56 protein-coding genes and 5 pseudogenes are annotated in these 46,332 nt (G+C 42.2%); 34 read left to right on the top strand and 27 right to left on the bottom strand.

Annotated features, from left to right (window positions below; all coding sequences use genetic code 11):
• Nucleotides 1-85 precede the first annotated feature (85 nt).
• The gene (locus HWQ23_RS20110; RefSeq protein ID WP_292831772.1) at nt 86-4,792 is read left to right on the top strand and encodes an RHS repeat-associated core domain-containing protein; all 4,707 of its coding nucleotides are present in this window, start codon (nt 86-88) and stop codon (nt 4,790-4,792) included.
• A 165-nt stretch (nt 4,793-4,957) separates the two neighbouring features.
• Nucleotides 4,958-5,257, top strand: a complete 300-nt coding sequence (locus tag HWQ23_RS20115; RefSeq protein WP_292831775.1) for a hypothetical protein — start codon at nt 4,958-4,960, stop codon at nt 5,255-5,257.
• Between the two features lie 387 nt (nt 5,258-5,644).
• On the opposite strand, the gene HWQ23_RS20120 is transcribed toward HWQ23_RS20115, so the two are convergent.
• Complete coding sequence (locus HWQ23_RS20120; protein WP_292831778.1) at nt 5,645-6,856, bottom strand: hypothetical protein; 1,212 nt, start codon at nt 6,854-6,856, stop codon at nt 5,645-5,647.
• A 105-nt stretch (nt 6,857-6,961) separates the two neighbouring features.
• Nucleotides 6,962-8,548, bottom strand: a complete 1,587-nt coding sequence (locus tag HWQ23_RS20125) for a hypothetical protein (RefSeq protein ID WP_292831781.1) — start codon at nt 8,546-8,548, stop codon at nt 6,962-6,964.
• A 191-nt stretch (nt 8,549-8,739) separates the two neighbouring features.
• Here HWQ23_RS20125 and HWQ23_RS20130 point away from each other — a divergent pair, with 191 nt between their 5' ends.
• From HWQ23_RS20130 to HWQ23_RS20155, 6 genes are all read left to right on the top strand, one after another.
• Nucleotides 8,740-9,120 (top strand): helix-turn-helix domain-containing protein, encoded by a 381-nt coding sequence (locus HWQ23_RS20130; protein WP_292831784.1) that lies wholly within the window; start codon nt 8,740-8,742, stop codon nt 9,118-9,120.
• A 107-nt stretch (nt 9,121-9,227) separates the two neighbouring features.
• Nucleotides 9,228-9,668 (top strand): hypothetical protein, encoded by a 441-nt coding sequence (locus HWQ23_RS20135; protein WP_292831787.1) that lies wholly within the window; start codon nt 9,228-9,230, stop codon nt 9,666-9,668.
• On the top strand, nt 9,634-10,050 hold the full coding sequence (locus HWQ23_RS20140) for a hypothetical protein (protein WP_292831790.1): 417 nt from the start codon (nt 9,634-9,636) through the stop codon (nt 10,048-10,050). The genes HWQ23_RS20135 and HWQ23_RS20140 overlap by 35 nt, the downstream gene beginning before the upstream one ends.
• A gap of 14 nt (nt 10,051-10,064) precedes the next feature.
• The gene (locus HWQ23_RS20145; RefSeq protein ID WP_292831793.1) at nt 10,065-10,337 is read left to right on the top strand and encodes a hypothetical protein; all 273 of its coding nucleotides are present in this window, start codon (nt 10,065-10,067) and stop codon (nt 10,335-10,337) included.
• Nucleotides 10,338-10,735: 398 nt separating this feature from the next.
• Nucleotides 10,736-11,923, top strand: a complete 1,188-nt coding sequence (locus HWQ23_RS20150) for a hypothetical protein (protein ID WP_292831796.1) — start codon at nt 10,736-10,738, stop codon at nt 11,921-11,923.
• Between the two features lie 162 nt (nt 11,924-12,085).
• Entirely contained in the window at nt 12,086-12,421 is a 336-nt protein-coding gene (locus tag HWQ23_RS20155) for a hypothetical protein (protein ID WP_292831799.1), read from the top strand.
• Between the two features lie 254 nt (nt 12,422-12,675).
• On the opposite strand, the gene HWQ23_RS20160 is transcribed toward HWQ23_RS20155, so the two are convergent.
• On the bottom strand, nt 12,676-13,536 hold the full coding sequence (locus HWQ23_RS20160; protein WP_292831802.1) for an SDR family oxidoreductase: 861 nt from the start codon (nt 13,534-13,536) through the stop codon (nt 12,676-12,678).
• Between the two features lie 54 nt (nt 13,537-13,590).
• Entirely contained in the window at nt 13,591-14,487 is an 897-nt protein-coding gene (locus HWQ23_RS20165) for an NmrA/HSCARG family protein (protein ID WP_292831805.1), read from the bottom strand.
• 130 nt (nt 14,488-14,617) lie between these two features.
• Here HWQ23_RS20165 and HWQ23_RS20170 point away from each other — a divergent pair, with 130 nt between their 5' ends.
• On the top strand, nt 14,618-15,535 hold the full coding sequence (locus HWQ23_RS20170) for a LysR family transcriptional regulator (RefSeq protein WP_292831808.1): 918 nt from the start codon (nt 14,618-14,620) through the stop codon (nt 15,533-15,535).
• Nucleotides 15,536-15,888: 353 nt separating this feature from the next.
• On the top strand, nt 15,889-16,380 hold the full coding sequence (gene msrA, locus HWQ23_RS20175) for a peptide-methionine (S)-S-oxide reductase MsrA (RefSeq protein ID WP_292831811.1): 492 nt from the start codon (nt 15,889-15,891) through the stop codon (nt 16,378-16,380).
• Between the two features lie 156 nt (nt 16,381-16,536).
• Here the strand turns inward: msrA (HWQ23_RS20175) and msrA (HWQ23_RS20180) are convergent, their stop codons facing one another.
• The 4 genes from msrA (HWQ23_RS20180) to HWQ23_RS20195 all read right to left on the bottom strand — a co-directional run bounded on the left by msrA (HWQ23_RS20180) (nt 16,537) and on the right by HWQ23_RS20195 (nt 19,566).
• A complete protein-coding gene (msrA, locus tag HWQ23_RS20180) occupies nt 16,537-17,238 on the bottom strand; it encodes a peptide-methionine (S)-S-oxide reductase MsrA (RefSeq protein ID WP_292831814.1) in 702 nt (233 codons plus the stop codon).
• A gap of 91 nt (nt 17,239-17,329) precedes the next feature.
• Nucleotides 17,330-17,971, bottom strand: a complete 642-nt coding sequence (locus HWQ23_RS20185; protein ID WP_292831816.1) for a thiaminase II/PqqC family protein — start codon at nt 17,969-17,971, stop codon at nt 17,330-17,332.
• Nucleotides 17,972-18,020: 49 nt separating this feature from the next.
• Complete coding sequence (locus HWQ23_RS20190) at nt 18,021-18,260, bottom strand: sigma factor-like helix-turn-helix DNA-binding protein (RefSeq protein WP_365742117.1); 240 nt, start codon at nt 18,258-18,260, stop codon at nt 18,021-18,023.
• A 46-nt stretch (nt 18,261-18,306) separates the two neighbouring features.
• Nucleotides 18,307-19,566: an AIPR family protein gene (locus HWQ23_RS20195; RefSeq protein ID WP_292831818.1), complete on the bottom strand. Its 1,260-nt coding sequence runs from the start codon at nt 19,564-19,566 to the stop codon at nt 18,307-18,309.
• Nucleotides 19,567-20,416: 850 nt separating this feature from the next.
• Between HWQ23_RS20195 and HWQ23_RS20200 the strand changes: the two genes are divergently transcribed.
• On the top strand, nt 20,417-20,608 hold the full coding sequence (locus HWQ23_RS20200; protein WP_292831821.1) for a hypothetical protein: 192 nt from the start codon (nt 20,417-20,419) through the stop codon (nt 20,606-20,608).
• A gap of 86 nt (nt 20,609-20,694) precedes the next feature.
• Here the strand turns inward: HWQ23_RS20200 and HWQ23_RS20205 are convergent, their stop codons facing one another.
• Nucleotides 20,695-20,859 (bottom strand): hypothetical protein, encoded by a 165-nt coding sequence (locus HWQ23_RS20205; RefSeq protein WP_292831824.1) that lies wholly within the window; start codon nt 20,857-20,859, stop codon nt 20,695-20,697.
• 181 nt (nt 20,860-21,040) lie between these two features.
• Between HWQ23_RS20205 and HWQ23_RS20210 the strand changes: the two genes are divergently transcribed.
• Nucleotides 21,041-21,238 (top strand): DUF2811 domain-containing protein, encoded by a 198-nt coding sequence (locus tag HWQ23_RS20210; protein ID WP_292831827.1) that lies wholly within the window; start codon nt 21,041-21,043, stop codon nt 21,236-21,238.
• A 151-nt stretch (nt 21,239-21,389) separates the two neighbouring features.
• Nucleotides 21,390-21,839 carry an antibiotic biosynthesis monooxygenase family protein gene (locus tag HWQ23_RS20215; protein ID WP_292831830.1) on the top strand — a complete coding sequence of 150 codons (450 nt, stop codon included), beginning with the start codon at nt 21,390-21,392 and terminating at the stop codon, nt 21,837-21,839.
• A gap of 20 nt (nt 21,840-21,859) precedes the next feature.
• Here HWQ23_RS20215 and HWQ23_RS20220 read toward each other — a convergent pair whose 3' ends face one another.
• From HWQ23_RS20220 to HWQ23_RS20230, 3 genes are all read right to left on the bottom strand, one after another.
• Entirely contained in the window at nt 21,860-22,201 is a 342-nt protein-coding gene (locus tag HWQ23_RS20220; protein WP_292831833.1) for a Ycf66 family protein, read from the bottom strand.
• A gap of 119 nt (nt 22,202-22,320) precedes the next feature.
• Entirely contained in the window at nt 22,321-22,551 is a 231-nt protein-coding gene (locus tag HWQ23_RS20225; protein ID WP_292831835.1) for a hypothetical protein, read from the bottom strand.
• A 148-nt stretch (nt 22,552-22,699) separates the two neighbouring features.
• A complete protein-coding gene (locus tag HWQ23_RS20230) occupies nt 22,700-23,050 on the bottom strand; it encodes a DUF1392 family protein (RefSeq protein ID WP_292831838.1) in 351 nt (116 codons plus the stop codon).
• Between the two features lie 36 nt (nt 23,051-23,086).
• Between HWQ23_RS20230 and HWQ23_RS20235 the strand changes: the two genes are divergently transcribed.
• Nucleotides 23,087-23,650, top strand: a complete 564-nt coding sequence (locus HWQ23_RS20235) for a hypothetical protein (protein WP_292831841.1) — start codon at nt 23,087-23,089, stop codon at nt 23,648-23,650.
• 494 nt (nt 23,651-24,144) lie between these two features.
• On the opposite strand, the gene HWQ23_RS20240 is transcribed toward HWQ23_RS20235, so the two are convergent.
• A complete protein-coding gene (locus HWQ23_RS20240; protein WP_012408634.1) occupies nt 24,145-24,336 on the bottom strand; it encodes a hypothetical protein in 192 nt (63 codons plus the stop codon).
• A 223-nt stretch (nt 24,337-24,559) separates the two neighbouring features.
• On the bottom strand, nt 24,560-25,465 hold the full coding sequence (locus HWQ23_RS20245; protein ID WP_292831848.1) for an amino acid ABC transporter substrate-binding protein: 906 nt from the start codon (nt 25,463-25,465) through the stop codon (nt 24,560-24,562).
• Nucleotides 25,466-26,033: 568 nt separating this feature from the next.
• Between HWQ23_RS20245 and HWQ23_RS20250 the strand changes: the two are divergent.
• Nucleotides 26,034-26,327 (top strand): annotated as a pseudogene (locus HWQ23_RS20250) (Hsp20/alpha crystallin family protein); the annotation flags it as partial.
• Here HWQ23_RS20250 and HWQ23_RS20255 read toward each other — a convergent pair.
• Nucleotides 26,234-26,548 (bottom strand): hypothetical protein, encoded by a 315-nt coding sequence (locus HWQ23_RS20255; RefSeq protein WP_292831851.1) that lies wholly within the window; start codon nt 26,546-26,548, stop codon nt 26,234-26,236. The pseudogene HWQ23_RS20250 and the gene HWQ23_RS20255 sit on opposite strands and share 94 nt — an antisense overlap.
• Before the next feature lie 220 nt (nt 26,549-26,768).
• Between HWQ23_RS20255 and HWQ23_RS20260 the strand changes: the two genes are divergently transcribed.
• The 3 genes from HWQ23_RS20260 (at nt 26,769) to HWQ23_RS20270 (ending at nt 28,552) form a co-directional block, all read left to right on the top strand.
• On the top strand, nt 26,769-27,734 hold the full coding sequence (locus tag HWQ23_RS20260; RefSeq protein WP_292831854.1) for an aldo/keto reductase: 966 nt from the start codon (nt 26,769-26,771) through the stop codon (nt 27,732-27,734).
• A gap of 192 nt (nt 27,735-27,926) precedes the next feature.
• Entirely contained in the window at nt 27,927-28,238 is a 312-nt protein-coding gene (locus HWQ23_RS20265; RefSeq protein WP_196528070.1) for an HNH endonuclease, read from the top strand.
• 107 nt (nt 28,239-28,345) lie between these two features.
• Nucleotides 28,346-28,552: a hypothetical protein gene (locus tag HWQ23_RS20270; RefSeq protein WP_292831859.1), complete on the top strand. Its 207-nt coding sequence runs from the start codon at nt 28,346-28,348 to the stop codon at nt 28,550-28,552.
• On the opposite strand, the pseudogene HWQ23_RS20275 reads toward HWQ23_RS20270, so the two are convergent.
• Nucleotides 28,549-28,791 (bottom strand): annotated as a pseudogene (locus tag HWQ23_RS20275) (HNH endonuclease); the annotation flags it as partial. The gene HWQ23_RS20270 and the pseudogene HWQ23_RS20275 sit on opposite strands and share 4 nt — an antisense overlap.
• On the opposite strand from HWQ23_RS20275, the gene HWQ23_RS20280 reads away from it, so the two are divergent.
• Together HWQ23_RS20280 and HWQ23_RS20285 are read left to right on the top strand one after the other, a co-directional pair.
• The gene (locus HWQ23_RS20280) at nt 28,785-29,096 is read left to right on the top strand and encodes a flavodoxin family protein (RefSeq protein ID WP_292831862.1); all 312 of its coding nucleotides are present in this window, start codon (nt 28,785-28,787) and stop codon (nt 29,094-29,096) included. The pseudogene HWQ23_RS20275 and the gene HWQ23_RS20280 overlap by 7 nt on opposite strands.
• A 160-nt stretch (nt 29,097-29,256) precedes the next feature.
• The gene (locus HWQ23_RS20285) at nt 29,257-29,463 is read left to right on the top strand and encodes a hypothetical protein (protein ID WP_292831865.1); all 207 of its coding nucleotides are present in this window, start codon (nt 29,257-29,259) and stop codon (nt 29,461-29,463) included.
• Between the two features lie 28 nt (nt 29,464-29,491).
• Here the strand turns inward: HWQ23_RS20285 and HWQ23_RS20290 are convergent, their stop codons facing one another.
• Complete coding sequence (locus HWQ23_RS20290) at nt 29,492-29,854, bottom strand: putative quinol monooxygenase (RefSeq protein WP_292831868.1); 363 nt, start codon at nt 29,852-29,854, stop codon at nt 29,492-29,494.
• 149 nt (nt 29,855-30,003) lie between these two features.
• Here HWQ23_RS20290 and HWQ23_RS20295 point away from each other — a divergent pair.
• Nucleotides 30,004-30,348: pseudogene (locus HWQ23_RS20295) on the top strand (DUF1499 domain-containing protein); the annotation flags it as partial.
• Between the two features lie 49 nt (nt 30,349-30,397).
• Here HWQ23_RS20295 and HWQ23_RS20300 read toward each other — a convergent pair.
• Entirely contained in the window at nt 30,398-30,802 is a 405-nt protein-coding gene (locus tag HWQ23_RS20300) for a DUF4112 domain-containing protein (protein WP_292831871.1), read from the bottom strand.
• Nucleotides 30,803-30,958: 156 nt separating this feature from the next.
• Between HWQ23_RS20300 and HWQ23_RS20305 the strand changes: the two genes are divergently transcribed.
• Entirely contained in the window at nt 30,959-31,363 is a 405-nt protein-coding gene (locus HWQ23_RS20305; protein ID WP_292831874.1) for a nuclease A inhibitor family protein, read from the top strand.
• Between the two features lie 285 nt (nt 31,364-31,648).
• Here the strand turns inward: HWQ23_RS20305 and HWQ23_RS20310 are convergent.
• The 3 genes and pseudogenes from HWQ23_RS20310 to HWQ23_RS20320 all read right to left on the bottom strand — a co-directional run.
• Nucleotides 31,649-32,533 (bottom strand): annotated as a pseudogene (locus HWQ23_RS20310) (DNA/RNA non-specific endonuclease); the annotation flags it as partial.
• 342 nt (nt 32,534-32,875) lie between these two features.
• Nucleotides 32,876-33,043, bottom strand: coding sequence for a hypothetical protein (locus tag HWQ23_RS20315; RefSeq protein ID WP_292831932.1), 168 nt, complete (start codon nt 33,041-33,043; stop codon nt 32,876-32,878).
• Between the two features lie 5 nt (nt 33,044-33,048).
• Nucleotides 33,049-33,189 (bottom strand): hypothetical protein, encoded by a 141-nt coding sequence (locus HWQ23_RS20320; protein ID WP_292831880.1) that lies wholly within the window; start codon nt 33,187-33,189, stop codon nt 33,049-33,051.
• A gap of 122 nt (nt 33,190-33,311) precedes the next feature.
• Between HWQ23_RS20320 and HWQ23_RS20325 the strand changes: the two genes are divergently transcribed.
• From HWQ23_RS20325 to HWQ23_RS20345, 4 genes are all read left to right on the top strand, one after another.
• The gene (locus HWQ23_RS20325; RefSeq protein ID WP_292831882.1) at nt 33,312-33,578 is read left to right on the top strand and encodes a hypothetical protein; all 267 of its coding nucleotides are present in this window, start codon (nt 33,312-33,314) and stop codon (nt 33,576-33,578) included.
• A gap of 423 nt (nt 33,579-34,001) precedes the next feature.
• Nucleotides 34,002-35,108: a pentapeptide repeat-containing protein gene (locus tag HWQ23_RS20335; RefSeq protein ID WP_292831885.1), complete on the top strand. Its 1,107-nt coding sequence runs from the start codon at nt 34,002-34,004 to the stop codon at nt 35,106-35,108.
• 33 nt (nt 35,109-35,141) lie between these two features.
• Nucleotides 35,142-36,437 (top strand): pentapeptide repeat-containing protein, encoded by a 1,296-nt coding sequence (locus HWQ23_RS20340; protein WP_292831888.1) that lies wholly within the window; start codon nt 35,142-35,144, stop codon nt 36,435-36,437.
• Entirely contained in the window at nt 36,434-37,618 is a 1,185-nt protein-coding gene (locus tag HWQ23_RS20345; RefSeq protein WP_292831891.1) for a glycerate kinase, read from the top strand. Before HWQ23_RS20340 ends, HWQ23_RS20345 begins: the two co-directional genes overlap by 4 nt.
• On the opposite strand, the gene HWQ23_RS20350 is transcribed toward HWQ23_RS20345, so the two are convergent.
• On the bottom strand, nt 37,615-37,812 hold the full coding sequence (locus HWQ23_RS20350; protein WP_292831894.1) for a hypothetical protein: 198 nt from the start codon (nt 37,810-37,812) through the stop codon (nt 37,615-37,617). The two genes, HWQ23_RS20345 and HWQ23_RS20350, sit on opposite strands and share 4 nt — an antisense overlap.
• A gap of 357 nt (nt 37,813-38,169) precedes the next feature.
• Between HWQ23_RS20350 and HWQ23_RS20355 the strand changes: the two genes are divergently transcribed.
• The 4 genes from HWQ23_RS20355 to HWQ23_RS20370 all read left to right on the top strand — a co-directional run bounded on the left by HWQ23_RS20355 (nt 38,170) and on the right by HWQ23_RS20370 (nt 41,228).
• Nucleotides 38,170-38,709 (top strand): thiamine phosphate synthase, encoded by a 540-nt coding sequence (locus HWQ23_RS20355; protein WP_292831897.1) that lies wholly within the window; start codon nt 38,170-38,172, stop codon nt 38,707-38,709.
• Nucleotides 38,710-38,822: 113 nt separating this feature from the next.
• Nucleotides 38,823-39,554, top strand: a complete 732-nt coding sequence (locus HWQ23_RS20360) for an FkbM family methyltransferase (RefSeq protein ID WP_292831899.1) — start codon at nt 38,823-38,825, stop codon at nt 39,552-39,554.
• 331 nt (nt 39,555-39,885) lie between these two features.
• Nucleotides 39,886-40,191 (top strand): transposase, encoded by a 306-nt coding sequence (locus HWQ23_RS20365; RefSeq protein ID WP_472850406.1) that lies wholly within the window; start codon nt 39,886-39,888, stop codon nt 40,189-40,191.
• A 551-nt stretch (nt 40,192-40,742) separates the two neighbouring features.
• Entirely contained in the window at nt 40,743-41,228 is a 486-nt protein-coding gene (locus HWQ23_RS20370) for an anthrone oxygenase family protein (protein ID WP_292831902.1), read from the top strand.
• Between the two features lie 482 nt (nt 41,229-41,710).
• Here HWQ23_RS20370 and HWQ23_RS20375 read toward each other — a convergent pair whose 3' ends face one another.
• On the bottom strand, nt 41,711-41,845 hold the full coding sequence (locus HWQ23_RS20375) for a hypothetical protein (RefSeq protein WP_292831906.1): 135 nt from the start codon (nt 41,843-41,845) through the stop codon (nt 41,711-41,713).
• 36 nt (nt 41,846-41,881) lie between these two features.
• Between HWQ23_RS20375 and HWQ23_RS20380 the strand changes: the two genes are divergently transcribed.
• The 4 genes from HWQ23_RS20380 to HWQ23_RS20395 all read left to right on the top strand — a co-directional run bounded on the left by HWQ23_RS20380 (nt 41,882) and on the right by HWQ23_RS20395 (nt 45,102).
• Nucleotides 41,882-42,406 carry a cysteine hydrolase family protein gene (locus tag HWQ23_RS20380; protein ID WP_292831909.1) on the top strand — a complete coding sequence of 175 codons (525 nt, stop codon included), beginning with the start codon at nt 41,882-41,884 and terminating at the stop codon, nt 42,404-42,406.
• 78 nt (nt 42,407-42,484) lie between these two features.
• Entirely contained in the window at nt 42,485-42,871 is a 387-nt protein-coding gene (locus HWQ23_RS20385; RefSeq protein ID WP_292831912.1) for an aldo/keto reductase, read from the top strand.
• Between the two features lie 292 nt (nt 42,872-43,163).
• A complete protein-coding gene (locus HWQ23_RS20390) occupies nt 43,164-44,315 on the top strand; it encodes a glutathionylspermidine synthase family protein (RefSeq protein WP_292831915.1) in 1,152 nt (383 codons plus the stop codon).
• Nucleotides 44,308-45,102 carry a hypothetical protein gene (locus tag HWQ23_RS20395; protein WP_292831918.1) on the top strand — a complete coding sequence of 265 codons (795 nt, stop codon included), beginning with the start codon at nt 44,308-44,310 and terminating at the stop codon, nt 45,100-45,102. The genes HWQ23_RS20390 and HWQ23_RS20395 overlap by 8 nt, the downstream gene beginning before the upstream one ends.
• A gap of 2 nt (nt 45,103-45,104) precedes the next feature.
• On the opposite strand, the gene HWQ23_RS20400 is transcribed toward HWQ23_RS20395, so the two are convergent.
• The 4 genes and pseudogenes from HWQ23_RS20400 to HWQ23_RS20410 form a co-directional block, all read right to left on the bottom strand.
• The gene (locus tag HWQ23_RS20400) at nt 45,105-45,248 is read right to left on the bottom strand and encodes a hypothetical protein (protein WP_292831921.1); all 144 of its coding nucleotides are present in this window, start codon (nt 45,246-45,248) and stop codon (nt 45,105-45,107) included.
• Between the two features lie 305 nt (nt 45,249-45,553).
• Nucleotides 45,554-45,671, bottom strand: a pseudogene (locus HWQ23_RS33710) (IS701 family transposase); the annotation flags it as partial.
• A gap of 58 nt (nt 45,672-45,729) precedes the next feature.
• Nucleotides 45,730-45,927 carry a hypothetical protein gene (locus HWQ23_RS20405; RefSeq protein WP_292831924.1) on the bottom strand — a complete coding sequence of 66 codons (198 nt, stop codon included), beginning with the start codon at nt 45,925-45,927 and terminating at the stop codon, nt 45,730-45,732.
• 177 nt (nt 45,928-46,104) lie between these two features.
• Nucleotides 46,105-46,332: hypothetical protein (locus tag HWQ23_RS20410; RefSeq protein WP_292831927.1), on the bottom strand; the 228-nt coding region annotated here is incomplete at its 5' end.

Raw genomic sequence — 46,332 nt, forward strand, 5'->3', positions numbered from 1 at the left:
GTTCATTAACTCAGTACCTTTGAGTCATTTTTTCATGCGTTAGTCTAAACTCCAGTTTAAAGATGGTACGAAAGTATACATTACTTTGCCTGGCGGGAAACGGGAAGGCTTCACTTTCAAGCCGACGATTGACCCGCTTTCTCAGTATTTAAGGGGTGCTGGTGGTGTTGATTCTGACCCGAATATCTATCACCCCTCGTTTGTTGCTGATGCTGGCGTGACTGATACGCTTACCGTTCAAAACACCCGCATTATTCATGGCGCTGGTACTAATCAGTACTACGGTCTAGCTGGCAGTGCTTATAACCCTGCCGACACCTATTATGGCGGTGTTTATACGCTGACTACCAAAGAGGGCATTGTCTACGAAATTGATGCAGCAACAGGTGATTTGCTCACTGTCACGGATACCAATGGTAACAAGTTAACCTATACAGATGCGGATATCACTAGCTCGACTGGGCAGAAAATAACCTTTGGCAGGGACGCACAGGGCAGAATTGCGACTGTTACTGACCCGGCAGGTAAGGAAATTAGCTATGAATATGACGCAAAAGGGGATTTAGTAGCTGAGACTGACCGCGAAGGTAACATCACCAAGTTTGTCTACGACAGCACCCAGCCACATTATTTAGCTCAAGTGATTGATCCCTTGGGTAAGACTGGGGTACGCAATGAGTACGGTGATGATGGGCGGCTCAAGAAGATGGTTGATGCCGCAGGTGCATCAGTGCAGTTAGCTTATGATCCCAGTCACTCCACTGAAACGATAACTGACGCACTGGGCCATCCTACCACTTATGAATATGACGAGCGCGGGAATGTAGTCACTGAGATTGACGCTCTTGCTGGCATCATCACTCGCTCTTATGACAAAGATAATAATTTGCTCAAAAAAGTAGACCCAGACGGTGTTTCCACAACTTATACCTATGATAACAAAGGCAATCCTTTAACTCTGACAGATAAAGATGGAAATGTTACCCGTATTACATATAACCAGTATGGCGAAACCCTTAACATCATCTCGCCTACAGGATTGATAGTTTCATCAACCTATGACAAGCACGGTAATTTATTATCTAGAACCAACACAGACGGACAAACTACAACCTTTAGCTATGACGGTTTTGGTAGATTAATCAAACAAACAGCCCCCGACAATGAAGTATCAACATATACTTATGATGATTTCGGGAATCCCACAGTCTTTACCGATAGTCGCGGCAACCAAGCTATTGCTACTTATGACCTCAATGGTAAAGTCAAAACTCTGTCAATGGTTTTCCCCCAAGAGAACCAAACTTTAAATACCAGCTACACTTACGACAACCAAGGACGTACTACCTCTGTAACAGATCCTCAAGGAAATGTTACTACAACCGAATATGATGCTAAAGGCAATGCCATTGCCACTACAGATATTAAACATAATCGGACTCAGTATTTTTATGACGACAAAGGGCAACAAATTAAAGTTATTCTGCCCGACAATACCCCTAATAACCCAGATGATAATCCTGTAGTTTTAACTGAATACGACGTTGCCGGAAGAGTTATTTCCCAAACATCTGCTACAAAACTGAAAACTCGCTATGTTTATGACGAATTAGGCAGATTGACTGATACTATCTTGCCCGATCTCACTCCTGACAATCCAGATGACAATCCCAGGGAGAAGATAGAATACACGGCGGCAGATCGCATTCAAGCCAAGATTGATATTTTTGGCACTCGTACAGAATACACTTACGATAATTTAGGAAGAATCAGTCGAGAAAGAGATTTCTTTGGCAATAGTACTGGTAACGATACTACTTATACCTACAATATTGACGGTCAAATTACTTCAGTCACCGATGCCAGAAATCGCACAACTCTAATTGGTATTGATGATAAAGGCAGACGCAGCGTAACTACTTACTTTGACGGCACGACATCTCAAGTTACCTACGATGCTTTAGGACGCACCAAGTCGGAAACTAATCAGCTTGGACAGACCACTAGCTACGATTATGACGTTTTTGGCAAAGTCGCGGCAATAACTAATCCACTCAATCAAAGAACTCAGTTTACCTATAACAGTCGCGGCAGTTTGGTTAAAGTTACTGATGCTTTAAGCCATGATACTCAGTACGAGTACGACCAATACAATCGTAAAACCGCAGTCATTAATGCCAATGGCGATCGCACAGAAACTACTTACAACCAGTACGGTCAAGTTGCGGCGATAAAAGATGGCAATCAGCATATCACCCAGTACTTCTATGATAATCTGGGCGAACTGACTTCAGTTAAATTAGCTAATCAAGCCACTACCAATTACACTTATGACAATTTAGGTAGATTAACGCAGTTTGAAGATGCTAATCATAATAAAACTACTTATGAATATGATGCTTTCAATCGTCAAGTTGCGACAAATTTACCTTTAGGACAACGTTCTACCACTACTTTCAATAATTTTGGACAAGTAGCCAACACTAAAGATTTCAATGACGATGTTATTACTTATGCTTATGACCAGTACGGACGACTAGCAAACAAGTCATTCTCTAATCCTCTGGTTGCTACGATTAGTTATACTTATGACCCTGTAACTTCTCAAGTGAAAACTGTAACTGATGGTCGAGGAGTTACTAGTTATGGATTTGATAGTTATGACAGGGTGAATTTGATTTCTAATCCCGATGGTCAGACGGTTGGTTATACCTATGATGTATTAGGTAATCTTAAGACTTTAACAACTAGTGCTAGCACGGTCAATTATTCCTACGATCTGCTGAATAGGTTAGATACGGTTACATCAGGTCGGCAGTTGGCGAAGTACGGGTATGATGCGGTAGGAAATCTGATTAGTACGACTTTAGGCGATGGTACAACCCAAACCCAGCAGTATGACGCGAGTAATCGGTTGAAGGTAATCGAAACTCGTGACGCTTTGGGTGCAGTGTTGTCTAATTATGTTTATACCTTGGATGGAGTAGGGAATCGCACTCAAGTAGTAGAGGATACTGGTAGAACTGTTAACTACACTTACGATGAAGTCAATCAATTAAAGCTGGAGTCGATTACCGATCCAAATCTGGGGAATCGAACTATTGCTTATGATTACGATCTGGTCGGAAATCGCTTAAAGCGTAATGATTCTGATCCCAGCAGTGGATTAACAACCTATATTTATGACCCCAATAATCGGCTAACTTCGCAGACATCTGGAACTAAGGTAACTCAATATACCTATGACAATAATGGTTCCATGCTAACTTCTGATGATGGGACTAACTCTGTTGTTTACCAATGGATTAATGATGGTGAAAATCGATTAATTGGGGTAACTACAACTAATGCTAGTGGTTCTTCTCAAAGTAAATATACTTACGATGCTAGCGGTAATAGAGTAGCAAGTATTACCGATGGCGTGAGGAAGAATTATCTTGTCGATCCCAGGGGAATGTCAAAGGTTTTGCAAGAATATGATGCCAATGGACAAATTCTGACGAAGTATTTCTATGGTTTGGGTTTAATTAAGTCTGAGAGTGACAGTGATGAGAGATTCTATCATTCTGATGGTTTGGGTTCTACTCGCTTGTTGACTGATGGTACTGGTCAGGTTACGGATAGATATGTCTATGATGCTTTTGGGCGGTTAATCGCTCATGCTGGGGGTTCGGGTAATGCTTACCAGTTTGCGGGTGAACAGAGAGATAGCACTGGGTTGGATTATCTCAGGGCTAGATATTATAACTCGGATTTAGGCAGGTTTATCTCAAAGGATGCTTTTGCTGGACATTTGGCTAGTCCGATTAGTGAGAATGCTTATGTCTATGCCAATGCTAATCCTGTTAATTTTACTGACCCCTCTGGCTATGAATCTTTGGGAGAACTCTCTGCTGCTGAATCGATTAACAGTTTCCTCAGTAGTATTAGTCAGACAGTAATAACAGGGGCTTTGTTTGGAGCCGCTTTTAGTGTGGTTCACCAAGACCTAGAAATTATTGATGGTGCTAGAGATGAACTCTCATTTTATGAAGTTTTACAAAGTACTTATCAAGGCGCTATTTTAGGCCCTTTGTTTACTGCATTTCCTGCTGCTGCTATACCATTTGCTGTGATGGGGATTAAGACTGGTTTTGAGGAAATTAATGATAAGCAGCATCCGCGTGTATTGACTGGTATTTTTGATATTGTTGCTTCAATAGCACCTTTCTTGACTAAACAAGGTAGAGAGCCAGCTTTTAAGCAAATTGAAGGAATTCTGAATCAAGTTAAAGGAATTCTTCAAAATAATCCTAAAGCTGGTTCTTTTGGTAACTGGCCACGTATGAATGAAACTTCTAGCCCTTCGATATTTCAACAGGAAACCGGGAATGCTTGTGGTTATGCATGTGTTCAAACTATTTTGGAAAGTTTCGGTATTAATACTACTCAAGCACAAATAGCTGAAGAAGCTGGGATGAGTATTAAAAAACAATCTGGTGCTAGTCAATTGAAAGAAGCTCTTAACACACTTGATCCGTCTGGCAACTGGCGAGGTGGTGGTGTGGACGGCGATGCGGATTTTTCACACCTAATGAATGGAGATCCTTGGATAGCAATGGTAGCGGATGGTCCTACTAATCGTCACTGGGTAATTGTTGATGGCTTTGATAATGCTGGTAATGTCAAAATTTTAGACCCTTGGGGAATGACACCTCTACGTTTTAATCACACAGGAGAAGGAACAAGCTATAGTATGACGGAGGCTGATTTCAAAAATATTTGGTTTGAGCAGGCAATTTTTAAACGCTAGGCAAGGTGACTAGTATTTAGGTGCGTTTGCCCTAATCTAGTAACACTCTCCGTTGTTATTCTGGCATTCGATAATTACAAAGGGTTCAGAAGTCTATGAGTGATTATTCTCTTCTGGCTTTAGCAAAAAAACCTTACAATAGCATTCCATTCGCACCCATAAAGTATGCCTGTACATGTAAAGATTCTCAATCTTCAAAAAATTGAATTATTTAATGCTCTTGAAGTTACACTTTCAATTGATAATCAACAACGTTCTTTTCGCGCAGATTTTAAATGTGAAGGAGGAATAAATTATATACAGATAGAAAACGACAATGAATTGACTGAGATATTTTGTACATTACCTGGAAAGATTAAAGAGTTTTTTAGATTGATGAGGTCTGTATATGCTGGCGAATCTATTAATTTTCCCATAGAGTTTGGCGATTTTCCAACTGAAAATATTCAAAATTTTGATGAATAGAATCGCATTTATTTCGTAGCAGACTCCCAAGTTTAAGGACTCACGTCAAAATAAAGTACCAGTTTAAGACTCTAATCGTAGCATAAAACGGTAAAACCTGATTGGTATATCTGACTGGTAGAGTCGATGGGAGGTAGTCGGGTAAGGTTTGAGAGTTACCTCTCTCTGCATAGCCCTATTCTGTCACTCTCCGGGAGGGCGATCGCTAGAAGCCTCATGAGGCAATCAATACAAGCTATACTATTAGAAAAAAATGGTTCTTGTATTTGTTATTAGAAAATAATCGCGCGATCGCTTCGTGTACAAAAGCTCTAGAATTCAGAAATGGCAAACGTTTTCGGAGAGTGACAGAAGAGGGATATGCGAGTAGTTGAAATGGTGATTGAGTTAACTCTCCCAATCCACCAACCCCCCATCCACAATCGCAATTCCCCACTGCGGAAACTTCGCCAGTAGCTTCTTGATCACAATCTGCAAAGCCGGATCGTCACTCCAGCACTCCTGCAAAAAGTCAAAGCCCGGATTCTCCCCTGAATTCGCCGCTCGATTCAGTTTTTCCCTTCTTACAGGTCGTATATTTGACCTCGCTACAATCGCCTCACTCGACCATTTTTCAGTGCTGGGGACAGGCGCGGCGGAATTTTCACCCTCATCAACTGCTTTGATTTCTACACTCGAAACCGAATTTTCAGTCATCAACTCAGCAGAGGGGCAACTCGGTTCTATTTTCTGATCTGCGATCGCAGAATTTAGAGATTTTTCATTTTGAGCAACGGGCGCGGTGGAACAACCGCCTCCATGACAGTCTTTCGGCTCAGTACCACAATCCTGGTTTTCACCCAGTAACAAAGCAGATTCACCCTCTGCATCATTCACAAGCGCCAGCGATGTACAGTCCGTTACCGCAGGTAACTCTTCCTCCTTCTCTGACACGCCTTGAACAGACTGAGGCGACGCGACCCCCAAGGGAGCGTAGCTTGCCGCCGTAGGCATCGCCGCCTCACAAGAGTGCAAAATAACGGGTTGCGTGTCAGATTTACACCTCACAAACTCTACAAAAGAGTTTGTGAGGTGTTCCTGAACAGTTCGTGAGGGTTTTTGAAACGCTTGCTCTGAATGACTTTGACCTAAAATAGATGCTTGATTTAAAGCACCCATTTCTTCAGAGCCAGCATCTTTATCTGAAATCTCAGCATTTGGTTCTTGTTTTTCAGCATCTAATTCCCGTGACGCAGAATTAGCTTTTTCCCAAAATTCCTTCATCCGACTACCATGCAAATTCTTCACCATCCAGCTAGCCGTTTCCCTACCATCCTCTATGGACTTATCTGGCTTGAAGATGAACAACCTGCTTTCGGAAAGAATTTTCTTCGCAGAGATAAAAGTACTGTACCCCAAAGCAGAAGTTAGCGGCATCCATCGGGAGCCATAAGGGTCAGCCGTCCAGCATTCTTGCCATAGCTGATTGACTGAAGGCTTTTGTTGCGATGCCCAGAGCATATCTTGAATCGGAATAATCACATGAAGCCGCTTGTACGGTGACTGTACTTTAGCGGCAGCAGCCTTTTTGGACTTGGGACGGGTAATAGTTGCGGTCATCTTTCAATCTCCTGTTTATATTGGCGCACGGAAATTTCCCCCACTGTGATGCAGGGCTTGGTACTTGTATTGAGTTGTCTAAAAAGTCATCGATACACTGAAAGCCTATTGAGGCTGCCAGAATCGCAACTCATCTCGGAAATACCTATCAGTCTTTTTCGATTGTTCCTTCCAGTGATCCCATACCACTACTACTTCCTCGCCCAAATCCTCTACAACTTCACCCCTCTCGACATACAAAGTACGGTAGGGGTCGGCATGGGCAACAATAGAGCCGATGCCAATAGTGTCTGGTTGAGAGGATGCCGTTTGAAGTGCGGTAATCAATTCTGTTTCCTGGGTGGTAAGTTCCCCCCAGTAATCTGATTTAATCACCTCATACTCTTGAGCCACTGCCCAAAACTCCTGCCAACTACACCCAGGTTTTGCAAGTACCTGCCGAATGTCACTAACCGCTTGGGGTAGCATTTCCAGTTGCTCGGCTCGATATGCGATCGCAATGGGTGTCGGCTCACTCCCCAGAATTATCGCCGCAGCTTCAAGCGCCTGGGTGTTGTTCATCGCACTGGCTAAGTTTTTCAAAGCCATACCCATGAGCCGCAGACATTCTTGAGCGTTTTCCTTGGGGGGTTCTGCTGCTAGCGATCGCAGATCAATAGTTTTCTCCAGTGCTTGCTTTACCTGCTTATTCAACGCTTTGGTCGCTTGCTGGGTCATGGTATTTCCCCACTGTTGAGAAGGACGTTGCTCTACAGCGTTTTGCAAATCTTGAATACGCTGCTTGAGTTGTTGATTCTCAGTTTCCAACTGTCGTAGTGATTCCATCTCATCCAGTCGTTGCTGTAACTGGATGTTTTGTTCTTTCTGCTGCTTGTACAAGTTTTGCAGAGATTGGATTTGTTCTTGTACCTGGGCTTCTGCTCTGGCTGTAGCTTCTGACTGTAGCCCAATCCTCAACTCCTGGTATAAGCGCTCTAACTCTTGCTGGTGCTGTTCTTTGAGTGCAGCAATCACTTCGGCATATTCTTTTGGGTAAGTTCGCCCACTCGATTCGGACACAATTGCGTCATTTAAACCAGTCAAATCAGTATTGTTGATCAACAACCTTTCGCCATCAGCAAAGGTGACAATCTGCTGCCAATGATTTGGTGCGTCTGCCTCAATTACTCCCGAATCCCCATACCTTGGGTGTGATTCTTGTGAAACAGTGACAGAATTACACAATTGCGTTTTAGGGTTTTCGCTTTTTGCGGCGCGTTTAGTCGTTGGTGCAACCTGCTGTACTGCTTTGGCGAAGTCTGCGGCAGTGGGAAAGGGTTTTTCTTTGGCTGCGATCGCAACAGCTTGCTCTAACTTATCGGGAGTTTTGACCAGCCGAAGTAAGGAACGGGTTTGAGAAGGTTTAGTAATTTTTTCCCGAAGTTCCTCTGGTAAAGTATCAACTACCTTTTTCGCAGACAGCAAATCCCTAACCCGACGATACCCACCGTGCTTGGTTAGTTCTTTTTCGCAATAATCTTCAAAACTGGCATAACCAGCATCAGAGTAATAGCCGTTATTTCGCATCACCCGCAGTTCTTCTATTGCCTGCCACTCGAAGCGGTCTATGGCAGCAAAGGTATCTTGGATGCTGGTATTGAGAATGTTGTAATCGAGTGCTGATGTTGTTTCGGAACGGTTTAGTGTCAGCATGATTTTACCTGTATGTGCTGTATACACACGGGAAATACTGGTTAATGCAAATGAAAACTGCTGTATTCTCAGCAATTACTTTTTATTGCCTTTGGAAAAGCGTAATTATTTTTGCCATAACCTCCTTAAAATAAGTTCACAAAACAATTTGACGGCTGGAATACTCATGCCGTCTATGAATTCTTGTATAAATGAACTGGTTGATTGAACTCACAGTACAAAAACTATCTTGCCACATGACAACTGAAAGTGCAAATATAAAAGTAAAAAATACAAAGGAGGTAATTATGGTTCCCCTGGACTGGGTTGTTATGCTTGCGTGGAATAAAGAATGTGGAAATAGCCTAAGATTATTACGTGGCAAGAAGTCTAGGCGTGAGATTGCAGATGCGCTTTTGAGCCAAAAGGTTGAATGCTCTCAAGAATACATTAGAAAGCTGGAGAATGGCGAAGCAGCCTCTGTTTCAACAAAAATCATTACAGCAATCGCCAAAACTCTTGGTGTAGAACTGATTGAGATTATGTCTGACTTACGTGTTGAAGTTTCCAAAAATATTTGTACTTCTAGTTAATTTTTGTACTCTGAGTTGTTATTATAGAGATATGAAAACAAAAGACGACCGCCCCAGCCTACGAAACTTGTGCGATCGCCCTTTGACCCTTTGCAGGAATCTATATTATGACTCAATCAGTTTACACACAGCAAACGGCTTCTAGCTTCAACTACAACACACCAACAACAGTTACAGAAGTTCCCTTCAAAGATGAGCAAGCCCTTGCCCAAGCAGAACTGTACAGCCACCTCGAATCCCAAGCCGAAGCTGTAGCCCCAACCCAAGATCCTCTCACCAGCAGAGATCGTCGCATCATCGGCGAGATTATCGAAGTCCAACCCGAATCCGTTCGTACTATCTGGATCGAAGGTGGAATCACAGTATGGGTGCAATTAGTCGGTGGCGGACGACTACCCTTTGACCGCAACTGGTTCACTACAAGAGTTGCAGAGGTTAAGGCAACACTACCAGAAACACCACGGGAACGAAACGAACGCCTGAGCGATGAACTAGAAAAAGCCTGCACTGTTTTTGGTCTCTTCGATCATAAATTCCCCAAGAACTGAAGCCACAATCACCAAAGCTGACGAAGCAATCCAACAAGCCTCATACAAGTTGACTGCGGCTGATAAAGAGACTATTTCTGGTGCTATAGCTGTTCAAAATGAGCAATCTAAGATTTTGGGTGCATCAACTGGTGTCACAGGGGCTTTGTTGTTCATGGAATCCTTGATTGGAGCCAAAGGGACAGTGTTGGATGCCTTTGCTGAACAATCCATGTTGGAAGTTGATAACCAGATTACCGAGATAGATCAGAGTTTGATTAATTTGGCAGAAGAAGCCTCAACAAGGCTGGGGAAGTCGATTCAAAAAAAAGAACAACTCAAAGCGCGACTCAATTTGTTGCGGGAGAGAGTTTCTTCGATGGGGACACAGATCCGATTTTAGAAGCTTATAAAACAGTGGCGGCATTGTTACAAATCCAAAATGAAACTGTTGCCACTGTTGCCGAAATCCGATTACTTCAAGAACTATTAGCTCATCAAAGGAAAAATCAGGTTATGGATATTCTCAGTACAGGATTGTTTGCTACTTCAATTGTTGGCGCTTTAGGTGGCAGTGCATATCTCGTTGGTAGCGTTGTCGCTACTGGATTAATTGGTAGTGGGATGTTCATACCGTTGGGATTACTTGTTGGTGCAGGATTGACATTTCTGGGACGGGCATCAAAGTAATAGTGATGGGTGGGAGTGTTTCACAGAACTGTTTCACAAAACTGTTTCAACGGTTTCATCAGTGTTTCAGGGTCGTGAAACAGCGTGAAACAGCATTTCCCCGCGTGAAACATGAAACGTGAAACATGAAACACCAGTCAATTCCTTGCTCGAAAGCCTTTATAGGCGGGATTGTTTCATCCAACTGTTTCATGAAACGTTTCAACGGTTTCATCAGTGTTTCAGGGTCGTGAAACAGCGTGAAACAGCATTTCCCCGCGTGAAACGTGAAACATGAAACACGAAACAACAGTCTATTCCTTGCTCGAAAGGCGTTATGAAGGGTAGTGTTTCATCCAACTGTTTCACAGCACTGTTTCACGAAACTGTTTCAATCGCCAATTGTTGATATTGGCAAGATGAACCAAGCTGCGGAGCTTTCTAGACCTATAGAGTTACAACCATCAGCTGATGGGCTTGTACCAGACACTATAATTAATCTCCCTCTAGTTAATAGGGCAAACGCACTGATCGCTGCTTTAACGAAAAGTGGTTTCCAAGTAGAAGACATGATGAGTTCTCAAGTGATAGCGATCGCTGGTACTCAGCGAGGTGGCAAGGGAACCTTAGCAGCAATCTTGGCAACATTATCAACTGCACTTGACCCCGGATTGAATACCCAATACTTTACAGCCGGAGTGGACGTTTACCCCTTTGCCTGCAACTTGACCTCTGCCCTTAAATACCCGGATATTGGTGCGGATGGGGCTGATGAACTCGTCGCTCGTGATTTATTGAAATTTCTTAAGGGTTTAGATGGAAGCGAACCTTACTCCCATAAAAATTTACTGCTAGTAATTGATGAAGCGATGCGGTTGCTGTCATTGTTGGAGGAGAGCGATCGCACCTGGGCGATTCAATATTTACTTTCTCGCTTCGCCAAGTCTGGCGGTACATTAATTATCATATTGCATGGCTCTAACCTGACAAGCGTGGTAGGTAAAGCTACGGCTGGGCTGGCAGATACTTTTAAGCAATCGGTTAACTTTATTGGCTGTGTAGCTCAAGCGGTTAGTGCTGGTGGTCTACGCAAAATCAATGTTGCTAGTGGAGAATATTTCAAAGCCAACCCTAATAACTTTGGAGAACCTGTTAGCGGTGGCAATCTGGGGATGATTCCCGAATGGCTAAAGACCCATTTGCACCCAGGCAATGGGCAACCAGACCCAGCTAGAACATTACTTCAGTTTTTCCCAGAATTGATTCAACAGCATGAAAGGGCAGTCATACCCAGAGGAGAGAAAATTGCACCATCAGACGCAGTTAATCATCTGGAGTCCATTTTTTCAAAGCCTTATCAAGAAGTGGAATTTCTGGAAGTAGAAGAGAGTAGTATTTCTGAGGCTGATAAAGACAAGATTGTGGCGATTGTTGCAGCTACTGCTAGCCCTCCAACTTCTTTTGCTGCTATCAGAAACAGCCGCAAGTGGGGCGACGAGAAAAAGAGTGTTCTTTACTTAAGGAATGCCTTATCACAATTGATTGACACTAACCAATTGTGCGGAAATGAAAAAGATGGCTTCAGTGTAACTAATATTACTGGTTAATATTAGTTACACTGCCCGTTGAGTTCCGGTCAAGTTCCTGTCGAGTTCCGGTATTCTTACATCTTCAAATACTGTTGAAAAATAGAGTCTTTTTATTTTTCCAGTAAGATTTCATTTTTTCTAAACATTTTCCAGAGTGTGGAAGCATCGGGAAGTTTAAAAATGAGCGATAAATTAACCACAGCATTACAAAAATTAGCCATAAGTCCAGTTAAAGCAGACAGGATGGCTATTTGTAGATTGGAAAAAGAGTACGGCGCTTCTTTATCAGAAATCGTTGGTGAACTCGAAGATTATGCCATCGTTCACCAATCTATTCAAGACGAAAGAGCTAAACCCAAAAATCAGTTGATTATCCTTTGCTGTTATGGCTGTCTTTGGGGTGCAGTTATCGGAATTGCGACGTTGTTTATTAAGCCCGGTGTGACTGTGACGGCAATTGGGTTGGGTTTTACGGCTGGAGCGTCTGGAAAATTGCTGGTTCAAAAAGGGGAATAAGTCGAAGTAGTTGAAGATTGATTTTAATTGTTTAGCTGAACTCTTAGATTCATTGGAGTAAAGATGTCTTAGTCGAAATCTATTTCTCTTGATGTTGCTAATAAAATTTTTGACATAATTGGAGTTTCTTTTGAGCAGAACGAATTAGAAGGCGGTGACATCGCTAAGGGACTTCCAGAAAATAAAATATACAGCCCAGCAAGAGTTAAACTCCAGTGATTAGCTCTGCCACTCAAACTTCGATTGAGCAGCCGTCACGCCACTTTGCGATTTACAAGTTCTTGAAAGTACTGCGGTAGCGATCGCGGCTCTCGTCCAAGCAGTGTTCGCAGCACGATCGCGTTCCCGCCAGGAAAACCATACTGATCATAGTCTTGGTACATCACCCGCAGGTGATCGCGTAGCCCGTTCGGGATGTGTGCGCCTTGTGCCCACTCATCGAAGGGAGATTCACCCGCCTCAATCGTGCGCCCGATCGCCTCGCCCATCATCACCGCAAGTTCTACGCGGTTGACCATGCCCGGAGCGCATAGCTCAAACGTTCCGTAGCTTAACTCGTTACTTGTTAACGCCTTTGCTGCGACTGCCGCCACGTCGCGGTAGTCCACATAGCAAGCTTTTGCTAGCTTGGAGTAGGGCAGCGAGAATAGTCCTTGCTTAATCACCGTATCCCAGCCTGCCGCAAAGTTCTGCATAAACATCGACGGTTGCAGCACGGTGAACTCCATACCCGACTCGTACATTGCCTCTTCCACCGGACGCTTGGCAGCATGATTGCTCAGTTTGGAGAGCGACGGGTGATAAACACCAGAGAATACAAATTTCCGCACACCATTCGCTTTAGCAGCTTTGACCATCGCCACACCCAACTCCGCTTCGTTGGGAGCGAAGGCAGGGTTAATATGAAAAACGCTGTCCACACCAGCAGCAGCAGCACGGAGACTATCCGGGTTTTGGAGGTTGCCGATCGTCGTCTCGTCTGCGCCTTGCTGGCGCGCCGCTTCAATTTTGCTCTCGTCACGCACTAGGGCGCGGACTGTGGCACCGCGCTGCTTCAGTTCGGGCACGACAAGGCTGGCGTACTTACCTGTTGCTCCTACGACCAATGCTTTCATCGTTTTCTCCTGATTGTTCTGATACTCGTTGTGAACTTTCTGCTAATCTTTTGACTAGTCATCGGATGCGCTTTCGGCAGATTTTGCCCAGCCGCGATTACGCAAGTAGGATTCAAAATCGGTTGGTTGAGGAAAATCGCGTTTCAACCTCGCCAAATCTGCGATATAGCCGACATTTTCAAACCAGCGATACATGATGGTCACTTCCTCTCCAGCTTGCTGCTCAAATGCTTCAAATGGAATTTGTTGGTATGCGACGTTCTTTCCTAAAACGCGGCTAAACGCGGCAGCGATTTCTGTCATAGTCATCTCCACACTGGCGACTTCGATTTCGCGGTTTATGAAGTCTGCGGGACGCTCGAATACCTCGGCAACCATTGCCCCGTAATCTTCCTCGGACAACTGCTGCAATTTTGTATCGGGACTGAGCGGTTGGGAGAGCGTGCCCTGCTCCACCATTGGACGCATTGAGGCGTAGTTGTAAAAGAAGAAAACTGGACGCATGATTGTGTAGGGCAAGCCCAGCGATCGAACGTACTCTTCGACTTGAAATTTACTGTCGAAATGGGGAATGCCCGTGTTGCGTTCGGCGCTGCCCACAGAACTGTAGACGAAATGCTCGACACCTGCCGATGAAGCTGCGTCTGCAACGCTTTTACCATCTTGGATCTCGGCTGATAATCCGCCTTCTTTGAGAAAAGTCTGCAATGAAAAAACACCATAAGCACCTTGCAGAGCCCGATCAAGCGACGCACGATCCCTGAAATCTCCGGCGACGAGTTCTGCCCCCGCTTCTTGGAGTGCATGGGCGGCGGACTTGTTTGGATCGCGCACAAAAGCACGTACCTTGAAGTTACCACGCTTTAAAAGATGACGCGCCACTGCGCCACCCTGATTGCCCGTGGCTCCGGTGACTAAGATAATTTTTTCTGCTGTTGTTTGCTGTGTCATGTCTGTTTTTTTAATGCTGTTTGTGTATTTGAAATTTATCTTCTCTAAACAGTAGCTTGTGCAGAAAAAAAGAAAAAGTAGTTAAAATTCAAAACAGTTGTGCAAAAAATTCAAAGATGCGTTTCGGTTAATGGACAAGCTCAAAAGCCTGATGATTTTTATCCGCTCCGCTCAATCTGGCAGCTTTTCGGAGGCAGCACGACACTTAGGTATGGCTCCTTCAGCCGTGAGTCGAGCCGTATTGCGCTTGGAAGATGACTTGGGGGTGCGCTTGCTCCAGCGAACAACTCGCAGTTTGACCCTGACCGAAGATGGCAACCGATTTTATCAACGCTCTGAGCAAATTCTCAACGATTTGGAAGAAGCCGAACTCGAAGTCAAACAATCGCAATCAATGCCGCTCGGAACATTGCGGCTCGATCTGAGCTTTGTGTTTGGCAAAATACATATCGCTCCGGCTCTGCTGCAATTTGTCACACAATATCCAAAGCTAAATCTGAATGTTTCTTTTAACGATCGCGTGATCGATCTGATTGAGGAAGGCATTGACGCGACAGTGCGGATTGGAATGAGCAGTGATAGCCGTTTAATCATGCACCATCTGGCAACTGCACGCTACATCACTTGTGCCTCACCGCAGTATCTCGCTCAGTATGGCACGCCCACAATACCCACAGAACTTTTGCAGCATCGCTGTGTCAACTTTATCTATCCACAGACTGGGCGAGAGCCTAAATGGAAGTTTGAACAAGATGGAAAAGCGATTGACCTTTGTGTTAAGAGTTATCTGCGATTCGATAATTCAGAAGTCATTTTAGAGGCAGTCATTCAAGGAGCCGGTGTAGTTCAATTTCCCAAATTTATCGCAGCCAAAGCGATCGCGCGTGGAGACCTCCAACCAATTCTTCAATCCTACACGACCCAAGTTGGATTACCGATCTCCGTGTTGTACCCGCAAAAACGCTATCTCTGTGCTAAAGTTCGCGTCTTTGTTGAGTTTATGACAGAATTGATGGCTGCATTAAAGCGAGTTGATATTATAGATTGAAAGCTATTTATTTAGAGACAGTAGGTGTTGCAGAAAATCTTCAGCAATTTGTCAAATCAATTCAAAATTACAATCAGTGAGGGCAAGAAAAGAGCTAATTAATCAATTCAAAATTTTTGTTGATTCTTAATTTTGAATTTTGAATTTTGAATTTCATTAAATGGTTAAACGGCAGAATCCATTTTTTCCAATTCTTAGATAATATTCAGTTTTATACCAGACTCATCTCAGGATAATCTGTCACTCTAATAATTAAAATCAATCACGCAATATTGAGAAAATATTTGCTTATAAAGTATCTGTCTGATTTGATGAGTTTCATTTAAAATTATCATAAAATAGTTGTCAAAGATATGCAAAACGCTAATCTACAAAAAGCGACATTTGGAGCAGGCTGTTTCTGGGGAGTTGAAGCAGCATTTCGTCAAGTAAAGGGAGTAACTTCTACAGCAGTTGGTTACACTGGCGGACACTTTGAGAATCCAACCTACGAAGATGTCTGTAGAGGCAAAACTGGACACGCTGAAGCAGTGGAAGTGGAATACAATCCAGCAACAGTATCTTATGATGAACTGCTAAATGTGTTTTGGAATAAGCACAATCCCACAGCATCAAACCATCAGGAGCTAGATGTTGGTTATCAATATCGGTCAGTGATATTTTTCCACACTCCAGAGCAGGAATTATTAGCAAGAGCCTCCAAGGAGAAGCTTGAGAGTAGTTCTCGTTATCACAAAAATCCAATTGTAACGGAGATTGTAGCTGCATCACAATTCTATAGAGCAGAAGAGTATCATCAGCAATATCTGGAGAAGCATGGACGAGCGTCTTACAGGATAGGCTAATCTTTCACTGGTTCAAGGGGATCTTAAAAGCCGAATGCTGCAAATCCCCTTACAAAATCCCTTCGAGGTAGGGAACAGTGATAAAAACTTTAGTTGTGGGTTATTGCCCACTTTTAAAACAAGATGTTTTTGGAGACGCGTAGGTTTCCCTGTTGCCTATTGCCTGTTCCCTGTTCCCTCTGAATTGCTATACATATCAGGGAACTTTGCTTGAAGTTTAGCCAGCTTCGGCAAGTCATTCACTACCACATAGCGATCGCTCGGATGATGCACTATATAATTCTGATGGTATGCCGCAGCCTGATAAAAACCTTTCAAAGGATCTAATTCTGTCACAATCGGCTTGTCGAAGATTCGCGATTTGTTGAGTTGAGCGATATATTTTTGTGCAGCCTGTTTCTGCTCTTCGTTAGTAAAAAAGATCGCCGAACGATATTGCTTACCTGAGTCTGGGCCTTGTCGATTCAACTCTGTTGGGTCATGCGCTACCAAAAAGTAGACCTTCAGAAGCTGGTTATATGATATTTTTGATGGATCGTAAGTGATTTTTACGGATTCAGCATGATTAGTTAATCCAGCACTGACAAGTGTGTAGTCTGCGGTTCTTGCATCACCCCCAGAAAAGCCAGAAACAACATCAGAAACACCTAATAGATGCTCAAAAACTGCTTCTATTCCCCAGTAGCACCCACCAGCGAAAACCGCTACTTGCTTTCCCTGCGGTATGGCAGTCGAGATATCAGTGGCCGGAGCAGGAAGTATCACACGAGATGCACCATATAGGAGTAAAACAGTCAGCGAAATGATGGACAAGTTGCGTAATAACTGGCGGGATAAAGTAAAGTTATAAATTGACATTCGGTTGTGAATTCCTTTATTTAATAGACCAAGCTAAGGTTTCTTTGAGAATAGAATTTTCACCATTCCAAATAGCGATGTCTACGACGGGCTATTCGGCGTCGCAAAACTGTGCTGTGTGAAAAGCCATCTGCCAGAAATTATGTTCAAATTTTGCCACCATTAAAAAAGATTCTTCAGCTTGTTTTTGAATATGTTCCTCTGCCGTTTCTAAAACCTCATCAGCTTGCTGTGACAGAAGTTTTACATATTTTGTAAAATCAATATTTCCCCACCTTTGTGCAAATTCATTGTAAGGTGCAGGCATCTTACCTGGTAGTTGCCAACCTTGATTATAGGCTAATTCAATAGCCCAAAATGCAGTTGCTTGTACAGAATAAGGCTTGTCTGCAAGACTCTGTATATATTCACAGTATTCTCTACAGGTTGGTTGTTTTTTTATATTAAGATTCAGTTGTCGTTGGGTAGCTTTTTCTTGAAACCAATTGAGTTCGTCTTTAAGAGCTGCCAGTCCTCCAAGTATCACATCAAAATGTTCTGGAGGTGCGCTGGCTAATACTCGCCCTACCATCCGCGTAAATTCCACAACAAACAGATAATCTTGCATCAACCATGTATTGAATTGCTGGGGTTGAATTATACCTAATTGACACTGTTCTAGGAAGGGATGCACAGTTGCTTCTTGCCAATCTTGAGCGTGATTTTGTAAAAGAAGTTTGCAGGTAATAGTCATTTTGACTCAATCGGTGTTTCGGGGAGCTGGAATGGAGAGGAACAGATTGCTAAGATCCTAACCCGCATTTCTCACAAGTTTGAAATCTGACGGGGCAAAGGCGCAAATGAGGACGTAGAACAGTGATTGCTTGCTGCTGAATTTGGCGAACTCGTTCTCTACTGACATTCAATTTCTCTCCAATCTGAGCTAAAGTTAGTTCTTGATCGTTCTCTAACCCAAAACGCAGAATTAATACTTCATGCTGCGTCAGTTTGAGCGATTCTAATAAACTATTAATAGGGTATATGACCTAAAAATTTTTCTCCTCACCTCATACCCTGTTCGAGAAAAAGCTATTTGGGGGCAGTAGTCGCGTTGAGTTCATCGCTTTTCCCTTTTCCCCTCTTCTTTGTACTTTGTGTCACCTTCGATTCTGATTCTGACTTACTAGAGTTGACCATTTGCATCAAGTGCTGATTTAGATAACTCTGCGCTGAGATATACAAACTTTCCCAAATCTCTTGATTACGGCTGATTTTTGTGCCGACTGTATTCCCTGCTGTTTTCTCCGACACCAAATATTTGCGGAAATAGTTAGCCCACAGATGTTGGAGGAAATCTTCAGCAAATTCGTCAAATGGCAGAATCCATTTATAGTCCTTAGAAAGAAATACCCGATAGGACGCAATTAACGGTAATGCGAGGTCAGTTGGCGCACCAAACCCAAAAGAGTACTTACTGTCCGGCAATAACGTCGTTTTACGTATATCTATTGAAGCTAAATCGTTAGCACCCTTTCTTTTGGGGTTGCTGATATAGTCTTGGATTATTTCGTACAGTCTTTGCTCTATCCACAGAGCATGAGTCAAGAGAGGCAGTAAGGCGGTTAATCTTTCCCTTTCCGTGTCTGTGATGTTAGATGGGGGACTCATCCCTGCTGGGTGTTTGGTTCGTTTATTGCCGTCGGGGTTGTATCTATTTCTATCGAGGCAGTTAATCAACTTCAGCAAATGGTTGACATTACATTGGGCATTTCTGGGAGCGCCGCTTTGGTTTTGATAATAAGCGATGCGGAATTTTCTATCTTCCTTCTGTTCTAACTGGGCTAAATACTGCTTGATGAATTTGTAATCACCTCTAGCGTTGACTTTAGAGCGAGAATCTACTGGCGTTGTGGTATTTGAAGCTAGGGCTATATCTTTAGCTGATTCTTCAGCCAGTCCAATGTGAATCGTAACTTTTACTCTGGCTTGGGCTAAATTGTAGTTGTAATTTTTCGCTTGCTCAAAGGCTAAAACTGTATGTCCTCCGTTGATAATCCCATCGCTACCCCCCTCGCTGGCTTCTTTTACTTCTAGTTCGAGTGAGGTTTTGCTAAGTTTAACTTTATTGGCTGACAGGACGATTCCACTGTGGCGAGAGAAGAATTTTACAGCTTCGGTCGTCAGGGAGTCGAAGATTTGTCTATAGGTCGCACTTTTACGATTTGGTTCTCTGATGTTGGGTTCTAGGGGGAGGTCTATAGGGAACGAGTCTACATGAGCGGTGGCGATGATGCAATTGGGGTTGGCTTGAAAATAGTTATCTATCTTAATATTCCAAGTCTTGGGCATACAATATGTGAAATGTCAGGGGAATTTCTATGTTAACCAAAACCCTGAGCCTGATATCGCATTTCTCAAAATGCCGAGTACCCCTAGGGATTGGACTACAACATATTTCAGCATCTAAGTACGTCAAATTATTTGAACCTGCGGTATATCTGACACACCTGAAAAGCCGAACTTCACAGCAACATTATGTTTAATTTGTACAGTGCCTAAATCCTAGTTTGGATAAAGAGTACTTAGACCAATTCGCAATTCGCAATAGAGCCTCCGGCACGCTACGCGGTTTTCATGCCCAAAGGGCTGTACGCAATTACGTGAAAGTGACGGGGATTTAGTCCCCGACACTTTCAGGTGCTGCCTGTCTTGCTGGGGAATTAAACCCCTAAACTTTGTTAATTCCTAATATTTAGGTACTCTCTTTATGGAAAGCTCTACCCAACAATTAAATAACAGTTTACTTGCTATACTTACCCGCAAAAACTAACTTAAGATAGACTATTATTCATACTTAAGTTAGTTGCAAAAAGTGCTAATGTTAAAAAATTCTAGAACATCTATACATAACGCCGGCGGGAGCAACGCGAAAATGAGATCCTCGTGAAAAGAGCAGGGGAGGCAGGGGGAGCAGGGGGAGCAGGGGGAGTGAAGAGAAAACAATACGTATTTTTTATGACCGTTATAGCTCTAAATACATTTATTTCTTTCTCTTCCCCTGCCTCCCCTGCATCCCCTGCTCACAAAATCGCATTGCTCCCACGCCGGCTTGATCTGTTAGTTTCACTTGAAACGCATTTATACCTATTCTGATTATGAGAATGGCTGCTTTACTAATATTCAGCAAGCGCACAGTACTATGACTACCACTAAGATCCATTCACTTGTCTGTATTCACTCTCGTGTTTTAGTCGTATTTTACACTCCATGTAAATGCTGGCAGTTTCGGATTGTTAACCCCGATGGCACGGTATTCGGTGACTATCCGATTTACTATAGTGCTGAAGCAGCAGCAAAAGGTGGGCGTGATTCGATTTATCAAAACCATTGAAGCGGTTAATTCATTCGGTGGCAACCTCAGTGGCAAAAGTACTCTCATCGCACCGGAGAGCCATTACCCGTAGCCTTTAGAAAAAATTAGGACTTACGCAAAATATCTCTCAAACTCTTATTTCTACCGAAGTTCAGATGCCTGCGGCGGGCTGCGCCAACGGCGGAAGCCGCCGCTCCGACTTCTCTCCGTGTCGCGCCAGTTGCTTCTCCCAAGGGGAGACGTTTAGCAACATTGACAAACTCAGCCAATCAGCACACAATAAATCGACTAGCCTTTGCCGCCTGTTCCATTTTGAACTTCAACTGTATAAAACTTTTACCTATTAGTATCAGTTGTTCGGCTAGCATTGAATGGGGTGAAACTTTACTTGCAGTGCATCATCTCCAGCTTATTGTCTCTATAATTTGCTCTTTCGGAAGCTTTGATCGGATGAACTCAACCCAAAACATTTTTACTACTCTTCCCCAAACGCTACACCAATCTCTCAACAGCTACTTAGAAAAGCATCCTAATTGGGATGAACGTCGCCTTATTACCGCAGCCATCTCACTGTTTCTGCTGCAAAATGCTGATGGAGATCGCCGTGTTTCCCAAGTTTATCTCGAAACTCTGTTTCGTCGGGGGTAACGCTATTCCCTAGAAGTCATACTAAAAAAAAGGTTAATCAAACGATATACTCAGAAAGATTCCTTCACTCAGGATTAATGGCAAGTAAAAACGAGGTAAAATTGGAAACATTTGTTATTGGATTATTGTCACTTCCAGATCCAGCATTACAATGAGAAGAGAAAAAATTTTTGGCATATTTCTTGGATCTGCACTATTACTTGGTTCTTTACCTTGGGTAGCAGTTGCACAGACTGAGCCTAGTGCAGTTCCATCTAATATTAATGGTAGTACGACCCAATCCAAAGCAGTAGTTGCACGTATTTGGCATGGTCAAACACTCACGAATAAAGCAGACGAATATTATAAATATTTAACTGAAGCTGGAATCAAAAAAATTCAATCGATTCCTGGTAATTTAGGAGCGCAAGTATTTCGTCGTACTAATGGCACAATTACAGAGTTTACTGTCATCTCTTATTGGCAGTCACGCGATGCTATTCGTGCCTTTGCTGGCAATGACATAGAACAAGTACACCCTTTGCCTAAAGATAATCAATATCTAATTGAACCCGAAACTAAGGCTAAACATTTTGATGTCTTGCTAGATCAGCGTCAATAATTTTTAATTGGATTTTTTATTTACCAATTTTCCTGAATCAAATTAATTATTATCTCCTTAAAACTTAAATAAATTATTAATAATAACAGGAGAAATTGTTCAAATTGAATAAGTGGATCTAAACGCCAGCCTTGCATAATTAATATTATTCCACATAGAAATAGACAAATTGGTGCTAATACTCCTTGGATTATGTAAATTGTTAAGATAGGAATTGTTAATTTATTTTTTCTTTGGCTTAACCACCCAAGCATTAAAACTATATAAATCATTGCTAAAACTAGATAAAGAGTTCCGATTAATTTAATTTCAATTAATCCAGTTGGTCTAACTCCAAAAGTAACTTGAGCTAAAGTGAACATTTCTAAAAAATCCTAATTCTTTATCAAGTTTTAGACTTACACTAGTCAAAGCTTTTTATTTTTCGCACCCAATCCCATCTTCATCTTTGTCAAAACCATGAGGGTCAGGTGGCAATACTCTAAACCTTCTTTGGGTGATGTCTCGGCAATTCAAATCGGGTGAATTTTTCGTCAGGCAATAAATCTGGGTAAGAGGGATCGCAGTTATTCTGTTGCTGCGGTTGAATCGGTTGTGAAGTTGTTTTTTGAACATTTCTGTGGCGGTAGTTCCAAGGGATCACAGGATTAGCCTGGCTCCAAAAAGCTAAGTACTGTTGCTTGGCATTGCTTTCACCTTGCAACAAAGCCAAATTTCAGGAGCATCTGTACTAATAATCACTATATACTGATGATGCCCAGATAAATAGTTAAAAGTAGCTAATAAAACCAGTAACTTGAGATTAATAACCCAAATTGTTAGTTAACTTGGTACTGCTCTTTTGTCGCAACTGATAATCGTCATACACTAACATTGACTAAATCAACATCAGCAAGCCATATTGTTCTGCTTTGGGCAGACACTTCTTCTAAAATTGGAGAGTGCCACTCTACCCCATAAAGCCAATTATCTTTGAGGCTAAAAATTCCTTGAATAATACGGCGTGTCGGCTGTTCACCGAAATCAACCTCAACTATATCCCCCAATTCAAAAGCCGGACTAGAAACAGTGGACTTTTCTAATACATTTGTTGGATGAAATTCTTGCTCAGGTAAATAGAGAGTTTCATTCTGGCAAACAATTGCATAAATCCATTCTTGTTTTTCCCACTGAACACCGCAGCAGTAACCTGACAAATCTGAGATTGACAACAAAACTTTTCTAACATTTTCACTGCTAAGGGAGGCATGGACAAGCAATTTCATCTGGGTTTAGGAGAAGCGGTGTTACTCCAAGGGGTGAAGATCACTAAAACTGATCCCTATGGGTTGGTATCTATTGCTGCTTCCCGTGATCCGATTAGTGGAGAACTTTGGTACATCATCAGCGATGAAACTCCCACTCTCCAAACATTTCATGAATACAGCCAAAGATTCGATATTGAAGAGAACTTTTTGGATGATAAATCTAATGGTTTTGAGTTAGAACGTTCTCAAATCCGCTCTTCTATTGCATTGTCTGGCTTATGTTTAGTTTTAGCAGTGGCAACACTCTACCTAACCTGCCAAGGGCAAGAAGTAGTTGCTTGTGGGCTTCGCCGCCGAGTGGATTGCCATTGGCAGCGTGGCAATAGCTATTTGAAGATTGGTTGGCAGTGGGTTAAGGGTTGCTTGCATCAGGGGTGGGAATCATTCCATTCTTTGCAGCTTTTTGGTACTCCTGATCCAGAACCTGCTATTGCTTCTAAAAAACAGGCTCAAAGGCAGTACGAAAGAGAGTTTCGGGTCAAGTCATATTGCTATTCTACTTGAGTTTTGTCAGTCAACCAGGCGAAGCACTCAGCGTGGAACTAGACCCGTTCAATATTAAAGTGTCTTTAATTGAGCCTGGTTACTTTAAGACTAACTTCAACCTAGCTATGTTACCACCCACCTTCAATTATGCTGATTAGGACAATGTACGTGATCTGATTCGCTCAACTGTCAGTCAAGCAATTGCACAGGGTGATGATCCTAAAAAAGTTGCACAGACAATTGTTTTTGCTGCTCGTAGCCATTCTCCACGATTACGGTATCGTGTTGGTAATGAAGCACAATGGTTGCCTCGCTTGAAAGCAATATTGCCAGATAACTTGTTTCGATTTGGTGCCCCAAGCGGTTGAACCTGCCATAAATCACAGATCCCGTTTAATACAGCGATCGCTGCGCCAATGCCTGCCGCAGGATGCCGAATGCGAACAGCGCCTCTTGTCTTTATAAGGGCTGTAAGGCTTCTGCAAAGCTTTGCAATACAACCAAAATTTTAATTAGATATCAATATTTATCTGTTCTATCTGTCTAGCAGCTTTATCCCAAAGCTTTGCAGAAGTCTCATCTTTCCAATGATTTCTGAGATTTTCTGCTTTTTTATGACTGATTCGTTCTAACATTTCTAGAACTGCGGCTAATGTTAATTGATCAACAATTGCCTCTAAAGACTCCATATATTCTTTTGTCATAACTAACCTCTTGAATAACTTTTAATATTTTTCCTAATTTTACATATTCAGATAGCTAATCTATATTATTACATTTAACAATTATATTATCTGAAAAATGCCAACGAAATTTACAGTTGAAGTTTTGCTGAAGGCTTACGTTTCTCTATCCTTACTACCAGTAAGGCACAATGGTTGCCTGAATTGTCATTACCAGATGATTTTGTGGGAAAAACCGATTATTTCACAGGTCACTTTTGGGAACTTCCTCACGAAAGTCTATGACTAATTGCATAGTTTCCACTACCAAATCACGTAAATCCCGATTCAGCGCTACAGGGCCATTCGGCCCAAACCAACGGTCAAAAATAGCGACATATCGCTGATCCCCATTGACGAATCCTTGCATGAACTTGACTAGAGAATAGTTAACTGTATCCAAAAATTTCGAGTTATTTTCTGGCACCATGCAAGCGATACCTTCTCGTGAATAGGGGCGACCGGGTACAATTGCAAAAGCATCTGGATTTTTTTGCTGTTGCAGCCATCCCTCTAAAAGAATGCTATCGGATGAGAAAGCATCAATAGTACCTTGTTGCAAAGCTGTGTATCCCTCTGTCCTCGTTTTAAAATACACCAGTTTAGCTTGGGTTTGTACACGAGTGATTGCCTGCTCATTTGTGGTTCCCGCTAGTACGCCAATTCGCTTCCCAATAAGGGATTCAGGGGAACCTAAATTGCTTCCTTTCTTAACTAATAATTGGGTTCCAGTTACACCGTAGCTGACAGAGAAATCTACTTTTTTATCTCGCTTCCATGTAAAACTACTTGCATCACACACAAGATCAACTTGTTGATTAACTATTTTAGGAATCCGCTCAGAAGGGCTAAGACCAACTAATTGCAATTTAATTTTTTTTCCTAAGTCTTTTTCTAATTGCTCTTTAATTAGAGTCAGCATATCTACAGAATAGCCATTTAACTTTCCTTGACTATCCATATAGGCAAAAGGTAGCGCATCTCTACTAGTACCAGCTGTTAATACCCCTGTTCTTTTTACCTTTTGCATCACAGTCTCAGCACTTACCAGATTAGGCATGAGCGTTGCAAACATTAGACTTAAAATAGGAATAGCAATTTTTTTATGCATGAGTTTTCAAGTAGGTAGTTTTTTCAAAAATCAAATCTAATTTATCTATCAAGCTCAAGAAATTATCACTATCGAGTATATACTAAGGTGATCCAGTAACTATTCTTTACACTAGTGTTTTTTCATGACTCTGGTCAAAGAAAAATTTCAGCCAGCCTTTAAACAATTTATAGAAACTGGGTTTTGATCTGACAACAACTTTGTTGCATGAATGAGAAAAAGACAACCTCTTTCACAAAAAAGCGGTAATTAGTCTTCAACTGGGTAATTATCTGGTTTCCCCTACTAGATCATGCAATTAATATCTGCACATTACAGGAATAACTCGATGGCTTGATTGAGCAAATCCTTTAAACATAGCTCTATTCAGTAAACACCATTTTCAAATGCCCGAAAATCAGCAGCGATCGCTCTAGTAAATCTGCTAACAGGTTTAACTCCATCGAGTTGTGGGGGATAATCTACTCGTTTGTACATTCCTATTAATCACCTTGGAACCTAACCAGCTAAATTTATTTTCTGATTTGACCGTCGCATCAGCACGCACAGCAGAGACACTGGTAATGAGCTCAAACTAGAACTGCCAGGACTTGAAGCTAAAGACCTAGATATTCAAGTTACTGAAGATGCTGTTCACATTAGTGGTGAGCGCAAGTCCCAAACTCAAACCGAAAACAATGGCACTACAAGAAGTGAATTCTACTACGGTAAGTTTCAACGTGTAATTCCTCTATCTGCTCGGATTCAAAATACCAATGTCACCGCAGATTATAAAGACGGCATTTTGAATCTGACACTGCCTAAGTCTGAGCTTGAAAAGAACAAAGTTGTCAAGGTTAGTCTGGAACAACCTGCTGCATAGTCTGAAACTACTCTACCGACAATGATAGATTGAGATAATGAAAGCCCAGTTATGAGATGACTGGGCTTTTTTGTATGCGATCGCGGGAGCATCCTCGCTTGAATTAGGTGGGGCGATCGCGCAGTGTTGGAGCTAATCACTATGCTTTTATCGCTGATCTCAAAAATCGGTAGAGTGAGTAAAACTACCCAACAGGTTTGAGGAGTATCGTCGGTAAGCATAACCGCTTGAGATCCTCTCCCGGAAGTCAAGACAAAAGAAGTGCTGGAACGATAAGAAGACTTGATTTTGGATGATTTTCCATGATAATCTGCATTTGCTCGTTAAATTACGGTTTGCCGATAGTTGTATAGTACTTTAAATAGCATACTGTGCATACTGTATTTTTTATAAAGCCATAGTTGGCAGAAGTAATTCTAAAACTGTCTTGTAAGAATTCTTATGGTCATTACACAAAGACGTAAACTTGGACGTTCAGAACTAGAAGTATCACCATTATCTTTTGGTGGCAACGTGTTTGGCTGGACTATTGATGAAAATAGTTCATTTGAGATTTTAGATCACTTTATAGCGGCTGGAGGTAATTTTATTGACACAGCTGATGTCTATTCCAAGTGGGTTGCGGGAAATATTGGTGGAGAGTCTGAGACAATTTTAGGAAAATGGCTCATTTCTCGTGGTCATCGTGACCAAGTGGTGATTGCAACTAAGGTTGGCAACGATATGGGTGTTAAAGGCAAAGGGCTTTCTCGTAAACACATTCAACAAGCTGTTGAAGACTCATTGCAAAGGTTACAAACTGATTATATTGATCTATATCAATCGCATATCGACGATGAAAACACTCCACTTGAAGAAACTCTTGAAACCTACGGGGAATTGATTCGTCAGGGAAAAGTACGTGCAATTGGTGCTTCAAACTATAGTGCAGAGCGTTTATTACAGGCATTAGAAATTAGCCGTCAATATGGTTATCCTCGGTACGAAAGCCTTCAGCCCCGTTATAACTTGTATGACCGAGATGGTTATGAGCAGGATTTACAACAAATTTCCCAAGAACACTCAATTGGTGTGATTAGCTATTCTTCTCTGTGCAGTGGCTTTCTCTCTGGTAAATATCGCTCAGAAAAAGATTTGTCTATTAGTCTGCGTGGTAGTTCTGTAAAAAGATATTTAAACCCTCGTGGTTTGCGAATTCTAAAGGCAATTGATCAGGTGGCAAAGACTTATAATTCTACTCCCACCCAAATTTCTCTGGCGTGGCTCATTGCTAATCCTACCATTACCGCACCTATTGTTAGTGCAACAAAGGTTGAGCAACTCAACGATATCATCAAAGCTGTCAATATAAAGCTCGACCAAGATGCTATTGATCTTCTCAATCAAGCCAGTTCCTCAAATACCTAGTTCAATAAACTGTGATATTGCTTATATTCTTTGAATAGTCCAGATTAGCAGATGGGAGCGATCGCGGGAGCATCCTCGCTTGAATGATGTGCGATGTCTACGACGGCAAGCTACGCTTTGGCTGTTATCGTTGCTCTCAAAAATTGGTAGAGTTGGTAAGACTACCGAACAGCTTTGTTTGTATCATCGGCAATGCCCATCTACAGAAAACGCTACGCAAACAATTGGGATGAAATAGCGCTGTCTATCAAACAAGCAGCCCAGTGGCGCTGTCGGCACTGCGGACAAAAGTGTTTGCGTCCTGGCGAGAAGCCAAAGGGACTGTCCCGCGCTGAATGGACAGTAATGACGCTCTCGGTACACCACGCCAATTTCACGCCTGAAGATAACCGACTTGAAAACCTAATTCCGCTTTGCACTCCATGCCATATTTCACTGCATAGTCGGGCGCGAAGGCGGTCAAACACCTCACCTGGACAGCTAGAATTGCCACTTGACCAATGAATAACGACGTTGTGATTTTTATTATCAGTGCTGGTCTGCTTATTATGTATCTGGTGTTCTCGGCATTTACTGAGATGGGAACAAAGCTACCGTGGAAGAAGTAGAGGGTGCACTGTTGTCAGTGCGATCGCTGCCCCTGCTACCAACGAAGCGATCGCTTATTCTACTCAGAAGGTGATGATATTGTCCTCAGATTCATCTTCCCTGATGCTGTTTTGGTTGAGTCGAGGGAGGATATTATTCCCCGCCCCTCTCAGTTAAATCTGGGCGTGCGACTTTCACCGCACCCAGCTTCCGATGTTCTTAGCTTTTAGCTTTTGCTCATGTGGATAAAATCGTGGCAGCTTTCGTGAATAGCTAGAAGGTTTTTGAGTTTCCAGTTGTTATGTTTTCCATCGACATGATGTAAATGTACCTTCTCGTCATTGAGCGTTTTTAGTCCACAATGTCCACATTTATGGTTTTGCCGCTTGAGGGCTTTAGAGGTGTTATCGTCGTATAGCTTACTGTTGCGTTCGCTCCAGTAACTTAGGTCTCCGTCATAGGGTGATTTTTGTCAATGGTCGTTGGAAGAACGATGAGGGACTAGAAAAGCTCAACCAAGCTGATGCGATTGTTTTTGGCTCTCCTACCTATATGGGTGGTGTAGCGGCTCAGTTCAAGGCATTTATCGATGCCGCTAGCGAAGTCTGGTTCCGACAGGGATGGAAAGACAAAATTGCTGCGGGTTTTACACACTCTAGCTCTCCCAGTGGCGATAAACAAGGCACACTCCTCTATTTAGCGATGAACGCAGCCCAGCACGGCATGATTTGGGTAAATGTCGGCGACTTGCTCCCGCTTTTTATCGGGTCTTGATGATGGGGTAAATCGACTAGGAGGATTTCTAGGTGTCATGGGTCAAAGCCAACTCGACATGAGCGGCAAGGAACCAGTGCTAGATTCGGGTGATTACCTGACTTCACTACGCTTTGGAGAACGCATTGCAGAGGCAACTAAACGTTGGGTAAAGTAGCTTTTGACACTCATATTCGGTTATAGCATCCTTACATCTGACAAAAAATTCTTTTCGAGTCAAAGTTGCACACTTGAGGAGCGATCGCTTGTGACAAAGCAGTACACTGCTATACCGAAAATCAAAGAGTGCGATGGCATACCCGCCCGCCAACTCTTGGAGACGCTCTGCGCGTTCGGCGTCGCTCCCAAGCCCCGGCGAGAAGAATAAAGAACCAACTGTCCTGTCTGCAACCATTTCAAGATTCCACTCCTTGGATAGTAGGTATCGCAGCCAAAATAGAATAACGGCGGATATCTTCTAGTGGCGCAGCTATTAATCCTTCTAGCTTGGCTATTGCTGCTTGCAGATGGGGTGACGCTAAATGAGTATCCAGTGCTGCCGCAGATTCCGACTCTTCTACAAAAGTAAAATCTGTTGGCTGTGATTGATTTTGTAAAAGTTCATATTTAATCACAGCTGCTTCAAGTCTTGTTGGTTCAATCAGTCCCAATAATATTGTTTTGAGTTCTTCTACCTTATCTGGTATTGCCACAAAACGAGCTACAACATGAATGGTTTGGTACATCACTTGGTCAATGGTAATTAGTCCTGCCGTCATTAGTCCATAGCCAACAGTTCATAGTCAATAGTTACCTTAGAGGAAACACCAAAAAGAGCGATCGCTTTTTCAAAGCAGTACACTGGTACTATGAAAATTCCAGAGTGCGATCGCTGTCTCCTTTACGCCCACAATCCTCACCTCGTCTGTCTTGTCCAGCTTCAAACAACTGTGTTGTGAGTCAAAATGCTGATGACAAACACGCCATTGACCCGATTAATTATCATGTAGACCGCGATGCAGCTAGAGAAACCTTACTAAAAGTTCTTGGTGTTGTTCCCCGTACAGAAATTGTAGAACAAACAGATGATTACATCCATGCTCTATCTTTAAGTCGCATCTTTAAATTTGTTGATGACGTAGAGTTTTATTTTCCTTCCAATGAGTCAGTAATTCATCTGCGTTCGGCATCTCGTGTGGGAGAGTCGGATCTTGGTGTCAACATAGGGCGTGTGGAACAAATTCGTTTGGCTCTACGCGATTTAAAAATTTGATTTTACCAGCCGTGAGGAGTGCCAAGATTAATCAGAGATGACGACCAACTTAAACTTGGCTGAACTTACCAGAGTAAAGTTCATCAGACACTTGTTTAAGTTCTGGTTCAACCACTGTCAAATGTTGCTCTAAAATTGCCAAATTACGAATATTAGACTTATAGAAAGCATCAAATAAGTCACCTACAAAAGGCACAGTACCCACGACTGCTTCCAAACCAACATTAAAAATCATTTTGGCTAAATCTTGGCGTGGGATGCCGAAGCGGGTAGCTAAAAATATGATGTAAGCTGAAAACGCTGTACTGATTAAATCACCTGCACCTGGAACTAAACCGATAATTGGGTCTATCCCAATGTGAAAACCTGTTAGAGGGATGCGTATAGATGTATCCATCAAGCGGCTGAGTTTACGGATGCGGTTGAGAGTAGCAAGGCGTTTGGCAGCGTCCATAATTGACCATATTTGCACTACTCTTAAATTGCACTATTTTTAGTTCTTTGTCTTGTACCGTTAGAAATAAGAACTATGAATAAAAATCCACCAATACTGCCCCGAAAGCAGATAAATGGATGATACAATTTCCAAGCGTTCGCTCTATTATGGCTTATGACTAAAACTAATTCAGAAATCCTAGAACAGCTAAAACGGGCATCTGATGGCTTACTCATGATGAGCGAGTCGGAGTACCCCTTAGAAGCATTCTTATGGTCAGCTACACCGCCTGCTACACCAGAGAAAGTTGCACAACAGACAAATCACCCTCAAGATACACCCATTAAAATCGTAGGGGTTGACGATTTTTTTCAAGTGTCCATAACTCCTGAAGACTGGCACGGCGAAGAAGAGAAAGCAACCGTCAACAAATTTCAAGCTCTTGTGCAGACACTTAAAGAAAACCTGAGTAATTTGCAGGTGTATCGCCTGGGCAATAAAAAGATTGATACTTATATTGTTGGTGAAACCCCGGCGGGTAATTTAGCAGGACTTTCTACTAAAGTTGTGGAAACCTAGCAGTAGCTATTTCTCACAGCCAATGCCGTCTTTATTCTTATCAAGTTTATGTGGGTCGTTTGGCAGTACTTTGAAGTTTTTATAAGCAATATCCCCGCAGTTTAAATCAGGTGGTGAAGGTTTGATACAAACATCAGGATATGCTGGGTCACAATTACTTTCAGACTGTGATTGATTTGATTGTATAGTTCGTGTCTGTTTAAGGGTTTTATCTGGAGTTGTTTTACTTGGTACAAAAGTATTAATAGGTGTGTTTATCACTCTTGGGCGTGGTGAACTGACCACCACATCATCAATTTTTGACTCAATACTTTCTTGAATGTTTGGAGAAACATTAGAAAGAAAATCATAACCTGTCAAATTTTCGAGTTGGTCAACACTGACTTTGTAACTTCTCCAGTCATTGTTGATTTCTTGTTCATTCGGTACGTTAACCGCGATTATGCGAGTACTGGCAGTAATACCGTCAAGTCCTGAGCCTGGGCTATCTAAAACCACAATAATCTTCCAAGTTGATTTGGGAACTGTCACCTTACCCTTAAGAGGTTCGCCTTGACTACCAAAAGGCCCAGCTACGATATACAGTTCTTTACCAAGGCTTACCAGTTCTCGGCAATAATCTTCTAAATTCCCCCAAGTGTTCCGGTTGTTGTCCGGTGTTTGCGGCATCATGTTGCTCATGAGGAAAGTGGCGCTGTTATCTTCAACTGACCCAGTACGGTCTGCCGAGGGTGTAACATGACCTTTGTCATAACCTGAACCACTGTATATAGTTGGAGTTACCCGTAAAAAGTTTGTAGGTAAAGTGTCATCAGGTCTAAAATTATTTTGCCTGTCAGCATTTCCTAGCCATGACTTATTTAACTGCCAAGCTACCCAATTAGGCGTACCCTTGCTGTTGTTGTAGGAAAGTGTATATTGTGGTTTAACCAGCAGATAATTATCAGGAGTAGCGACGCTTGCCATCGCACTACTAGGATTTCCCAAAAGCAGGTTAACGCTTGTTGAGGTTTTAGTAGGTACAATCGGCGCTGGCTGTAATGGTTTTTCTGTTGTCGGTGTTGGTGACTGAATTAGTGTTGGTAGCTGGCTTGGTGTTGGTGAACATCCCAACAGAACAATTAGCCCAGTGGCAATAGCCAAAGCCTGAAAACGATTGATTAAAGGCATAAATTTTAAATACTATCGTAGGCTAAATTAATCATCACCATTTTGGAGGGGATTTCCAGATTTTGACTATAAACAAGAGTAATACCTACGGCTGGCTGTCTCCTCATCCTCTAAGAAAATTTGAGCGATGCCTGCGGCGGTAAACTACGCTCCTTATCGCTTGTTGCAAAAAACTCTGGGTATAGTTCGGTAGCGATTACTGAAATGTATCTTCATGCTAGACCCACTGATAGTAGTGTTGTATTTGCCTGATGATGATGACTGATGGGGTGAGGGCGATCGCTCAGTCCCAGATGAAGGTGTGATGACGTATCCGCCCGCTCTCTTGTGATCGCCCTTCATTCAAGAGTGATAATTTGGTTCATCCCGTCCAATCCCCAATTCTCTTAACTTGACTTTGACACTTGCCCATTCATCACCACAATAGTGATACTTCTTATCTCGGATATTAGCTAAGTAATAGCCTGGTTTACCACCGTTTATTCGGAATAGCTCAACCAAAACTTTCATTTTAGTTAACCCGTTTCTTTCAAGGTCGATTCTAAATCGGTAGAAATGCCATGAGCATTATAGAAAACGTTGCCAGGATGAAAAAACCAGCGTGTTCCTTCACGCTCATAAATTTGCAGGTAAAGAGGAGAATAAATTGCTGACATATAATCTGGGTTAAAATCGAAGAAAGCCCCTAGCAGCCCCTTACATTGCTAAAGGCAAGAAGCTTTTGGAAGGACAAAACTAATATTTTATATAAAGTATAAACACCTCAATAAATAGTGGTATGTACTGTCCTATGGGTTTAGATTGTCGTCAAATGACAGGTGTTGACTATAAATGCCCGAATATCTCAGCTTGCCATGAGCATTCCCGCAAACCCTCAATGGTAAAGTTAGTGTTTTATTTACTCAACCAACAAATGTGTCAATTAGAGGATATAAAAGTTGATGAAAAAACACTGGCTGAGTTGCTGCATTCATCAGATCAGGACTTGGAATCTTTGTTAGCCAATTTAGATAATCTTGTCGTTACTGAACACACACCCTACTAACACTCCTTTTAGTGCGATAAGCTCACCCCGCCTTAAGAGCGACCGCCTATATGAATTTGGTTAAGCCTTCGTGCTGCAATTCGCATTATAATTGGTCAAGCTTTAGTTTAATTAGTACTGATGATGTTCACCTATTCTCTGTACCCAGATAATTGGTCAGACCTTGCCACTTCAATTAAGCAACAAGCCCAATGGCGTTCTCAAAAGTGTGGGTTACAGTGCATTCCCCCTGGTGAAAAAACATCAGAGATTACACGGTCAAAACGCAGAGTATACACGTTACAGGTACATCATTGGGACAGAAATCCAGCAAATAACCACAGAGGCAACCTTATAGCTCTTTGCAGTGGTTGTCATCTTTTATACCATCAATGCGGGAAATCAAATGTATCACCAGGGCAGTTATCTTTGTGGTAGGTAAGTATGGACGATGTTCAAGAACTAATCGCTATTAAAGAAGAACTCTCAGGAATTAGCGGAGCCAAGCTCATACAAACCCAATTAGACGGAACTGACTTTACAGGTGCAACTCTCACAGGAGCTACTATAGAAGACTGGGGTATTACAAGCAATACTAAACTGCATGGCGTGAGGTGCGAGTACATTTTCATGCGAACGCGTACTCAAGACGACCCCAACCGCCGCCGCAAACCTGACAATTGGAACGAAACTTTTGCAGATGGTGACTTCGCTGATTTCATCAAGCCAATTATTGATACTCTCGACCTTTATCACAACCAGAATGTTGACCCAAGAGCGATCGCTATCTCGTTCAAGCAGTTAGCAGAGAATCACCCAGAAGCAGATTTGCGAATTGTGGGGATGGAAGTGCGCGGTGAAGATAAGTTTTTGCTTCGTGCTAAAACTACACCTTTAGCTGATAAGTCCCAACTGAGCGCAGAATATTTTGATACTTATAATGAGATAAAAGGCTTGCCGGAGCGGGAGATTAAATTATTGCTAGCAGAAAAAGATAGCAGAATTCGTAGTTTAGAAATTTTTGTTAATCAGGCACTACAACGCCCTAGCTTTTATTCAAGTACTCAAATACAAGAGGTAGGAAGTATGGCTAGCAACCCCGGTGGATTTTCAGTTGGTGGTTCAGTTGGCGGCAACGTCAACAACGTTCAAGGTGAAGGCAACCGAGTAGTTCAAGGAGATACAACAATGGCTGGCGATCGCAATATCAACACAGGTGGCGGTAATTATAACGAGCGCATTGAACGCGATTATATCCAAGGTAATTACTACGCGGCTGGACAACCGCAGAGCCTTGCTGAGGCTGCTGTCGAGATTCAGCTATTACTAAAACAATTAGAGCAAACTTACCCTACCACTACTACATCACAGCAAATGGTAGTAGCAGCAGAAGCTATCAAGCAAATTGAGAGTAATCCATCATTGAAAAAACGTGCAATAAATGCAGCAAAGGAAGGTGGTTTAGCTGCGTTTGAGAAAGCTATTGATAACCCAGCAGGTGCTTTTATTGTTAACGCTATCAAAGGTTGGCAGGAAGTGAAGAATGTCTGATGAGTTGATTACTACCCTTCCAAACTGATAGATATGACTATGACAGAGCCGCAAACGCCAGAAGCAAGAGATATACAAACGAGTGGTGGTAATTATAATGAACGAATTGGCAAGCACTATATTCAGGCAGAAACAGTGCATATTTATGAAACTGCTCTTAACCCAAGCACTCCAAGCATAAACAACGGGAAAGTAGGAGCGAATCAAAAGCAACTGGCATTTGCGATCGCAGGTAGTATTGATGAGATTGACCAAGCCAAATTAAAAGCTATTCTTGCAGTTTTACAAAAAATTTCTGGTGATGCAACTATAGAAATTATTCGAGTTGAGGAAGGCAGTATCAAAATTATTCTTAATGGTTCAGATGAAGGGTTAGAAAGAATAAAGCAACTATTTGAATCGGGGGAACTCACTGAAGTATTGGGTACTCCTGTTGAGTACGTTAATTTAACAGCACTAGATGAAAAATCTCGTTTGATTCGAGATATTGTCCAAAGTGGAGCTAGTAGTCAAAATCTGAGCAATGCCGACTTGAGTGGTGCTAACTTGAGTGGTGTCAACCTAATTGGTGTCAATCTGAGTGGTGCCAACTTGAGTGGTGCCAATCTGAGTGGTGCCAACTTGAGTGATGCTAACCTGAACGGTGTTGATCTACATGATGTGTTAATTGATGAGACAACAAGAATTAATGACAAATGGCGTTTGGTATGGGAAATTACCAATCGGGCATCTGAGAATAGAGAACTGAGTGATGCTGATCTGAGTGAGGCTGTCCTAATTGGTGTCAATCTGAGTAGTGCCAATCTGAGTGGTGCCAATCTGAGGAGTACTAAACTAAATAATGCCAATCTGAGTCATGGCGATCTGCAAAGAGCCAACCTGCTCTGTACCGACCTGAACGGTGCTGACTTGAGTGGTGCCAACCTAAGCAGTACCAACTTGAGAATTGTCAACCTGAGTGGTGCTGACCTAAGCCGTGTCAATCTGAGTAATGCTATACTAATTTCAGATGTCGATTTGAGTGATGCTAACCTGAGTGATGCCAACTTGAGCAATGCTGATTTAAGTGAAGCCGATCTGAGTCGTGGTGACCTGAGTCGTGCCGACTTGACTTATGCTAACCTGAGTAATGCCAACTTGAGCGGTGCTGATTTAAGGAAAGCCAACCTGAGGAGAGCGAACCTAAGCGGTGCCAAAGTGGAAGAAGCCAAATTTGGACGGAATCAAGGGCTTACTGAGACTCTGAAGATTGATCTGGAAAAGCGAGGAGCTAAATTTGAGGATTTTCCAGGCGATCGCTCTTTAGTTTCTCTAGGGAGGCCAAGTTGAGCGCCAGCGTTCACACTCAAACTATCCATTTTGTTCTTGCCCCCGATTCCATGAAAGGCTCGTTATCCGCCGTTGCTGCATGTGCAGCGATGAAGCTTGGCGTGCAACGGGCAAGGGGTACGATACCATGTCGAGTTAGCATCGTACCCCTTGCTGACGGCGGTGAGGGGACAGTTGAAGCCCTGTTGCAAGGTGCTGGTGGAGAAGAACGCACCGAAACTGTGATTGGGCCATTGGGCGATTTAGTTCAAGCCAAATGGGGTGTGCTTCAGGATAATCGAGCAGTTATTGAAATGGCTCAAGCTTCGGGACTAACTCTTGTTCCTGAAGGCTATCGTCGTCCTAAGGAAGCTTCATCTTACGGCACTGGGCAACTGATTAAAGCTGCATTGGATGCAGGTTATCGCGATCTATTAATCGGCATTGGCGGTTCAGCAACAACCGATGGTGGAGCAGGTGCGTTGCAAGCACTTGGGGCACGCTTGCTGAATACTGATGGACAAAATTTACTCCCAGGGGGAGCTGCCCTCAAGCAATTGGCACAGATCGACCTGACGCATTTGGATGCGCGGCTCAAGGAAGCCCAAATCACCGTCCTGTGTGATGTAGACAACCCCTTGTGTGGATCTAACGGTGCAGCACACATTTACGGGCCACAGAAGGGCGCAACGCCAAATGAAGTCAAAGAAATCGATGCCGCCCTAAGCAATTTTGCACAAGTTGCTTTAGCCACCACGGGTCGAGATTTACAAGCAGTCAAGGGCGCAGGTGCTGCTGGCGGTATGGGTTTCGGACTAATGACTTTTTTGAATGCACAACTGAAGCCTGGTATAGATTTAGTACTTCAAGCAACGCAAATGGCACAAAAGCTGGAAACTGCTGACTTAGTACTTACGGCTGAAGGTTCAGTCGATGCACAAACTTTACACGGTAAAGCACTGGCTGGTGTAGGTCGGCTGGCGCGTGCGGCTAAAAATGGCGATGGTGTCCCAGTGATTGCATTTGGTGGGACAGTTCAATTAACAAGTGATGAATTACAGAAATTAGGAATCATAGTTTCGCTACCCCTGCCCGATGCTCCTCTATCCCTGTCTGAATGTATACAACGAGCTGAGGAACTTTTAGTTAATGCGACAGAACGTGCAGTAAAGTTGTGGTTGTGTGGTCGAGGTTTGACTTAAGAGGGTATGGGGACACCATGCCCGTTCGGGTTTTTTGTACGAATCCGAAATCTTTCACTGATCAGACTAATTTGAGTAATTACACCTTTGAAACCGATAGCACCAATTGAAAAGTCAGCGATGCCATCGCCAAACACTGCACCACCAGGACTAATCACCCGAAATTGCCAGCAGTGGGCTTCGGTATAAAACACCAACAATGAGTAAACCAACTACGGATATAGCGATCGCGCTTGCATCTTGATGATTACGTCATCCTACTTCTGTGGCTGATTTGGGGTAAGCTGACAAGTCCTATTTGGGAACTGGTACTCAATTCCCAGCCCTTTTAAATAAAAGCTCACCTTCTTTGCAATCGGATAGCAGGGCAGCAAAGATAGGAAGTAAATCTTGACTGTGGACTGGCTCTAGCAGATAATGAATATCATTGCTCATAATGCACAGAGCATAGATATGAATGGCACTAAGAAAAGCGGAAAGGCTTAACAATTAAGCAGTCTGTAATTGTTTGCGTAACTCATGCCGTGGCTTGGTCATTAAAGGGTAAGCTAATGACACTAAAAGTAAAACATTTTCAAAAAATCGCAATATTTGATACCACATCAGTAGTTGCCGAAGAGCTACTTTCTCTTGACTTGTCAAAGCTTGTTAAAAAAGTTATAGAATGGGGAAAAATCGCTACCAATAATGGTGCAGATTCTTGCTATGTGCGTTTATATGATGCGAACAAAGAAACTATAGATATAATTTTGGAGAATTTGCCTTATAAGGAATTAACAATCATACTAGCATTTTCTCTTAATCATGAATCTTCTTTGGTTAGTGCTTTTCATTTTAGAGAGAATGACAAAATTAAAACTCATCAAACGAAAAACCGTAATGTGCTGTTTGGCAAGTCATGCCACTCGTTGAAATCTATAAAAGAAGTGGAACAGTGCGGAATAGACTATGTATTTTTTTCACCGATTTTTGAGACACAAACTCATCCAGAAGCAAAAGGAATTGGTCTAAGTATGCTTCGGAAGGCTTGTGAATCAACGCAAATCAAGGTTTTTGCCCTCGGAGGAATCAACGAAAATAATTATAGGTAATGTCTTGATGTAGGTGCGTCTGGTGTTGCGGCAATTAGTATGTTCACAAAGTCCAGCCCTTTCAACGCGAACAAATAAACTAGTAATTCAATAGCTGAAAGCCTTAAGAGATAATGATTACTCCAGGAATAATTGATCTTACATATTTTCAAGACTTAATAGGAAAAGATAATCCAGTCATTCTTGATATTGGGTGCAATGACGGCAGTCACACGATGAAATTTTTAGAACTCTTTAATGAGGCTAAAGTATATTCTTTTGAGCCTGATTCTAGGGCAATAGAACGCTATAGAAATAAAGTAAAAGATAAGAGAGCAAAATTATTTGACATTGCAATTTCTGATATTGATGGCACTACTGAATTTTATGTCAGTGGGACAAATCCTGACTCAGATTTGCCAGAAAGCCCCCCTGAAAATTCAGAAGATTTGCTGGAAAAAGTACCTGAAGGTTGGGAAGGTTTGCGCGAGAAGCTCTCTCAAGGTTGGGATGAATCAGGTTCTATAAGAAAACCTAAGCTACATCTTCAGGTTTATCCCTGGTGTACATTCAATGAGAAAATAGAAGTTAAGACGAAGAAGCTCGATACATGGTGTCAAGAAGAAGAAATTCAATTCATAGATCTTATTTGGGCGGATGTTCAAGGGGCTGAAATAAATCTCATAAAAGGTGGAAGTACAACACTAAAGCATACTCACTATTTTTACACCGAATATAGTGATCTTGAACTATATGAAGGACAAATAAATTTAAAAGAGCTATTGGAATTACTACCTGATTTTGAACTTCTTTATAGATACTCGGATAATGTTTTACTGAAAAACAAACGAAAGGGTCAGAACTGAATGGCATTAAAAAAAGCTATAAGCTATACGAGGTAAGGATTTCAACTTTTAATCAATGAACAGTGAGTGGGCAAGTCGAGCGATCGCCGTTCAATAAAGAAAACGTCGCTTGTGGCAGTAACGCACTGCATTTTCAACTAGTTTATCAATTTTAGTGGGTTGAGATTGCCCAAATCCCTTTGCACACATAGCACTGCCTCAACATTTATGCGATCGCAGACGCGATTTTAACAGAATTGGTACGGCAATGAGCAGGGTGTAGAGATAGTGGTGCTTAAAAAACAAGCTGTGTCTTAAGGGAGCTGCGTAGCTTGCCGCCGCAGGCATCGCTATGCATCCTCTAAGAATGTGGAAAGGTGCTTATGTAATTATGGATAATTGTTCAATTCATAAAAGTGGAGAGATTGAGAAATTAATCGAAGCTGCTGGAGCTAAATTGATTTATTTACCACCATATTCTCCTGATTTTTCGCCAATTGAGAATTGTTGGTCAAAAATTAAAAATATACTACGTTCTATCGGAGCTAGAAGTTATCCAGACTTAGCAAAAGCAATTGAAACTGCTTTTAGTCAAGTCTCATTAAATGAGATTCATAATTGGTTTACCCATTCTTGCTACTGTACCTCGCTAGACTGAGAAACGCTATATTCGACTTTATCTTAAAACACTGTGATCCAGATGCAATAGACCTCTTCATTTTAACGCTCCAATCACTGAGACGCTATTAAACTTAATATTCAAAATTACTGAAAAGACCAAAAAAGTAATATAATTCCCAGCTAACTCCTCTGCATACTAGGGGAACTATTTATTTTGAAAATCAAAGCTATGACAAATAAAACTAGATCCCTTTCCCCTTGGCTTTATATACAACCAGAAAATAAGTAAGTTAATCAGAAATTATGTAAAAAAATACGAATGTAGGGGTAATTCATGAATTACACTCAATACTGTTCGGTTAAGCCCCTGTTAGGTTCAGAGGGTATAGGGTATAGGGAACCCATGTTTAAAAACCGGAGATTGGAGCAATAATTACGCTGTATTTCTCGCGCTGATGTTGCTGACTTCCTATTGCAGCAATTGGCGAATGATTCGTATCTTTACAAAACGCCGAGTGTATCTTATTGAATGCTTTGCTTTTGCCTTTTTATAGTCCGTCAAACTGACATTAGTCCCCAGGAGGCTTTATGGCAACTGTTCAAAATTTGCGTTTCCCCCTAATGTTTGTCGCGGCACTCGGCTGCGGGCTGGTGGCGGGAGTGTTCTTCGCTTTCTCAACGTTTGTGATGCCCGCTCTCGCTCGTCTCCAGCCGCCCGAAGGAATTGCGGCGATGCAATCAATCAACATTACGGCGATTAATCCGTTGTTCATGATTGCTTTGTTCGGAACGGCTCTAGCTTGCTTCTTTCTAGTAGTCTCCGTTCAGTTCAAATGGCAGCAATCGGGTGCGGTCTACCTACTGGTGGGGAGTCTGCTCTACCTCGTTGGCACGATCGGCGTGACGATCGCCTTTAATGTGCCCCTCAATGATGCACTGGCGATCGCAAAACCTGACAGTTCTGAAGGCGCAACGCTATGGGTAAAATACCTGACCGATTGGACGTTCTGGAACCATGTTCGGACAGTAGCCGCTCTTTTAGCAGCCGCCTTGTTCACGATCGCGCTTCACTGATTCAATGATTAATTCTTCAATCGTCTGAACTGTCTCACTTCTGTTGATTTACGGCTTCGACCACCGTAAAGCCCACCTATCTGTGGTTGTTCAGAAGATGGTCTTCCCGCAGGCGGCAGGAATTTTGTTTAGAGAACTCCACAGAATGATTAATCCTATAATCAGAGAAAAATAATTTCAAAGTTTACTCCACAGGAGTTAAACTCACAACTTCAGCTATGGAAGAAATTGAAACACAGATTAACCCGGATTTCTCACCACATCTCTTCTTCGCCTTTGCTTGAGCAGGGGAGCAGGGGAGAGATTTGTACAAGTTCTTTCTTTCCCCTCTGCCCCTCTGCCCAATATCCCCTCAAGCTTGTGATAAATGCGGGATTAACCGCCTCCCCAATCTCAAAAAATGGTTTGTGGAAATTTTAGCTAAACCAGCATAGCTATTGGATCATCTTTTTTGTGGAGTTCTCTAAAGAAATAATTGCAAATCAAAACTCTTTTATTTGTCGTGGGTCTTCATCCGGTGGATGCCAACCACCTTTAATCCAAAGACGACGAGCTTTGGGTCTGAGAGCCACACACCATATTGCTACCTTCTGCCCTCTGCCTTCTGCCTTCTTCACTGTCTTAACTCTTAATCTAAATAAATTCTGGCACAAATGAGCGAAATACTTCTTGTAGTAGATATGCAAAATGGTTTTATGCCTCATAAATGCAGACATATTATTCCTACTGTCATTAAATTAATTGAGCGTTTTTCGGCGACTGGTAAACTCGTTATATTTACAAGATTTATCAATACTGCTGACAGCAATTATGTCAAACTAATCCATTGGTCAAAGTTGATATATGAACCAGAAACGAGCATTATTGATGAACTTCAGCCATATATACATAATATTTTTGATAAATCTTATTACTCTGCATTTACGGAAAATTTTTCGAGTTTTATTTTGATTAATCAAATCAGCAAAATATATCTTTGTGGAGTTGAAACTGATAGCTGCATTTTCAAGACAGCAATTTACTCTTTTGAGCGCGGTATTGAACCAGTAATTATCGAGGATGCTTGCTTTAGTGCTGGTGGTCAGCAAGCGCATGATGCAGGTATTTTCTTACTCAAACGTAATATCGGAAAAAACCAAATTCAGATGAGTAATCAGATTCTTGAGAAGATATCATAAGCTGTTCCACAGAAACTATCCATTGTGAGAAAATGTTCACTTGACTTCAAATAGGCACGGCTTCAAGGAGTAACAGCGATGGAAACGCGATTTTTAGGAAAGTCCGGTCTTAAGATTTCGGTTCTCAGTTTCGGTACAATGACATTCGGTGGTAGCGACTTTTTCCAAGAAATTGGGGCGACTCAGGTAGACGAGGCGCAGCATCTGATTGATATTTGCCTTGATGCAGGTGTCAACATCTTTGACACAGCAGATGTTTACTCGAATGGACTTTCTGAGGAGATTCTTGGTAAAGCCCTCGGAAAGCGTCGTTCTGATGTAATTATTGCAACTAAGGCTTATGGTCGTATGGGAAAAGGAGCAAATGATACTGGATTGTCACGTTATCATCAACTTCGAGACAACCTTGGGGCTGTTCAGTGGGAGCTAACACTCTTTGGAAGTAAATCGGCTCAATCAGGTTAGCGCGATCGCGCTAACCTATCCTTACTGGCATCAGCGCAAGTTCGGAGCTGAACGCATTCCACAATAAAAATATCCTAGTTGCGATCGCATGAAGGCAGTGAGCTTGGTGCGATCGCTCCCAATAAAAGGGAGGTATATGGCATCTTACATTAATGGTGCTGTACAAGCAGCGCAACATAATTACGAGTTATAACCTACGGTTGGCACTAAATTGGATCTCAATTGCTACTTTGAACAATGGCAATGTTCACCTCAACTAGATAAAAAAACATTTACTCAGATTCGCAGACACTTGGCACTTAAATGCTTTAAGTGGGATGCCCAAATCGGTGATGTTAGTACCCTGGCTCCCTTTGCTTTAATCCTCCCAAACTTGGTTTGGCAGCAATTAGCAACACTTGCTGAAAAACTGACATCTGAAGCAAATACTGCTGAATTGCAAATATTGCAACGTCCCGAACTGATGAAGCAATTGGGTTTACCTCGTCAAATTGTCAAAATACTTTCCGAAAAATCCGTACAACCATCACCAGCCGCAGCCCGTGTTGTACGATTTGACTTTCATCCCACATCTGATGGTTGGCGGATTTCCGAAGCAAATTATGATGTTCCCGGAGGTTACACCGAAGCTTCAAATTTCTCAAAATTGATGGTGCAACAGTTTCCTGGTACAACATTGGCAGGAAACCCAGCGAATAAACTTGTTGATGCTTTGACACAGACAATACCACCAAAAGGACATATTGCTTTACTGTCTGCTGCTGGGTACATAGAAGACCAGCAAATTACTGCTTACTTAGCTGAACTCTTGCGTCAGCGAGGATGTAATGCTTACTTAGCAACACCTGAGCAAATAGTTTGGCACAATGGTTTTGCTCATCTCAACAGTGAGTGGTATCGTGGTTCTCTAGATGCAGTAATGCGCTTCTATCAAGGTGAATGGTTAACTAAGTTACCTTTAGATTGCAATTGGTCATACTTTTTTCACAGCAGTCAAACTCCTATATGTAATCCTGGGTCTATGTTGCTTGTTGAAAGTAAGCGCTTTCCTCTTGTCTGGAACCAGATTAATTCGCCCCTAGATACTTGGAAAGCTTTGCTAGCTGAGACTCATGATCCCCGCCGTGTCAATTGGGTTACAAATCGCCATTGGCTATTCAAATCAGCTTTTTGTAACAATGGGGATACAGTGACTATGCTCGGCATGAGCGACCGCACCAATTACATCCCGACAATTTGTAATATTTTACTCGACCCTAACAACTGGATTGCTCAACGTTATTTCCAAACCTTACCCCTGACAACACCTCTAGGAATTATGTATCCTTGCATAGGAGTATATACGGTCAACGGTAAAGCTGCTGGTATTTATGGGCGCATTGCCCCCAAGCCACTAATTAATTTTGCCGCTATTGATATTGCCGTACTAATTCAAGATGGATGAATCAACTGTTTTTGACCTTTGGTCTCCCGCAGATAGCATTTGGTCGCCTTGGGTGAAACCAGTATTGTTTGCCCACTTGCCCAGAAGATTGCCAATAATTACGCAATTACCAACGCCAGATTTCAGCTGGGTTCCACCTGTTGGGCAAGGTAAGGCGATTGTAGTTGATTTAGCTGGAATGGATTCCGTGTTTCTCGGATTAGCATTAGCTAAAAAAGGATATCGACCCGTACCTTTATTTAATTCTTGTCCTTTGCCAACTGCATTTATTCAGGAACGAAATTTATCTCTAGAAGCAACGAAAGAATTGACGAGAGTAGATGTAGAATCCATTTTGGCAACATTGGTACAGGGCTGTGATAGCTTGCACCAACTCGATTTGCCCGACAATGCACCCCCCGCCTTCTTGCTAGATGCTAATCGTCAAGGTAATTCTTTAGCTTTTCGTATTGTTCCAGAAAATTTATTTGACAATCGTTCTGTAGTTTTTATTACAGATTTTCCTAGTGTAAATTTTTTCACTGAACAACGTATTAATAGTGTGATTGTTGTTCGCCAATCGGATCGCAAATTTGCTAGCGATTTGACTTATATATTAAACACTTGGCAAAAAGCCAACCTCTCACTCAGTTACAAGCCTCTATCTGACCCGCGTCCTATTCAACCTCTGAAGATTTGGGCATTTCCTTGGCTAGGAATTTGGGTAAGATTGATTGCCAATCTTACTCTCCATAAGCGTCCTAATGGGGGTTTTGGCGGATTTATCCCTTCGTCCTCCAGTGGTTAAACCTAATTAGAGAATCCGGGCAGGGCTTGAACTTTGTTAGACCATTGATTGGCGATCGCAAAACCAGTTAAGGCTCCAGTCCCAATCAAAACTTGTCGCCGTCTCAAGCGACTTGATAGCAAGCGCTCGAAGTTGAAGTTTTGCATATACTCCCCTGATTGTCGACGTTTGAATCACAGCAGAGTGTAACAGCGCAACTTTAATCCCTCTTTGCAATCAGGTTAAGCGTTGATTATTCCAACACAACTCTAATTGTTTTACCTGAACTCAATACCTTCGCCAAAACAAGAGTATGAAGAGAGAGGGCGCTCTGTAGTAGAGTTGTTGTCTTCCCAAACGACAACTCAAAAACTACAATTCGCCCATGTTCGACATCCTATCACTCTTACAATGCCTGCTACCGCAGATAAACGCTACAACAATGCGGCAGTTGAACCAAATAATCCTGGCCATGTTGGTTAATTTTATCATGACTAATCTGTTCTAAATGCTCTGCCAAAAAAGTGAAGAGTATAATTAATCTGACTACTTAACAAGTACTGGCAATAGTTAAGTTTAGTAAATTTCATAAAATAGAGGATTTCTATTATCTATCCTCAACTAATTTTCTCATGATTTGAAGAATACTTAACGCAGTCGATTACTGTTACTAATTTCAGCAATCCCCTTTGGGTACGCCACTTCTTTATAGTACAAAAATACTATAGATAGCGATCGCACTGTGCCAGTTGCGTAAGTCCTGGAATAAAATTCTTGTCCAGTATCGTAAGGAACAAGAACAATTAATCCATTACAATTTTTTATTTGAGATATGTTTTTAACCATTTTTATGATTAATACTTTACAACCTAGCGATTTTGTATAAACAGAGTGTCTAATATTCTAATTGGAAACATATTTAGCCCTGCGTTTCTCCCTTCTTCGCTTTCTATAGTTATTAGCCATTTTTATAATTAATACTTTACAACCTAGCGATTTTGTATAAACAGAGTGTCTAATATTCTAATTGGAAACATATTTAGCCCTGCGTTTCTCCCTTCTTCGCTTTTTATAGTTATTAGCCTCATATTTAAGCCGCATGAACGGGTAAATATCTCCTGCCAAGTGAAAACCTATAGACCCAACAAGCCCTACATCTGAATAAAGCAATGTTACAGTAAAAATATAAAAAATAAGTATCCGCTCAATAAATCGGGGTAGTACAAAAAATAAAAAGTAGATAGATGCACA

It is taken from the genome of Nostoc sp. JL33 (assembly GCF_017114985.1).
Taxonomy (GTDB): Bacteria; Cyanobacteriota; Cyanobacteriia; order Cyanobacteriales; family Nostocaceae; genus Nostoc.

What these genes read in the sequence shown, in the direction of transcription:
- HWQ23_RS20115 (WP_292831775.1), top strand. Translation starts at nt 4,958, where the DNA reads ATGCCTGTACATGTAAAGATTCTCAATCTTCAAAAAATTGAATTATTT.
- HWQ23_RS20120 (WP_292831778.1), bottom strand. Translation starts at nt 6,856, where the DNA reads ATGACCGCAACTATTACCCGTCCCAAGTCCAAAAAGGCTGCTGCCGCT.
- HWQ23_RS20125 (WP_292831781.1), bottom strand. Translation starts at nt 8,548, where the DNA reads ATGCTGACACTAAACCGTTCCGAAACAACATCAGCACTCGATTACAAC.
- HWQ23_RS20130 (WP_292831784.1), top strand. Translation starts at nt 8,740, where the DNA reads ATGAACTGGTTGATTGAACTCACAGTACAAAAACTATCTTGCCACATG.
- HWQ23_RS20135 (WP_292831787.1), top strand. Translation starts at nt 9,228, where the DNA reads ATGACTCAATCAGTTTACACACAGCAAACGGCTTCTAGCTTCAACTAC.
- HWQ23_RS20150 (WP_292831796.1), top strand. Translation starts at nt 10,736, where the DNA reads ATGAACCAAGCTGCGGAGCTTTCTAGACCTATAGAGTTACAACCATCA.
- HWQ23_RS20155 (WP_292831799.1), top strand. Translation starts at nt 12,086, where the DNA reads ATGAGCGATAAATTAACCACAGCATTACAAAAATTAGCCATAAGTCCA.
- HWQ23_RS20160 (WP_292831802.1), bottom strand. Translation starts at nt 13,536, where the DNA reads ATGAAAGCATTGGTCGTAGGAGCAACAGGTAAGTACGCCAGCCTTGTC.
- HWQ23_RS20165 (WP_292831805.1), bottom strand. Translation starts at nt 14,487, where the DNA reads ATGACACAGCAAACAACAGCAGAAAAAATTATCTTAGTCACCGGAGCC.
- HWQ23_RS20170 (WP_292831808.1), top strand. Translation starts at nt 14,618, where the DNA reads ATGGACAAGCTCAAAAGCCTGATGATTTTTATCCGCTCCGCTCAATCT.
- msrA (WP_292831811.1), top strand. Translation starts at nt 15,889, where the DNA reads ATGCAAAACGCTAATCTACAAAAAGCGACATTTGGAGCAGGCTGTTTC.
- msrA (WP_292831814.1), bottom strand. Translation starts at nt 17,238, where the DNA reads ATGTCAATTTATAACTTTACTTTATCCCGCCAGTTATTACGCAACTTG.
- HWQ23_RS20185 (WP_292831816.1), bottom strand. Translation starts at nt 17,971, where the DNA reads ATGACTATTACCTGCAAACTTCTTTTACAAAATCACGCTCAAGATTGG.
- HWQ23_RS20195 (WP_292831818.1), bottom strand. Translation starts at nt 19,566, where the DNA reads ATGCCCAAGACTTGGAATATTAAGATAGATAACTATTTTCAAGCCAAC.
- HWQ23_RS20200 (WP_292831821.1), top strand. Translation starts at nt 20,417, where the DNA reads ATGACTACCACTAAGATCCATTCACTTGTCTGTATTCACTCTCGTGTT.
- HWQ23_RS20210 (WP_292831827.1), top strand. Translation starts at nt 21,041, where the DNA reads ATGAACTCAACCCAAAACATTTTTACTACTCTTCCCCAAACGCTACAC.
- HWQ23_RS20215 (WP_292831830.1), top strand. Translation starts at nt 21,390, where the DNA reads ATGAGAAGAGAAAAAATTTTTGGCATATTTCTTGGATCTGCACTATTA.
- HWQ23_RS20220 (WP_292831833.1), bottom strand. Translation starts at nt 22,201, where the DNA reads ATGTTCACTTTAGCTCAAGTTACTTTTGGAGTTAGACCAACTGGATTA.
- HWQ23_RS20235 (WP_292831841.1), top strand. Translation starts at nt 23,087, where the DNA reads ATGGACAAGCAATTTCATCTGGGTTTAGGAGAAGCGGTGTTACTCCAA.
- HWQ23_RS20240 (WP_012408634.1), bottom strand. Translation starts at nt 24,336, where the DNA reads ATGACAAAAGAATATATGGAGTCTTTAGAGGCAATTGTTGATCAATTA.
- HWQ23_RS20245 (WP_292831848.1), bottom strand. Translation starts at nt 25,465, where the DNA reads ATGCATAAAAAAATTGCTATTCCTATTTTAAGTCTAATGTTTGCAACG.
- HWQ23_RS20255 (WP_292831851.1), bottom strand. Translation starts at nt 26,548, where the DNA reads ATGCTTACCGACGATACTCCTCAAACCTGTTGGGTAGTTTTACTCACT.
- HWQ23_RS20260 (WP_292831854.1), top strand. Translation starts at nt 26,769, where the DNA reads ATGGTCATTACACAAAGACGTAAACTTGGACGTTCAGAACTAGAAGTA.
- HWQ23_RS20265 (WP_196528070.1), top strand. Translation starts at nt 27,927, where the DNA reads ATGCCCATCTACAGAAAACGCTACGCAAACAATTGGGATGAAATAGCG.
- HWQ23_RS20290 (WP_292831868.1), bottom strand. Translation starts at nt 29,854, where the DNA reads ATGACGGCAGGACTAATTACCATTGACCAAGTGATGTACCAAACCATT.
- HWQ23_RS20300 (WP_292831871.1), bottom strand. Translation starts at nt 30,802, where the DNA reads ATGGACGCTGCCAAACGCCTTGCTACTCTCAACCGCATCCGTAAACTC.
- HWQ23_RS20305 (WP_292831874.1), top strand. Translation starts at nt 30,959, where the DNA reads ATGACTAAAACTAATTCAGAAATCCTAGAACAGCTAAAACGGGCATCT.
- HWQ23_RS20315 (WP_292831932.1), bottom strand. Translation starts at nt 33,043, where the DNA reads ATGAAAGTTTTGGTTGAGCTATTCCGAATAAACGGTGGTAAACCAGGC.
- HWQ23_RS20320 (WP_292831880.1), bottom strand. Translation starts at nt 33,189, where the DNA reads ATGTCAGCAATTTATTCTCCTCTTTACCTGCAAATTTATGAGCGTGAA.
- HWQ23_RS20325 (WP_292831882.1), top strand. Translation starts at nt 33,312, where the DNA reads ATGTACTGTCCTATGGGTTTAGATTGTCGTCAAATGACAGGTGTTGAC.
- HWQ23_RS20335 (WP_292831885.1), top strand. Translation starts at nt 34,002, where the DNA reads ATGGACGATGTTCAAGAACTAATCGCTATTAAAGAAGAACTCTCAGGA.
- HWQ23_RS20340 (WP_292831888.1), top strand. Translation starts at nt 35,142, where the DNA reads ATGACTATGACAGAGCCGCAAACGCCAGAAGCAAGAGATATACAAACG.
- HWQ23_RS20355 (WP_292831897.1), top strand. Translation starts at nt 38,170, where the DNA reads ATGACACTAAAAGTAAAACATTTTCAAAAAATCGCAATATTTGATACC.
- HWQ23_RS20360 (WP_292831899.1), top strand. Translation starts at nt 38,823, where the DNA reads ATGATTACTCCAGGAATAATTGATCTTACATATTTTCAAGACTTAATA.
- HWQ23_RS20365 (WP_472850406.1), top strand. Translation starts at nt 39,886, where the DNA reads ATGCATCCTCTAAGAATGTGGAAAGGTGCTTATGTAATTATGGATAAT.
- HWQ23_RS20370 (WP_292831902.1), top strand. Translation starts at nt 40,743, where the DNA reads ATGGCAACTGTTCAAAATTTGCGTTTCCCCCTAATGTTTGTCGCGGCA.
- HWQ23_RS20380 (WP_292831909.1), top strand. Translation starts at nt 41,882, where the DNA reads ATGAGCGAAATACTTCTTGTAGTAGATATGCAAAATGGTTTTATGCCT.
- HWQ23_RS20385 (WP_292831912.1), top strand. Translation starts at nt 42,485, where the DNA reads ATGGAAACGCGATTTTTAGGAAAGTCCGGTCTTAAGATTTCGGTTCTC.
- HWQ23_RS20395 (WP_292831918.1), top strand. Translation starts at nt 44,308, where the DNA reads ATGGATGAATCAACTGTTTTTGACCTTTGGTCTCCCGCAGATAGCATT.
- HWQ23_RS20400 (WP_292831921.1), bottom strand. Translation starts at nt 45,248, where the DNA reads ATGCAAAACTTCAACTTCGAGCGCTTGCTATCAAGTCGCTTGAGACGG.
- HWQ23_RS20405 (WP_292831924.1), bottom strand. Translation starts at nt 45,927, where the DNA reads ATGGTTAAAAACATATCTCAAATAAAAAATTGTAATGGATTAATTGTT.